Origin of the sequence: Fischerella muscicola PCC 7414 (genome assembly GCF_000317205.1) — a bacterium.
GTDB lineage: Bacteria > Cyanobacteriota > Cyanobacteriia > Cyanobacteriales > Nostocaceae > Fischerella > Fischerella muscicola.
Genome location: NZ_AJLK01000130.1, coordinates 1 through 57,671, shown reverse-complemented (window position 1 = coordinate 57,671; position 57,671 = coordinate 1). Strand labels below are relative to the sequence as shown.

The window sequence follows — 57,671 nt, the reverse complement described above, 5'->3', positions numbered from 1 at the left end:
GTTGTAACACGTGGCGTCACATGGCGTCCAAGACTGCGACCCCCTCACCGCTTCGTGTCTACGTGACGGAGACCGCCTTTTTGGGGGCTGGTCTCACCGCGCTGACTTTGCGTCCCTCTGCGTTGAAAAACGTTACGATCTTACGCTGTTACTGTGACAAATTGTGTAGAAGTCAGCCAAAGACTAGTAACAGCATACTTGACAAATACTGATTCTTGTGTGGCATTGCAAGAACTTTTCAGTTCCACTGTTTTTGTTTCGTCTTTTACCAATCTAGCCTGATAATTATATTGTGAACCATCAGGTTTTTCAAAAATTAACTCAGCCCGAATTGTCTTTTTGTCTGCACTTTGCTCAATTATTCTACCTGCTACTTTATATTTAAACCAATCCCATCCATAACGCAACATCAATTCTCTTTCCACAACTTGAATTGAACTTGGTAATATTCCCCAGCCACGATAAGCTTTTTCTAAAGATTTAATATCGCCACTACGAGTTACAATCGATTTAAATAAATCTTGATTGAGATTGCCGTAATATCTACCTTCGGGAAAGTCTATGCAAGTTGGTGCAAACCGATGTCCACCAAAATGACTAGATTTCCAAATACGCACATTATCTAAATTCAAATCAGCAACAATATTTGTAGCATGAAAATGAAAAGGATTACCGTATCGAGAGCAGCATTTATCGTGACTACCGTGGGTACATACAAGAATATCTCGTGTTGAATTTGTATCTAATTCATAACCTCCAGAGTTTCTATTCCATAAGAATTTTTTAATTACTGCTGCTGCGTGTTGGATATTTTCTAATTTGTACTCTCGCTTACAGAAACCATTAATCAACCCTTCTTGTTGTTGATAAATCAAAAGGGTTGTGCTGTCTGATTTATGCGAAAAATTATTAGCAATTAATAGAAATTTAATTGGTAGCTTTGCACGTTTCACCTCCTCTACCAAAGTCCGCAAATTTTCTGGAACCCAGCGAGAATGAAAGGCTTCTGCGGCCCAAGGAGTTGGACACTCAATTAATACATAAGTTTGGTGATTGGCAACACTACCAATAATATCTTCTCCTATGATGCGGGAATTATCGGAACAAAAGAAAGTGTTCATTGAAGCGTAATGATGGGTGTACTTAGGGAACAAATCATATGACCAAAAGAGATAGTATGTTTATTTACAATCTCTCTGTAAAAACTGTTTGCTAATTGATGAGTTAAAAAATCATGCCCTAACTAGCAAACAAGAGAAAACAGGAATAATCGCTATCTTCCAGCCCAATCCTGGTAGCCACTTTATAACATTAATTCTCGCTAAGGTTTGTGCTGTAAACATTTTTTTCAGAAAGGACATCAACATTGTTTGAAAAAATCCTCCTTTGTTGCAAACAGAAATTGTAAAATTTGTCAGTGTTCAAAAGTAGACTTTATTAACTTTGTTTTGACAGTAAAAGTAGCCAAATTTATATTTATTGGCTGTATGTAATGAATGCTGTAATCAAGGGTTTCTTGATGTTTGTACTTTTATCTCATCAATGTTCAAACAAATTATGAGTACATTGATTCACTTGTTCAGTAGATGCAATTACTGATTTCCCTGCGAAAGTATTGGTTAAGAAAATTTCCCCAATATCTGATTTAAATATATATTCAAATTGGTTCATATTGCAAATTATTCTCAACTATTTTATAAAAAAATAAAAAACACCAGGAAATAGAGCCAATGTTAATGTTTTTAACTTGAACTCAAATATTTTAAGGTTAATAAAAATATTAACAATTACTTATTGACTAAAACACAGCCATAAGAAGTATTTTTACTCAATACTCCAGTCTGATTCAATCAATATGTGATGTTTCTCCACCTCCTGTTAAAAAATAAATTTACACTTACAAACAAGCATCTGCCTCGAATTTAACTTACGTTAATCTTAGTTGCAAGTATTTTTTAATACACATGGCTTTGTCTATGCAGCGATCGCACATGCTGATTCTCAAGAGTGGTTGGGTTACAAACGGCGTTTGTCACCAGCCAATGCTGATGCTAACACTGATTTGGAGATTATGCGATCGCTCATTCATTCTCTATTGCCAGGAGAAAAACCAGCGGCTATTGGTGTTAGTTTTGGTGGGCCTGTAGATGCCAATAGCGGTACAGTCAGACTATCACATCATGTTCCTGGTTGGGAAAATATTCCTTTGCGGCAGTTGTTGGCGGAGGAATATGGTGTGAGTGTTGGTGTTGACAACGATGCTAATGTAGCGGCGTTGGGTGAATACAGGTATGGTGCAGGGGTTGGGTATGATAGTTTGTTTTACATTACCGTTAGCACTGGTGTAGGTGGTGGTTGGATACTCAACGGTAAGCCTTGGCGGGGTGCGGAAGGTATGGCTGGAGAAATTGGACACATGGTAGTAGATCCAGCTGGGCCAGTATGTTTGTGTGGCAAGCGGGGATGTGTGGAAAGGTTGGCGTCGGGACCATATATGGCGTTGGATGTGAGGGAGATTTTATTGAATGAACCGCAGAGGCGCAGAGGACGCGGAGGGGAGATATTGAGGGGTTTAGTGAATGGGAATTTGGAGTTAATTACTGGGAAGGTTGTGAGTGAGGCGGCGGCGCAGGGTGATGAGTTAGCACAAGAAATTTTACACCGTTCGGCTTGGGCGTTGGGTGTGGGTATTGGCAATGTGGCAAATTTGATTAATCCGCAGCGGTTTGTTTTGGGTGGGAGTGTGACGAAGGCGGGGGAAGGATATTGGCAGGTGATTCGGAAGGTGGCGCAACAGACGGCTTTACCAGAGATTAATTTTGAGGTTGTTCCAGCAGGGTTGGGTGATGACGCACCATTATGGGGTGCAGTGACACTTGCTCTAGAAGCGGCTTCCAGGCATTATGGCGAGAAGTAGATGAGTAGTAGGTAGTAGTGCATAGTAATAATAAAATCAGTAAGAGTCGTTCAATATAGGAGCTATGCACCAGCTAGTTCGTAAACAAATATTACCTTGGGCGAAAAAGTCTACGTTGCACCATTTGCCGAATTAGACGCTACTAATGCCCCTATTAGTATCGCGCGACGAGCGCATCGTAGGCGGCTTTTGCTGCATCAAGCTCAGACTGAGAATAAGCTCCTTGCTGTACGAGGAACCTTCTATTTACGCCACTACCCAGATTTCTTTGCAGCGCAGCCACTCTCTTAAAGCTTGGAGAACACTAATCCCTCTTTTATTACTACGGGGAGAGTATAATCAGTAAGGAAATCGGAAACAGTAATTGAAGGAGATGGTTTCGAGTAGTATTGGTAGTAAACTCAATTTTTTTCACTCAAACCATGTCTTTACCATTAACCTACCTAACTATTGATGAATACCTCCAATTAGAACAATATAGTGAGGTTCGCCATGAGTATCTTGGTGGTCAAATCTTTGCTATGTCTGGCAGTAGCAAGGAACATAATCTCATAGCTGGGAATATCTACTCACGCTTACGTTCTCATTTACGGGGTGGTTCCTGTAGTGTGTTTATGGCTGATATGAAAGTCAGGATAGAATTAGCGAATCAAAATAACAATATATTTTACTATCCTGATGTGGTTGTTACTTGCGATTCCCAAGACCAAGACCGCTATTTTTTAAATTATCCTTGCCTAATTATAGAGGTGCTATCACCAAGTACAGAAGTCACAGACAAGCGAGAAAAACTCGTTAATTATCAAGAATTAGAAAGTTTACGGGAATATGTATTAGTTTCCCAAGATGATATGAAAATAGAAGTTTATCGTAAAGATTCTCAAGGCAATTGGTTACTAGAAATGTTAGGCAAAGATAATGAATTAAGTTTAGATTCTGTTGGCTTAAGCTTGACAATGGCAGATATTTACGAAGATGTTTTAAGTGTTTAGGGCAAAAATTTATGCAATCAGCTTTACATATCACAACCAAAGTTTTACCAGGAAACAAAATAGAAATTGAAATCCCAGAAGCTCAAATTGGTGATAGTGTAGATGTCTTTGTGGTTTTGCCACAAAAAGTAGAAACCAAAAAGCGTTCAGTGATAGAAATTATAGAAGAAAGTCGCAGCAGACACCCTTCTCGAACTGCTGAGGATATAGACAGACAAATACAAGAAGAACGCTTATCATGGGAGAGCTAATACTTCCATCCTTTAGTACTATTTATATAGATACTTCGATTGTGATTTATACCATTGAAGATAATCCAGAGCATTACTCTCTGTTGCAACCACTATGGTATAAGTTCTACGCTGGAGAAATTCAAATTATCAGCAGTGAACTAATATTAATGGAGGTTTTAGTTGTTCCATTACGTAATGGCAATATTTCTTTAGTAGCAGACTATGAAGAATTGTTATTATCATCGCAAATTCAGTTGATTCCTATTAGTCAATCCATACTGTGACAAGCTGGTAAACTTCGGGCTACAACTAACCTCAAAACACCAGATGCTATTCATGCGGCGACTGCCTTATCTATGAGTTGCAATCAATTTCTCACAAATGATCAAGGCTTTCGTAATGTTCTCAGTTTACCTGTCGTTATTCTTAGTGAAAGATTAGCATCTTGAACTTTGGAGATTGGGCGTTACACAAATTTAGAGAATGTCTATATTCCAATTCAGCAACGCCCAATGATTAGTTATTTAAGTTATTTAACTTGCAGCCGCAACTGGCTTTTTACGGTTGGGACGCTTCCGATCTGATTTTTTCTTCAATCCAACGGCTTGGGCTTGATCACTGTCTGATCCATATTGTCCCCGCACGACTTCTTTCATGGCTAATACAGCATTGTGAAATTCCCATTCTGCTAATCTAGCAGCATCAGCAGCTGCACGGTATAGAGCTAGTTTCTCGGTTTCGGCTTGTTGTTGCGTCATCATTGTCTGGTAAGCTTGCTGTAAGTTATCAACAGAGGCATCAGCACGGGTTGTTTCGTAGGTTTTGATGGTTTGCAAACCGTGAAATGAGTCAATATCTTGACTAATTGTTTGAGGGGACAAACGGCGTGTTATATCTGGGCTAGCCATTGACATATACGTGGTAAACTACCTATTTAATGTGCCCATTACAACAGCAAAGCTAACAGTAGAATAAAATGTCACTGTCGCCGTTGCTCCAAATAATGCGACAGGTAAATTGCCAAGACATATGAATATGAATCTTGCGAAACTGAATTTGACGAGCGTAAGCCAAATTCACCCAGCCTCTTGTGGGTGTTTGGCAAAGAATGGGTTGTGGCATAATGGAAATCTCCATGAATACTATGGATAAGGAAAGCGCTTCAGTTTGCGAGACGGGGCGCTTTCTCTATAATTCGATTATATCACTATCGTAAGTATAGTTAATAATAACTATACTATTCGTGTGATTATATACTAAAATTTGTAGATAAACGCGAAAAAAATGGCTGTTAAAAACCGCATCAAATATTTAATAGATGCGCTTGGCGAAACTAGATATCAGTTTTGGAAAAAGACGGGATTAGCCCAAAACACGGCATATCGCCTTTATGATCACCCTGACTACATTCCTGGTCGCGATGTAATTGAGAAGCTTTGCCGTACGTATAAATGGCAACCAGGAGATTTTATTGTGTATGAAGAAATAAATATAAAGGATGTTACGGACACGATGGGTTAGTTTTTGCAGGTTGGTGCATTAACAATGTAAGCCGATGCATTCGCAATGTAAGCGGATGCATTCGTAATGTAAGCCGATGCATTCGCAATGTAAGCGGATGCATTCGTAATGTAAGCCGATGCATTAACAATGTAAGCCGATGCATTCGTAATGTAAGCCGATGCATTAACAATGTAAGCCGATGCATTAACAATGCAGGGGTTGCGTTTAGATAACATAGCGATGCAAATACTAACTTCCAAGATGTTCTGGTGTTTGAAGAAGCGCGTAAACTTGTTCTATGAGGTGACACTGATGATAAGTAGTGCGATCGCAAAACGCTTTCCGGTATCTGTGTCTGTAATTTCTATCCTAATTTTGGTTCAGTACCTGCGATGATGCGCTCAAGCAAAATTACATACAAACCAGCCGCAACGCCAAACAAGATGTAGGGTAGGGGTTGGTGCAGGAGTAGCATGAAAATGGAAACTGCGATCGCACTAGAAATTAAACTTAAAGACATAATCCTTGAGATTGCTACGACTCAATGTATCGGCATTATTTTGTAGTGCGATTGCTCTCAATTCCCAAAAGATTCCCAACTTTTTAAAAAAGTCGGGGATCTGGTTCACACAGATAACTTAACTCATAATTTATTGTGCTGCCAAATACTCATATAATTGCCAACGGGCGTCTACTTCTGCTTGCGCTTGTTGTAGTAGGCGTTGAGCAAGTTCGGGTTTACTCTTGACAAGCATTTTGAAGCGATTTTCTTGATACATTGATGCTTCTAGTGATTGTTTGGGCGATCGCATATCTAATTGCAGAGGATTTTTACCCTGTTGTCGCAACTCTGGATTATAGCGATACAACAACCAACGACCCGATTCTACCAAAGCTTTTTGGTTGTTTATGGCTGTGGTCATATTAATGCCGTGGGCTATGCAATGACTGTAAGCAATAATCAGTGATGGGCCGTTGTAAGCTTCGGCTTCTAAAAATGCTTTCAGTGTTTGATCATCTCGTGCGCCTAAAGCTACACTCGCTACGTAGACATTACCATAGCTCATAGCCATTAGTCCCAAATCTTTCTTGGCAGCAGGCTTACCACTAGAGGCAAATTTCGCGATCGCAGCTCGTGGAGTAGCTTTAGAAGATTGACCGCCTGTGTTGGAATATACTTCTGTATCCATGACTAAGATATTGACATTTCGACCACTGGCAAGCACATGATCCAATCCGCCAAAGTCAATATCATAAGCCCAACCATCACCGCCCACAATCCAGACACTCTTTTTGACAAGATAATCAGCAAGGGATTTTAGATTTTGGATTTTGGATTTTGGATTGTTTTGATCAATTAAAAGTTCATCTAATCGCTGTTTGAGCAATTCTACCCTTTGTCTTTGATCGTGAATATCTGCTTCGGTTTTTTGGGGTGCATTGAGAAGAGATTCAACTAAATCCTCAGAAATTAACCCCATCCCCAATCCCTGATCCCTGTTCCCTAACTCCCGCAATAATTCCGCAGCATATTCAGCATGTTTATCCAAAGATAAGCGAAAACCAAAACCGAATTCGGCGTTATCCTCAAATAAACTATTAGACCATGCCGGGCCTCTACCTTCAGAATTCTTAGTCCAAGGAGTTGTGGGTAGATTTCCACCGTAAATAGAAGAACAACCAGTGGCGTTGGCTATCATCGCGCGATCGCCAAATAGTTGTGATAGTAGTTTTAAATAAGGTGTCTCACCACAACCCGCACAAGCACCAGAAAATTCAAACAATGGTTCTTGCAGTTGTTGTTGGCGAATTTGGTTTAATTTTAGTTGCCGTCGGTCAGGATTTGGTAAATTCAAGAAGAAATTCCAATTTTCCCGTTCTTGCTCCCGTAAAGGTAGCTGTGGCTTCATATTAATTGCTTTAGTTTCTGGCTGCAATTTATTTTTTGCAGGGCAAATTTCAACGCAGATACCGCATCCTGTACAATCTTCCGGTGCTATTTGAATTGTAAATTTCTGTCCTGCAAAGTCTTTATCTTTGGCAGCAATTGATTTGAATGTTAGGGGAGCATTTGCCAGTTTACTCTCGGGATAAACCTTACTACGAATTGCCGCATGGGGACAAACCATCACACACTTGCTGCATTGTACGCAGATATCAGCTTCCCAAACCGGAATTTCTAAGGCGATATTGCGTTTTTCCCATTGAGAAGTACCCGTGGGGAAAGTTCCATCAGCAGGTAAAGCACTGACAGGTAAATCATCTCCTTCCCACCTGATAATTTTGCCTAAGACTTCTCGCACGAACTCTGGCGCACTCTCAAGATTTTCGATTTCTCCCCATCTCCCTATCTCCCCATTGCCCCCCAACCCCACAAAGTGGGGACCCCTAGCCCCCCATCTCCCCATCTCCCCATCACCCCATCTTGGAACATCGACTTTCTGCAAGTTTTCCAGCGTCCGATCTACCGCTTGCAGATTCTTGCGGACGACTTCTGCACCTTTTTTACCGTATGTCTTTTCAACCGCTTGCTTAATTTTGGCGATCGCTTCTGCTTGGGGTAAAACTCCTGCTAAGGCAAAGAAGCATACTTGCATTATTGTATTGATTCGTCCCCCCATGCCACTTTCACGGGCGACTTGAGTAGCATTTATAACGTAAAATTTTAGTTGTTTGCTAATAATCTGCTGCTGTACTTTCTCTGGCAGATATTTCCAGACAGTATCAGCATCATAAGGACTGTTGAGTAAGAAAGTTGCCCCAGATACAGCATCTTTCAGTACATCTACTCGATCCAAGAAAACCCACTGATGGCAACCAATGAAATTCGCTTTACCAATAAGATAAGTAGAGCGAATTGGTTTCGGGCCAAAACGCAGGTGAGAAACTGTCATCGAGCCAGATTTTTTGGAATCGTAAACAAAGTAACCTTGGGCGTAGTTATCAGTTTCTTCACCAATAATTTTGATCGAGTTTTTATTTGCACCCACCGTCCCATCAGAACCCAACCCGTAAAACATGGCTCTGACGACGTGGTCTGGTTCAGTAGAGAAGTTGGGGTCAAAAGTTAGGGAAGTATTAGTTATGTCGTCATGAATACCAACAGTAAAGTGATTTTGCGGTTGCGGTTGGGCAAGATTGTCGAAAATAGCCCGCACCATTGCCGGGGTAAATTCTTTAGAAGAAAGACCGTAGCGACCGGCGATGATTTTGGGAGTGGGGATTAGGGGCAGTGGGGAGATGTGGGAAGTGTGAGGGGTGTGAGGGGTGTGGGGAGTATAAACATTTTCGTCATCCCCTTGTCTTTCTTGTCCCCCTTGTCCCTTTATCTCGTTGTGCAATTCCCATGCTTCGTGAATAGCGGTGACGACATCGAGATACAACGGTTCGCCGGCTGAACCTGGTTCTTTGCTGCGATCCAGAACCGCGATCGCTTTTGTGGTTTTTGGTAAAGCCTGAACAAATCTTTGCACATCAAAGGGGCGGTAGAGTCTGACTTTAACAACACCGACTTTTTCACCACGGGCGTTGAGATAATCTACTGTTTCATGGACTGTTTCACAGCCAGAACCCATGAGGACAATTACGCGATCGGCGTCACTTGCCCCATAATATTCGTAAATTTGATAATGTCGTCCCGTGCGTTCCCCAAATCTATCCATGACTTGCTGGACAATTTCTGCACAAGCATTGTAGTAAGGGTTAGCACGTTCGCGGGCTTGAAAATACACATCGGGGTTTTGGGCAGTTCCCCGCAATACAGGGTGATCTGGAGTTAAAGCGCGGGTGCGATGGGCGAGGATTAATTCTTCATCAATGAGCGATCGCAAATCGTCATCTTCCAGCAACTGGACTTTCTGAATTTCATGGGAGGTGCGAAAACCATCAAAAAAGTGCATAAATGGCACTCGCGCCGCCAGCGTCGCAGCTTGGGCAATGAGAGCAAAATTATGTGCTTCTTGCACAGAGGCAGAACACAGCAATGCAAACCCAGTACCACGGGCTGCCATAACATCACTGTGATCGCCAAAAATGGATAAAGCATGGGTAGCTAAAGCACGGGCAGCCACATGAATTACTGCACTAGTTAATTCTCCAGCAATTTTGTACAGATTAGGGATCATCAACAATAATCCCTGTGACGAAGTAAATGTAGTTGTGAGAGAACCCGTTTGTAGTGCCCCATGTACAGCCGCAGCCGCTCCACCTTCACTCTGCATTTCAATTACACTGGGAACAGTACCCCACAAATTAGGGTGATTTGACGCTGACCAAGCGTCAGCCCATTCACCCATGGCCGAAGAGGGGGTGATGGGATAGATGGCTATGACTTCACTTAAACGGTAAGCAACACGGGCTACAGCCTCATTCCCATCAATGGTTGCAAAGGTTGTGTGCATTATTTCCTCCTGCAAGCTACCCCCAAAAGTTAAGGTAATTAGTAGTTAGTGGTTAGTAGGGGCGAAGCATTTGTAGCATTTGTATGGGTATGTTGAATTTAAAACGAAATATTTTCGTACAGTTTATAACCCGTTTTAACGGGTTTAAGCTTTCAGCCCAAAACTTTAGTTTTGGGATTACCTAGACATATTTATTAATTATTTAGATTATCTCATTCACAAAAAATGTATGGATTGATGTTAATTAATAACTGTACTCATGCCAAAAAACTACCCATGAGTTAGCTTTTCAGAAAATATAAAAAAATTTTGGGGTAGAGGTTCAAGAATTAATTAATCAGAATTCCAGCGACTTTGTCTTCATTAGACCTCTTGCAGAAAAGTTTTGTGATAAATTAATGGGTTGGAGAAAATTGGGAAAAATTAATTGGCAGGTTGAAGTACATAGTTATAAATCCCAGCAATTAAATGGCATTCTATGGGGCTTTCGGTGACATCCATGACCACCGTTTTTGGTTTCTGCGATGGGATCATTAATAGCTTTAATTAATTCTTCTCTTTCGCGTTCGGTTTTCATAACTTCACACGAATTGCTACACTCTTTATACAGCAAGCTCTTCATCGCGTATTGTCGTCCCGTCAGCGTCTCATCATACAACCGGCGATCGCCTGCGCCGCCTTCTTCAAAGTCCACCCACTACATACCATCCACAGCAAATGCCATCTTCTAGACTCTACAGGGTCTGATGCATGAAGGTAGGCGCCGCTTCAGTTCTTCTGCACTCAAATGGCTTTCTAAATGTGCTTTCTTTGGCATGGTTGTCAACCACTCATTTCACTCAGCTTTTCTGTTGTGATTACACAATACACTTTTTGGGGGTTTTAAAAACCGGATTTGGTATCACCCATTGTGTAATGCCCATTATTCATTTCTGAAAAAAGTAAAAAGATTTTTTGAGAGACGCACAGCGCTTGTACAAGTAAAAAGTTAAAAGAAATATTAAATTCATCTTTCTTTTTACTTGGTTCTTTTTACTTTTTCATGCGTCTCTTTCAAATCTCCTAAACTTATGGGGATTTTATTTTTACTTTTTACTTTTTCAGGATACTCTTTTACGAATTAGGTACTTCAAGTTCCCCGATTTCTGCAAGATTATTATCTGTTTCTTTGATTTCCTCAGAGACTTCTTTTTGAATCCATAAAAATACTATGGCAAACACAGGAAAAGGCAAAATATAGAAAACTAGGGGAATCATGATCCAGGGTAGCCATGAAGCAGCATAGTCACCTGTTAGTTGTGTCATATCTACCATCATACAATTCCTCTAAAACTCAAAATTTAAAACTCAAATTTATCCAATGCAAAATTTGTGTTAAGAAAGTAACATTTAGCTAGCATTAACGGCTCCTCTAAGAATGGCATCCAAAGAGTCAAAGTTTTCGAGTAGCAAGTATGCAAATATAGCACCACCCATTGCACCAAGAAAAATTCCCCCATTTAATTGGCTCCATTCTTCACGAGTTCTCAATGGTCTTAAGGAATCTTTGGAATAGGAACTGTAAGAACCTTTCGGATTTCCTTGAAATGTTGTAATCGCAAAAATGGAAATTCCTAAACAAGCGGATACAGCTATATATATAGCAGTGATTAATCCACTCAGATTTGCTCCATGTGCTGATTCCCGTAAAGGCCCAATTACAACCTCTGGTCCCACAAGAAAATAGCCATGAGCCATACCAATTTCCAGTCCCCGCATGAAAGGAGTTAACCCTTTGCGATAAGCAGGTAAATTATTGATGAAAGCTTTAGCTAAAGGAGAATCATTAATAGGAGTGGATAGATTACCAAGACAGGGATCGCCTTTGAAAGGTTTAATTATATCGTTATCTACTGTATCAACTGTATTAGACATTGTTATTACCCTTTGTACTGAATTGGTTGATGTTGTCTTAATTTTCAATATATCAATTATCGATTTCTAAAAATATATTTTTAGATGATTTTAATAATATTATTAACAATAATGCAAACATAAATAGGAAAGTCTCTTGCTCAGTCAAGCAAGAGAGGAGGTCGAAACTTAATATTTTTAATAATTGATTTCTGAAGTAAAAATAACAAAATACAAACTTGATAATTGAAGTTTATTTGTTAACTGTTGACAGTTAAAAATTAACTGTCAACAGTTGATTCATTGACCAAATTTACTTGCCGTTGAGGCAATTAAAAAGGCTCCGTAGGTAGCGATATAACCAACAGTAAAGTGAGTTAAGCCGACTAAACGAGCCTGAACAATTGACAAAGCAACGGGTTTATCTCTCCAGTAGCCAAAGGACAGGGGTGTCTGTTCGTGTGCCCAAGCCAGGGTTTCGATTAACTCTTGCCAGTAACCCCGCCATGTAATTAGGAACATGAAGCTAACAGCCCAAGCTAAGTGTCCAAACAGGAACATCCAAGCCCAAACAGCTAAGTTACTGGTTCCGTAGGGGTTATAGCCGTTAATCAACTGAGCTGAGTTTGCCCACAGGTAGTCTCGGAACCAACCCATGAGATAGGTAGAGGATTCGTTGAATTGAGCAACATTCCCTTGCCAGATAGATAGATGCTTCCAATGCCAGTAGAACGTTACCCAACCCAGAGTGTTAAGCATCCAGAAGACAGCGAGGTAAGACGCATCCCAAGCTGAGATATCACAAGTGCCACCTCGACCGGGGCCATCACAAGGAAAGGCGTAGCCAAAGTCTTTTTTATCAGGCATTAGCTTGGAACCACGAGCATCCAACGCACCTTTTACTAATATCAAGGTGGTGACGTGCAAACCGAGAGCGATCGCATGATGAACATAAAAGTCACCCGGTCCAATGGTCAAGAACAATGAGTTAGTCCCATTGTTGATTGCATCCAACCACCCTGGCAGCCAGACATTGGCATAGTTGGGCCATGCTGTGAAAGCAACACTATCTGGGTTTGATAGTAGTGTATGAAACCCATACAAAACTTTACCGTTTGCCGACTGAATAAACTGAGCAAACACTGGCTCAATCAAGATTTGCTTATCAGCCGCGCCAAAGGCTACTTCTACATCATTGTGGACATACAAACCCAAGGTATGGAAGCCTAAGAATAGCGATACCCAACTTAGATGAGCAATAATAGCTTCTTTGTGCTTCAAGACTCGCTCTAGGACATTACCCTTATTTTGTTCTGGATCGTAATCTCTAATCCAGAATATAGCAGCATGGGAAAATGCCCCTATCATTAAAAAGCCGGCAATATACTGATGGTGTGTGTATAATGCCGCCATCGTGGTAAAGTCCTTAGCGATGAAAGCGTAAGGCGGCATGGAATACATGTGCTGCGCCGTCAAAGAGCTAGCAACCCCCAGGCAAGCTAGCGCCAAAGAAAGTTGGAAATGTAGAGAATTGTTTACTGTTTCGTACAGTCCTTGGTGAGGCAGATTGAATGGCCCTTCAACTGTTCTACCAAAGAAAGTCTTTGAATCCATCATCTCTTTGAGACTGTGACCAATGCCCCAATTAGTGCGGTACATATGACCCGCAATAATCAAGAGGACTGCGATCGCTAAATGATGGTGTGCCATATCCGTCAGCCACAATGATTGTGTCTGGGGATGGAAACCACCTAAGAACGTGAGAATTGCGGTTCCTGCACCTTGAGAAGTATTAAATACATGCTGGGCGGTATCAGGATTTTGAGCGTATGTTCCCCAATTCCCCGTGAAAAACGCCGACAAACCAGCGGGATGAGGTGGGGTAGATAAGAAGTTATTCCAGCCTACATGTTGACCGCGAGATTCTGGTATGGCGACGTGTACTAAATGACCAGCCCAAGCCAGAGAACTAACACCAAACAAACCTGCTAAATGGTGATTCAAACGAGGTTCTGCATTCTTAAACCAACTCAGCGAGGGACGAAATCTAGGTTGCAAATGTAACCAACCTGCAAACAAGAAGACTGACGCTAGCAGAATTAAGAACAAAGCACCAACATACAGATCGGTATTTGTCCGCATCCCGATGGTGTACCACCAGTGGTAGACGCCGGAATAGCAAATATCTACAGGGTTTCTTGCTCCTGCTTGGGTGAAAGCTTCAATTGCTCCTGGCCCAAATTGAGCATCCCAAATCGCATGGGCGATAGGACGCACATGCACAGGGTCTTTAATCCATACCTCAAAATTACCTTGCCAAGCAACGTGGAACAAAATCCCCGATGCCCACAGAAAGATAATTGCTAGATGACCAAAGTGAGAGGCAAAAATACTTTGATAGAGATTTTCCTCCGTCATCCCATCATGACTTTCAAAATCGTGGGCAGTGGCCATCGCATACCAGATCCGACGTGTTGTCGGATCATTTGCAAGGTCTTGGCTAAATTTTGGGAATTTAGTAGCCATAAGCCAAAGAAGTAAAAAGTAAAAAGTAAAAAGGCAAAAATGAAGTAGATATAGCCAGAAAAAGCAAAAAGTACACAAGTTAAATTCTTTCTTTTACCTTTTGCCTTTTTCCTTTTGACTTCATCCAAATGCCGTCATTCGTGCCAGGAAGAAAGCCCAAGTAGTGACAATTCCTCCTAAAAGGTAATGAGCAACCCCTACAGCCCGACCGTGAATGATGCTCAAAGCACGAGGTTGAATAGCTGGGGCAACTTTCAACTTGTTGTGTGCCCAAACTATCGATTCAATCAGTTCTTGCCAGTAGCCACGACCACTGAATAAGAACATCAGACTAAAGCCAAAAATGAAGTGTCCGCCCAAGAACATTAAGCCGTAGGCTGAAAGTGATGTATTGTACGATGTAATCACTTGTGCTGATTGCGCCCAAAGAAAATCACGCAACCAACCGTTATTTGTTATTGATGAAGTCGCAAAATTTCCACCAGTGATGTGAGTAACTACCCCATCTGCTCCCACTGTCCCCCAGACATCTGACTGCATCTTCCAGAAGAAGTGGAAAATCACCATACTGAGAGAATTGTACATCCAGAACAAACCCAGGAATACATGATCCCAAGCCGATACCTGGCAAGTACCACCTCGCCCCGGCCCATCGCAGGGGAAGCGGAAGCCTAAATTAGCTTTATCTGGAATTAAACGGGAACTGCGGGCAAATAAAACCCCTTTCAGCAGTACCAGAACAGTGACGTGAATTGTGAAGGCGTGAATGTGGTGAATTAAGAAATCTGCTGTACCCAAGGTAATGGGCATCATCGCCACTTTCCCAGCCACAGCCACTACACCACCACCGAAAGCATAACTGACAGGTTCGTGCAAATTAGGAGCTGTGGTTCCCAATCCTGTTAGTTCCAAATTTCGCAAGCCACCGAAAGCATGACCCAAAGGTGCAGCAACTTGGAGTGCTGGATTTCCTATGGTCATCGTATGGATATGTTGTAACCACTGGGCAAACACTGGCTGTAGTTGAATTCCCGTATCCGAGAACATATCCTGAGGACGACCAAAAGCTCGCATGGTGTCGTTGTGACAATACATAGCAAAGCTATGGAAGCCAAGGAACTGACACACCCAAACAAGGTGAGAAATAATTGCATCCCGATGGCGTAGTACCCGATCCAGCACATTATTGAAATTTTGTTCTGGATCGTAGTCCCGCACCATGTAAATCGCTGCGTGGGCTGCCGCACCAACTATTAGGAAACCCCCAATCCACACATGGTGAGTGAACAGAGATACTACAGTTGCGTAGTCTGTTGCCAAATAGGGATAGGGCGGCATCGCATACATGTGATGGGCGATGATGATGCTCAGAGAACCCAACATTGCCAAATTAATTGACAGTTGAGCGTGCCAGGAAGTCGTAAGGACTTCAAATAGACCCTTGTGACCGACAGGCCCAATAAAGCTTAAAAATGGCAGCATGTTTGGAGTTCTGGCATCATCCAGCATTTCTTTGATGCTGTGACCAATACCCCAGTTAGTACGATACATGTGACCGGCAATGATGAACATTACCGCGATCGCTAAATGATGATGTGCAACATCCGTCAACCACAAGCCACCAGTTACAGGGTTAAGCCCACCCTTAAAGGTGAGAAAGTCAGTAAAATGTCCCCACTGCAAGGTGAACAAAGGTACTACACCTTTCACAAAGCCCCAATCTGCATGGGGATATAACTTGTTCATCAAACTGGGATTCAAGATGAACTCATGCGGTAAAGGAATATCCTTCAGAGCTACTCCAGCATCCAACAGCTTGTTAGTGGGTAGGGAAACATGGATTAGGTGTCCTGTCCAACCCAATGAGCCCAAACCCAAAAGCCCAGCCAAGTGATGATTTAACATCGACTGGGTATTCTGGAACCATTCCAGTTTGGGAGCGCGTTTGTGATAGTGGAACCAACCAGCAAACAGCATCAGCGCTGCCATTACCAAACCGCCGATCGCAGTGCAATACAGCTGGAATGTATTGGTGAAACCAGCAGCACGCCACATTTGGAAAAGCCCAGATGTAATTTGAATGCCGTGGAAACCACCGCCCATGTCTCCATTCAAAATTTCTTGGCCAAATATCGGCCAAACAACTTGGGCGCTCGGTTTAATAGCAGTTGGATTTGCCATCCAAGCTTCAAAATTGGAAAAGCGAGCACCATGAAAATACATGCCGCTTAACCAAATAAACACCACCGCTAGATGCCCAAAATGGGCAGCAAAAATCTTGCGCGATATGTCTTCTAAATCGCTAGTATTAGTGTCGAAATCGTGGGCGTTAGCATGTAAGTTCCAAATCCAGGTTGTGGTTTTGGGGCCTTTGGCAAGGGTGCGGTCAAAGTGTCCTGGTTGCGACCACTTCTGAAAAGAAGTTGCCACTGGATCGTTATCAACTACAACCCTCGCCTCTTGCTCTTGCTCTCGCTCTGGCGTAAGAGTCATTGAACTCTCCCTCTTCTATTAAAGAAATGAGAACTTTACTCTGCTCAAAGTAGCTGTATTTAAGTTTTTTGTTGGTTGTTAGTTTGGCGATTAACTATTGCCACTAACCAACAGAAAAAAGCCAGCGATTGGATTAACAGTGACGCTGGATTATCTGTAGATAAATTATTCGCTCAAGAGACATCAAGTAGCTGAATAACCCTTTCCTTAGAGAATAAGAAAAAAAAATGAAGAACTGATGAAGGAAGATAGTTATTAATAAAAAATTACAAAAACTAATTCCAATTCAGCACTTCAGCTACTTGTTTAGCTAGAGCCATGAGATCAAAAGGCTTAGTGATCGCAGCCCTCACCCCAAGTTTTACCATCTGGGATACATCCCCGGTTGTTACAGTTGTTAATAAAATTACAGGAATATGATGGGTTACAGGGTTACTTTGTAGCTGTTGCAGGGTTGTAGACAAGTCTTGCTCGCAGACAAAAGCATCCACATCCATGAGGATAGCATCGACTTGCTCGGTCTCAGTTTTAACAATCGCTTCATAACTGGATGCTGTTGTCAGCACTTCCCAGCCTGCCTCTGTTTCCAAGCAAAGCTGGGTCAATTCCCGAATAGCGTTTTCATTTTCAATCAGTAAAATGCGCCGGATTGCCACTACTAACATTTACCTTCTTGCCTCATCTTGCCTCAATTCGCTGGCAGACGTAGAATCCCAGCTTCTTGTAGAGTAGGCAATAAATGTGAATAATTAGTGAAGAAGGTTAAAAAGCTGCATCAGCAAACAGACTTAGTCCTCTATGCGATCGCAGTCATTGCTAAGAGCACAGACGGTAAAGTTGATGTACTCCAAAAACAACAACCAACAGCTATTACACGAAATATATTCACACCGACCCACTGATTAATGCCTGTAGCACTTGATCGGATAAGGTAAAAGGATCGTAGGGCTTGGTAATGACTGCCGCTATCTTGAGTTGAGTAAACTGACGTTGTTCGGCAGCCTGTGCTTTTGCTGTGAGCAAAACTACTGGAATATTCTGAGTAGTAGGATTTTTTTGGAGGTTTTGCAAGGTTGTTAACCCATCCATATCCGGCATCATCACATCCAAGAGAATAACATCAGGTTTTTCTGTTGCAGCTTTGATCAGACCTTCTCTACCAGAAACTGCTGTTAGGACTTCCCATCCGCCAGCTATCTCTAGACACATCTGGGTAGTTTCTCGGATATCCTGTTCATCATCAATAATCAAAATGCGTTTTGTCATTTGTTGGTTGTTAGTAGTTAGTGGTTAGTAGTTAGTAGTTAATGGTTAGTAGTTGGTAGTTAGTCGTTAGTAGTTAGTAGTTAGTGATTGGTATTTTTCCCATTCCCTATTCCCCATTCCCCTTTCCCCATTCCCCGATCCCCAATCACTAACCAATAGGCAACGTGAAATAGAAGGTGCTACCCTTCCCTAAAATACTCTCTGCCCAGATTTTGCCTCCATGCTGTTGTACTATACTGCGACAAATTGCTAATCCCAAGCCAGTACCCCCTTGATGACGGGAATTAGAAGCATCGACTTGCTGAAAGCAGTCAAAAATTGTCTCTAGTTTATCTTCAGGAATACCTCGCCCTTGGTCTTTGATTTGGAACAAGAGATAGGAAGTAGGGGGAGTAGTAAATTTATTTTTCTCCACACAATCGGCTTTCCTCACTTCCCCCTCTTGTTGAAGTTCAACACTTAGCCATACTGTGCTACCTGGAGGTGAGAATTTAATAGCGTTGCTGAGTAAGTTAGTAATTGTCTGGATGATGCGGTCTGGATCTGCCCATAATTGCACTGATGCTGGTGTCAGTTCTAGGTGAATTTCTGCTTTCTCAGCCATTGCTCGCATTTCATCCACAGCTTGAATCATTAAGTCTGCGGCGTTACAAGTTTGTTTGTGCATCGTCACTTTGCCTGAATTGATGCGCTCAATATCAAGGATGTCATTGATCAAACGCACTAAACGGTTGGTGTTATCAAAGGCAATTTCTAGCATCCGCTGACTTTTTTCGGGTTGATTGTTTAAGGAACCCCGTGCCAACAAGCCTAAAGCACTGCGAATTGAGGTTAAAGGTGTTCGTAACTCATGGCTGACAACAGAAACAAATTCATCCTTCATCCGTTCTATTATTTGTCGTTCGGTTATATCCTTAAAAATAACTACAGCACCAACAATTTTTTTTTGTTTCTCGAATTGGTGTAGAGACGTATTCTACTGGAAATTTTGAACCATCGCGGCGGTAGAATATGTCGTCAGTAACATGTTGTACTGTTCCATTTTGCAAGGTAGCGTAGATGGGGTTATCTTCCAAAAAATAGCGGACACCGTCGGGTCTAGAATGCTTCACGACTTCGTGCATAAACAGATTGATTAGTTCTTTCACCCCATATCCCAGCATTCTTGCTGCTGCTGGATTTACAAAAGTAATTTTGCCCTGACAATTTAAACCATAAATTCCCTCGCCGGCTGAGTTCAAAATTAACTCGCTTTGCCGACTAAGGCGTTCTAGTGAGGCTTGTGTTTGCTTGCGATCGCGAAGTGCGCGTTCTCGTTCGTTGATTTCTTCCAACAATCGTCTATTGGCTCGTCGTAACTCTGCGGTTCGCTCTTGAACTCGTTGCTCTAATTCGGCATTCAATGCACAGATTTTTTTCTCAGCTTGCTTGCGCTCTTCGATATCGCACTGCAAGTTGGCGTTGAGAGCATTGACTTGCTGATACAGTTGATACTGATGAATTGCCATTGCAAAGTGACTAGCCAAAGCTTGGGCAAGTTCAATTTCCGTAGCTTTCCATTCTTGGACTTGACCTCGCTTCAACTCTCGCCAGACCTCAAAGGATTTAATCGGGGACAAATGTCTCTCATCATCGCGGTCTGGTCGTCGTGCCCAGATGGTTTCTATGTCTATTTCGTTACGAAAAATACTTAAGTAACCCAAAATCTGCTGCCGATATTGCAAGCGCAAAATTAACAAAGTACGAATCCCAGACTTCAAAAACGCCTGTGCTAAATCTGACTGTAGTGCCGCTTGATACAAATCATTAACAACCCAAACTGGGCTTTCTTCAACAACAGTTGTTTCCATTCTTAGCCATTCTCGCCAGCTAGGATATTCTTCAAGGGGAGTGTGAGGAGTGGGGAAAGACGAAGAATTTATTACTCCTCCAAGTCGTCCCCCAAGTCGTCTCCCTTGTCCCCTTTTTCCCCTTTTTCCCCCTTGTCTCCCTTGTCTTGTGTCAGGCTGTTTGCCAGTAGTAAACAACTGCGCTTTCTCACCAGGGTTCTGGGGGATGATGCAAACTCTGCCGCCTGCGCCTTGTAGTGCTGATACAGTTAATTCTAGTGCTTGTTGCACCTGCATCTGTGTCATGGAGTGTAGCAGCTTGGCAACGCGGTTAATTGTGGCTTCTTGTTGGGCTTGGAGGCGGCTTTGTTCGAGGAGAGTAGATTGAGCGATCGCAATTGATAATTGATCTGCGACTAACTGCACCACTTGTAATTCTCGCTCTGTCACTTGGCGCGGTAAACTATGATGTGAAACTAATAAGCCCCATAATTGCTGACAATGCAAAATTGGCACTACTAAAGAAGATTGCACTCCCATTGAGGTGAGGTATTCTACATGACAAGGATCTACTGAACGAAATCGCATGTCATTTTTAAGTTCGATAAATTCGTCAGCTTCCGGCCCAGGGCTGAGTCCAATTTGTTGTGTTGCTACATCCACAATTGAACGCTGACGAGCCAACAAAAATAATTCTCTAACTTCTTGTGGAATATCCTGAGCAGGAAAGTGTTGCCCTAGCAAGGATGGTAGACGTTCTTGATCCACTGATTCTGCTACCACTTCACCACTACCATCTGTATCAAATCGATAGATTTTAACCCGGTCAGTCTCCAAGAATCCACGGATTTCGGCGACAGTTATTGAGAGTATCGCTGGTAATTCCAGAGATTGGCGAATGCGATTCATCATCCGATGTAGCAATACTTCTAAAGAAGTGATTTGCTTTTCACCAGCAGTGTTAGTCTGATTTAACGCCTTGGAATGGGGATTATTCGATGGCATCATCTAAAATATCATGGCAAAGTATTTTCTCTAGTTCTGCAAACGCAGGCTGCTGTATTTCTTGCTTTAAGGCTATAACCAAGTTGTACAAATGCAACACTTGATTGTGATTAATGTTCATATGCGATCGCAACATTTGCTCTACTTCAAAAGCCAAACGCGAACCTTTGATAAAACCAAAGATGCCCAAAGCGCCTGCTAGTTTATGTGCTGCTTGTTGTGCTTTTTGTCTTAATTCGTCTCCCAAGTTGTTCTCTAGTAATGCTGCGGTGGCTTGCTCTAAGATGCTGATGCGATCGCAACTCTTAACTTTCAACTTCTCCCATAATTTAGTTAACGCTGCTTTGGTTTGTTGTATATTATTATGTAAATCTTGAGCCTCATAAAATAAATCTCTTATCTGTTGTTTTGTACTTGGTTTTGCACCATTTAATCTGTGATTTTCTTTTGTTTTTTGTGACATTTTTTGAGAAGATGTAAATACTTTCAGACGATAACCCAGTCCATACACCGTTTCAATAAAATCATTCTCCGCTCCTGCTTGTTTAAGTTTTTGTCGCAAACCTTTGATATGAGCCGTAACTGTATCCTCTTGGGGAGCTTCTTCTGTTGCCCACAAGTGTTCTAAAATGTCGCTGCGGCTAAAAACTTGATGCCCGTTGCGAAGAAAAAGCTCTAGCAAACGATATTCTTTGGGAGTTAAATTGAGAAGGTGATTGTTATAGACAACTTCACATTTACCAGGATCAAGACGCAGGTTTTCCCATTCCAAAACCGTTTGTAGAGTTGAATTTCGCCGCCGCAATAAAACCCGAATCCGAGCTAATAATTCTGACATGTCAAAAGGTTTCACAAGATAATCATCTGCTCCAGCATCTAATCCCATTACTTTATGAGTGCTAGAATTTTGCGCTGTTAATAGTAGTACGGGAGCTTGATAATTATGAGAACGTAACCTTTGACAAAGCTGAATACCGTCCAACTTCGGTAGCATGACATCCAATAAAATTAAGTCATACTTGAAAGCCTCTACAAGCTCCCAGCCTAATTCCCCATCATTTGCAACATCGACAACATAATGTTGATTCCCAAGAATATTTTCTAGAGTATTGGCAATACACTCGTCATCTTCAACTAATAAAAGTCTCATGAAATATCACCCTGTTATGATTGGGAATATATCGAATTACACGCTTAGGTTTTGAGCTTGGACAGCTTGAAGAAATTTCCCCACTTGACCATATTGGTTAAGCAAGCGTGACATTCGCGATTAATCAGTTGACTTTTTAGATCATCTTTTGGTGATGTCTAAGGAAGAATTCAAGAGAAAGATAAACAGGGAATATTTGCCTTTTCACCTTTCAGAATTTTAACAAGCTGCGTTTTAGAATTTCCATGCGATCGCCCCGCACCCTTTAGGAAGGCTCCGCCTACAAAATGAAAGTATTTTTTAAAAATGTGTAAGTTCTGAATTAATCAGAAATAATCGCCAAAAAATCAAAATCAAGAATATCAAAAGTTTGGTTAATAAAAAATAACTGATTGTTCACAAAAATGTTACTAACATTTTCCCATTTTAGGATAGTTGGGCATACTAAATATATTATTGTGTTGACAATTACAATCATTATTAACAGATTTCTCACAAAATTAATTACTTAGCTTCAATAAAGTTTTCATTTCTTTACTTATTTTTATAAATACTAGAGTAATTTTTTACACATTCCCGAATTATCCAAAGATGCAGCTGGTCAATCAGGGATTGCACCCCCCATCAAAGATTTTCCGTCATTCCACCAGATGACCAGACGTAGCATTGCTACGTCTCTACTACGAACCATTATCTGAAAACTGCTCAAATTTACTTATCAACTATGGTTTTGTAAATTTATGTAAATAAAATTAATTCCTTCATTAGTTCTTCATGTTTTTTCACTATTCTGCTTTTCATCAATCTTGAATAATATTTTCGTCGTAGCTGATGAAGGTTTGACTGCAAATATATAGCCCTGCCATCGCCTCTGGTGTGAGAGTGTGCTGCGATGGAAACTCCTGCCCATTCAATGAGGATGTATTGAGTATGAAGCTAGAGTCAGACCATGTAATTGCAACCTCAGATAGTAGCAATTACACTTCTGAGCCAACAGCAAACAAACTCTCAGAAAGACGCAAAAAAGTTAATCATTGGGAAAAATTTTGTTCATGGGTTACCAGCACAGAAAACAGACTATATGTCGGCTGGTTTGGTGTGTTGATGATTCCTTGCATCTTAACAGCAACAACTGTTTTTATCATCGCCATCATCGCTGCCCCTCCTGTAGACATGGATGGAATAGGTGCGCCCATTTCCGGTTCAATACTTTCTGGAAATAACATTATTACTGCTGCTGTTGTGCCAACATCGGCTGCAATTGGTCTGCATTTTTATCCAATTTGGGAAGCAACTTCCATTGATGAGTGGCTTTACAATGGTGGGCCATATCAAATGATTGTGCTGCATTTTTTGATTGGCATCATTGCTTATCAAGATCGGGAATGGGAACTAAGTTACCGCTTGGGAATGCGTCCCTGGATTTCTCTAGCATTTACTGCTCCCGTCGCCGCATCAGTTTCAGTGTTGCTAATCTATCCAGTGGGACAAGGTAGCTTATCTGCGGGAATGCCTTTAGGAATATCTGGCACATTTCACTTCATGTTGCAGTTTCAAGCAGACCACAATATCTTGATGAATCCTTTGCATCAGTTAGGAGTGATTGGGGTTTTAGGTGGTGCTTTTGCGGCTGCAATGCACGGTTCCTTAGTCACGTCTACCTTAATTCGCAGTCATAATCACAGCGAGTCTGAATCAATTAACAAAGGGTACAAACTTGGTCAAAAACACCCTACCTATAATTTTAGGTTTGCCCAAATTTACCTATGGCACTTGATATGGCATCGTGTTAGTTTTCCTAACTCCCGCAAATTGCACTTCTTTTTGGCAGCTTTACCAGTAGCAGGAATTTGGTCTGCGGCTTTGGGTGTGGACATCGCTGCCTTTGACTTTGACTACTTGCAATTTCATCAGCCTGAGATCAAAAGCCAAGGGCAGATTATTCACACTTGGGCAGACACAATTGATTGGGCTTCTTTAGGAATAAAAATTTTAGATGAACGCCATATTTATGACTTCCCTGAAAACTTAACAGCAGGTGAAGTAGTGCCTTGGAAATAGGCATCTTGAATTTTCAATTTGGAATTTTTTATGACTACTATTTCCACACGACCAACGAGCCGTTTCCCAACCTGGGATAGGTTCTGTAACTGGGTCACTAGTACCGAAAATCGCCTATATATTGGCTGGTTCGGCGTCTTGATGATTCCTCTGTTAGGAGTTTCTATCTGCGTCTTTACGATCGCCTTTATTGCCGCTCCCCCAGTGGATATTGACGGCATCCGCGAACCAGTATCCGGTTCACTGCTCTACGGCAACAATATCATTACCGCCGCCGTAGTTCCCATGTCCAACGCGATTGGATTGCACTTTTACCCCATTTGGGAAGCAGCTTCTATGGAAGAATGGCTCTACAACGGCGGGCCATACCAGATGATTGGTTTCCATTACATTCCAGCCCTTGCTTGCTACATGGGGCGTGAATGGGAATTATCATACCGTCTAGGTATGCGTCCTTGGATTGCAGTTGCCTACAGCGCCCCTCTTGCTGCGACAACTTCAGTATTCTTGATTTACCCAATTGGACAAGGTAGCTTCTCTGATGGGCTGCCTATGGGTATTAGCGGCACTTTCAATTTTATGTTTGTGTTCCAAGCCGAACATAACATTCTCATGCATCCCTTACACATGATTGGAGTCGCTGGAGTCTTGGGAGGTTCGTTGTTCTGTGCAATGCACGGTTCACTGGTGACATCAAGTCTCATTCGTGAAACGACAGAATTAGAATCGCAGAACTACGGTTACAAATTTGGTCAAGAACAAGAGACCTATAACATTGTTGCAGCCCATGGTTACTTTGGTCGCCTAATTTTCCAGTACGCCAGCTTTAACAATAGCCGTTCCTTGCACTTTTTCCTTGCAGCTTGGCCGGTGATTTGTATATGGGGTACTGCTATAGGCATCAGCACAATGGCGTTTAACCTGAATGGCTTTAACTTTAATAATTCCATTCTTGATTCCCAAGGACGTGTACTCCCCAGTTGGGCTGATGTGTTGAACCGAGCAAATTTAGGCTTTGAAGTGATGCACGAACGGAATGCTCATAATTTCCCACTGGATCTTGCCTGTGGTGAAGCTGTTCCTGTAGCAATCACAGCGCCTTCCATCACTGCCTAGTTGGTTTTCAGTTGTCAGCTTGATTCCTCCCTGACAACTGAACCATTTCCTAATCGATTTGTTGGTTGTTTGTTGCTGGTTGTTGGTTGCTTGTTGTTTATAACCTACTAACTACTAACCACTGTAGACCGCGTGCATTTGTACGAAAATATTTACTTTTGAATTCAAGATACTCATACAAATGCTATCTCCCTGAAGGGAGACGCTACGCAAACGCCCCTACTAACTAAAAAATCAGGAGTAATGTAATGAGCGTCGTTACCGAATTAATTCTGAATGCTGATAGTGAATCTCGCTATCCTGCTCCTAAAGAGCTAAGGATTTTTCAAGACTTTTTGAAAACAGGAGATCAACGAATTCGGATTGCAAAAATTTTGTCAGAAAATGAACAACTAATTGTGCAACGCGGTAGCCAAAAATTCTGGGAACGCTGTCCTAACACTCCTAGTAATAGTGGCAACGAGCGAAAAACAGCTTCCTGTCAGCGCGATCAAGGTTGGTATGTTCGTTTAGTTACTTACTCAGTCTTGGCGGGCAGTGAGAAACCCTTGGAAGAAATAGGCACTGTTGGCATTAAAGAAATGTACAACAATTTAGAGATTCCACTCAGAAATATAGTGGAAGCAATGCGCTGCATTAAAGAAGAAGCTGTATCCATGATGAGTGAGGAAGATGCTGTTGAGGTAGGCCCATATTTTGACTACATCATTAGAGCGTTGTCATAGGAAGGAGTAACAGATGAATAATGAAGTATGAAAAATAAAAAATAAATTTATACTTCATTTTTCGTCTTTTCTTAAATATCTATTACTCGAATACTCAAATTAAGGATACAGAATTATGCAAGACGCAATTACTTCTTTGATTAATTCCTCGGACGTTCAAGGCAAATACCTGGATAACAATTCTTTAGAGAAGCTACAACACTACTACCATACTGGTGATATGCGAGCGCGTGCTGCTACTACGATTAGTGCTAATGCCAAAACTATCGTTACTCAAACAGTAGCAAAATCTCTGCTTTATACAGATATCACCGCTCCTGGCGGCAATATGTATACCTGTCGTCGTTATGCTGCTTGTGTTCGAGACTTAGATTACTTTTTACGCTATGCTACCTACGCCATGTTGGCTGGTGATCCCTCAATTTTAGACGAGCGCATTCTGAATGGTTTGAGGGAAACTTATAACTCTTTGGGCGTTCCTATTGGTGCAACTATACGAGCAGTGCAAGCAATGAAGGAAGTAACTAATAGCATGATAGGTACTGAAGCCGGTAAAGAAATGGGTGTCTATTTCGACTATATCGTCTCTGGTTTGAGCTGAAGACCAAACAATAGGGGACAGTCAACAGTAAACAGTTATCAGTATGTTTATCTCTTTATTAATAATTGATAACTGATAACTGGTAACTGATAACTGAAAACTGTTCCCAATCCATACTTTTCTATTACCAATTAACAATTAACAATTCCCTATTACCAATGAGCATTATTATAAAATCAATTTTGAATGCTGATCGTGAAGCTCGGTATCTCAACGCTGGTGAGTTAAGCGCAATTCAACAATTTTACGAGGGCGGAGTTTCTCGGCTGAATCTTGCTGTGACTCTGACGGAAAATGAAAAAGAAATTGTAGAAAAAGCAAGTCTCAAATTTTGGGAACGCTGTCCAAATACACCTAGTAATAGCGGTAATAGAATGTATCGAAATTCGTGCTTGCGCGATCAAAGTTGGTATATTCGTTTGATTACTTATGCTGTAGTAGTGGGAGATGTAGAGCCTTTAGCAGCAATTGGCACTATTGGAGTGAAAGAAATGTACGAATCTCTAGAAATTCCCTTACCTAATTTAGTGGAAGCAATACGTTGCCTCAAAGAAGTATCTTTAGACTTATTTACTTTAGAAGATGCCACTGAAGTAGCACCTTATTTTGATTATTTAATTCAAAGTTTGATGCCTTAATTGGTCATTAGTCATTGGTCATTGGTCTAGTTGGTAAAACTGACAACAAAAAAATAATAAAGGACGAATGACAAAGGACAAATGACAAAGGACAAATGACAAAGGACAAATGACAAAGGACAAATGACAAAGGAAAAAGTTAAATGAGTGCTAAAGCAAGTAGTAGTATTTCAGTTGCTCATCCACAACTATACCAAACTGTACCTCTTGGAGTTATTTCACAAGCAGAACAACAAGACCGCTGTTTAAAGCGTACTGAACTTCAAGAACTCAATTCATTTTTTAGTTCTGGTAATAAGCGTTTAGAAATTGTAGAAACGCTAACTAATAATGCAGACGAAATCGTATCTGTGGGGGCAAATCGGATTTTTGTTGGCGGTTTTCCCATGGATTACTTGGAAAAACCCCAAGATCCTTTAGGATTGCCAGGTTCTGGTTATTATGTAGGTGAGGATTACCTGAGTGCAGCACGAAGAAATGGTTATGTTAGGGATAAGGAACGGGTAAATTTAATACCAACACCAAGATTTTTCAATCCTTTAAGGGGTTGGTGGGAACAAGCACGTACCCTCTTTACTGACAGAGATCCACTCCCGGAGGGTTTTCGTTTTATCAATATTTCTCGCTACGGGCCAACGAGAATGAAACGGTCTATGCGAGACTTAGCGTGGTTTTTACGTTATATAACTTATGCCATTGTTGCTGGTGATACTAGTATTTTGTCAGCGAATGCCAGAGGGTTACGCGGTGTTATCCCAGAAGATGTAACAGATGCTACTGTTGTTGCTCTTAAGGAAATGCAACGTCAATCCCTGAATTACTTTGCAAATGATGCTGAGGCGCAGGAAATTATCAAACATAATTTTCAAGTATTAATATCGGAATACCTTGTGGAAAAACCTCCAGTTCAACTTAGAATTGGGGTCTCCAACGAACAGCAGGGTTTAGTATTGCCTCAAAGTTATGCGATCGCCTCCCAAGCGCGACTCAAATATGTGATGAAATCTGTCTTACCAGAGACAGAAAAGCAAGCAGTAATAAAAACTGCCTATAGGCAAGTTTTTGAGCGCGATGTGACCGCTATCTATGGTTTTGCTGTAGATGAATTGGAGTCCCAAGTTAAGGGTGGACAAATTTCCATGAAGGAATTTGTTCGTCGTTTGGGCAAATCTCGCCTCTACCGCAGACTTTTCTGGGAACCGTATACTATCAGTCGCGTGATTGAATTAGCAATGCGTCACTTTTTGGGACGGGGATTGAGTTCTCTCGAAGAATTTCAAGACTACTTTGCTGTAGTTACCAAAGGTGGTTTACCTAAACTGGTTGACACTTTAGTAGATTCCCAAGAATACGCTGACTACTTTGGCGAGGAAACAGTACCATATCTGCGTGGCTTGGGACAAGAAGCTCAGGAGTGCCGTAATTGGGGGCCACAAATAGATTTGTTTAAGTACAGTGCTGCTGTTCACAAAGTACCCCAATTTGTGACCCTGTTTGGCAAATACACCAAACCCCTACCCAATCAGCATCCTTACGGTTCTGGTAACGATCCTCTCGAAATTCAATTTGGTGCAATTTTTCCTGTAGATGCTTTACCCGCAACAACTCTCCACAGTCCTGCACCCTTTAGTAAAGATAACCGCCGCATTCTGATTAGTTCTGATGGCTTGGGACAAGTCCCAGGAACTTTGGGAAGGGTAATCAAGCTAGATCATCCAGAGAAGTTACACACAAAATCTCTAGTAAATGGAAAACAAGCACCACCCAACGTCAGCCTCGCGAATAATTCCCCATCCACAGTAATTCAGGTGGCTTATCGACAGGTATTTGGACGCGATGTTTTTGAAGGTCAGCGTATAACAGTTGCAGAATCAGCACTCCTAAGTGGTGCAATTACAATGCGGGAGTTTATTCGCCAATTAGCCAAATCTAAATTATTCCGCAGAATGTTTTGGGAACCGCTGTACGTAACTAAGGCGATTGAATACATCCATCGGCGCTTGTTAGGCCGTCCTACCTACGGGCGACAAGAAATGAATCATTACTACGACATCTCTGCAAATCAAGGCTTTTACGCACTGATTGATGAAATGATCGATAGCCCAGAATATATACAAACTTTTGGGGAAGATACGGTTCCCTATGAACGCTATGTTACACCCAGAGGTTTTGCAATGCGATCGCCAAAATCATCTTACGCTGTAAATCTGTCAGTAAAATCTTTGCTATCGTCACCATCAGAATTAGATAGATTTGTTCCCAAGCACCACAACGGACAAAGGCAAACTTTGTCAGAGTTGGTAAATGGGTGTGAGACTAATGTCCAAGAACAAAAGTTGGAACCAGAACTAACCTATGTACAAGCTTCAGTGAGTGAGTCTGAAGGTGAAGACAACTATATCAATCCTGCCTGATAAGGAGATGAGGTTTAAATCCTAATTTATAGGTTTTTCTTGGTGTCTTTGCGTCTTAGTGGTGAAAAAATCTTTTTTTGAAACACCAAGGCACAAAAACACAAAGAAGTTACTGAGATTTGGGTTAGTTTCCTACTCACCTTGACACAGAGAGCTAATCCTAATTGCCAAATCCAAAATCCAAAATTGATATGAGTCTTGTAAAGCAGGTAATTGAGAACGCTGATGAACAGATGCGCTATCCTACTCCCGGAGAAATCCGCATGATTCAAAATTTTTGCCATTCAGGGGAAAAACGGATTCGCATTGCTAAAACTTTGGCTAGTAACCAAAATCGGCTTGTAGAAACAGCTAGTCAAAAGTTCTGGAAGCGGTGTCCAGTGACACCCAGTAATAGCGGCAATATGAGGAAAACAGCTTCCTGCCAACGCGATCAAGGTTGGTATATCCGTTTGGTTGCCTATTGTGTTTTGGCAGGAAATGAGCAGCCCTTGACAGAAATTGGCACAGTTGGAATGCAACAAATGTATCAATCTTTAGGAATTCCACTTTCTAATTGGGTTGAGGCAGTGCGCTGTATTAAAGAAGAAGCTCAAGCACTGCTTGGTGATGAAGATGCTGCGGAAGTCACCCCTTATTTCGACCACATTATTCAAACCCTTTCCTTTCCGGGGGCTCCTTATTTTATGAATGATGGTCGGTTGGATTGGTGATCGGGGATTGGGGGACAAGTGGGACAAGAGAAGGGGGACAAGAAATTTTGGATTTACGATTTTGCGAAAAGTTTGTAGACACGCAGACGCGCTTTACTCGGCTTAAGGTCAGGGTAGTGACTTAAGGTAAGGGTCGGAGGTTTCCTCCATACTCTAACCTTGAAGCCGCTACCTACACCAAGCCGTTACGCGTCTACAAAGCAGCGTCTCGGAGGGAACTTCAAAGCTTTTCAAGACGGATTTCAATCTAAAATCCAAAATCTAAAATTCTTTCTGATCCCCGATCCCCGTTGCCCCTAATCCCCACTCCCTAAGGTCGTGGGGACCGGTGAGTTCCCCAATCCCCGATCCCTTGTTCAAAGTTTTTTAGCAAAAGGATAAGTTCTTATGACCATTGCAATTAGACCCTCACGGACAAGGGGGTTTGAATGGTTTTATGTCCTTGATGACTGGCTGAAACGCGATCGCTTTGTTTTTATCGGTTGGTCAGGCTTGTTACTCTTCCCCTGCGCTTACCTGGCGATTGGGGGTTGGTTTACTGGTACGACTTTCGTTACTTCTTGGTACACTCACGGTATTGTGAGTTCTTACTTGGAAGGCTGTAACTTCTTGACTGCGGCTGTTTCCACTCCTGCTGATAGCATGGGACATTCTCTGTTATTCCTGTGGGGACCTGAGGCGCAGTGGGACTTTACCCGTTGGTGTCAAATTGGCGGTTTATGGGCTTTTGTGGCCCTGCATGGTGTCTTTGGTTTAATCGGCTTCATGCTGCGCCAATTTGAGATTGCTCGTTTAGTTGGCGTTCGACCCTACAATGCGATCGCTTTTTCTGCTCCTATTTCCGTATTTGTTTCTGTCTTCCTCATTTATCCATTAGGGCAATCTTCCTGGTTTTTTGCGCCCTCGTTTGGGGTTGCTGCAATTTTCCGTTTCTTATTATTCTTCCAAGCTTTCCATAACTATACGCTGAACCCGTTTCACATGATGGGAGTCGCTGGTGTATTGGGAGGTGCGCTGTTGTGTGCTATTCACGGTGCAACAGTGGAAAATACTTTGTTTAGAGACACCAGAAGCTTTAATACTTTCGGGGGGTTTTCTCCCACTCAAGCAGAAGAAACCTATTCGTTTGTGACTGCCAACCGCTACTGGTCACAGATTTTCGGGATTGCCTTTTCTAACAAGCGATGGTTGCATTTCTTTATGTTGTTTGTGCCAGTTACGGGCTTATGGATGAGTTCTATTGGCATGGTGGGTTTAGCTTTTAACCTGCGGGCTTATGACTTTGTATCTCAGGAAATCCGCGCAGCCGAAGACCCGGAATTTGAAACTTTCTATACTAAAAATATCCTGTTGAATGAGGGAGCTAGAGCGTGGATGGCGGCTCAAGACCAGCCCCATGAAAAGTTTCAATTCCCTGAAGAGGTACTGCCCCGTGGTAATGCTGAATGAGGGGATGGGTGTAGGGGTATAGGGGTGTAGGAGAGGAAAGTTGATTTGTAAGTATGATTACTTGGTTTTTAATTCTTTCCCTTACACTCCTACCTCCTTACACCCAAAATAGCCCCATGAAAAGTTTGAATTCCCTGAAGAGGTAATGTCCCGTGGAAACGCCCTTTGATTCTAAAGTTTCAAAACCAAAAGACGAAGTTCAAAAACCTGCTTATATTATTAATTCACCAAGTGAAGGTCGTGATGAAGCCTCGACAGGATATGCATGGTGGGCTGGTAACGCTCGTTTTATGAACCAATCTGGTCGGTTTTTGGGTGCTCATGTTGCCCATGCAGGGCTGATTGCCTTTTGGGCAGGGGCGATGCTGCTGTTTGAAGTCGCTCACTATGTCCCAGAAAAACCGATGTATGACCAGGGTCTGATCTTAATGCCTCATATTGCTGCCCTTGGTTTTGGTGTGGGGCCAGGAGGTCAGGTAGTAGATATCTTTCCATTTTTTGCGATCGCTGTATTTCACCTGATCGGCTCTGCTGTTTTGGGTTTTGGTGGCATCTATCACTCCCTTAAAGGACCGCAAAAACTTCCTGGTTTTTTCAATTTCGATTGGAGCGATAAAGATAAAGTCACTAGCATTTTGGGATATCACCTGATTGCTCTGGGTATCGCCGCCTTCTTACTTGTCGGTAAGGCGATGTTATGGGGCGGATTGTATGACACCTGGGCCCCCGGTGGTGGTGGTGTACGCATTGTTACTAATCCTACTCTTGACCCCAGAGTCATCTTTGGTTATCTGTTCAAAGGTTTTACAGGCGGAGCAGGTAATATTGCTAGTGTTGACAACCTAGAGGATTTAGTCGGCGGTCATATTTGGATCGGTTCGCTGCTGATCCTTGGTGGTATTTGGCACATTGTGACTAAGCCTTTTAAGTGGACTCACAAAGCCTTCATTTGGTCGGGAGAAGCTTACCTTTCGCAAAGTTTGGGCAATGTAGCCGGACAAGCATTTATTGCCACAATGTTTATCTGGTTTAACAATACTGCCTATCCCAGCGAATTTTATGGGCCGACAGTTGCTGAATCTTCCAATGCTCAGGCGCTAGTATTTCTTGTGCGTGACCAAAATTTAGGAGCAAATGTCGCTTCCGCACAGGGACCAACAGGTCTGGGGAAATATTTGATGCGATCGCCAACCGGAGAAATTATCTTTGGTGGGGAAACCATGCGCTTTTGGGATGTCAAAGCCCCCTGGCTAGAACCCCTGCGTGGCCCCAATGGTCTAGATATAGACAAACTCCAGCATGATATACAGCCTTGGCAAATTCGCCGTGCTTCTGAATACATGACCCATGCACCCATTGGTTCTCTGAATTCTGTAGGCGGCTTGGCAACTGAACTCAACTCCTTTAACTTTGTTGGTCCCCGTGCCTGGCTAGCTTCTGCACATTTTGTCTTTGCTCTCCTTTTCTTAGTTGGTCATCTCTGGCACGCCGGTCGGGCTCGCGCAGCCGCCGCAGGCTTTGAAAGAGGTATAGACCGAGAAGATGAGCCAGTTCTATCCATGCCTCCATTAGATTAGTTAGGGATCGGGGATCGGGAATTGATTGGGAATTACTTAATCCTTAAACTCTCCCTTGTCCCCCTCGTCTTTCGACTTTCCCACTCTTCATTTGGACTATGCAGTATTTACTCAAAAACCAAATCATTGACTCCGTGGTTCACATAACTTTGTTGATGTTTTTTTGTGTGATTTTGCTTTTTTTGAAAAAATTTTTTCCTGATTCAGCATCAGGTACATATCTACGACTTTTGTTCTAAATAGATGAGTATTTCTTGCATCTATAACCAGAAATTTCATACTTTTGACTTCCCCTTATGGGATACTCCTAACAACCGAAGGAAGCATAATCAATGGGATTACCTTGGTATAGAGTTCATACAGTGGTCTTAAATGACCCAGGACGACTTATTGCCGTACACCTGATGCACAATGCCCTTTGTGCAGGCTTTGCTGGTTCGATGCTTTTGTTTGAACTAGCTTTGTACGATCCTAGCGATCCAGTACTCAATCCCATGTGGCGGCAGGGATGTTTTTTAATGCCGTTCGTGGCACGCTTGGGAGTGACGAATTCCTGGCAAGGCTGGAGCGTTACAGGTGAAACCTTCGCAGATCCTGGTTTTTGGACTTTTGAAACTGTAGCCATAGCTCACATTATCTTTTCAGGTCTTGAGTTCTTGGCTGCTTGCTGGCATTGGGTTTACTGGGATCTCGCCACATTCTTCGATTCCGAAACAGGCGAACCAACTTTAGATTTACCCAAAATTTTTGGCATTCACCTATTCTTAGCTGGTTTACTGTGCTTTGGTTTTGGTGCTTTTCATCTAACCGGTATTTTTGGCCCGGGTATGTGGGTTTCTGACCCATACGGACTAACTGGTCATGTTCAAGGAGTTGCACCAGTGTGGGGGCCAGAGGGCTTTAATCCCCAAAATCCTGGTGGGGTTGTTGCTCATCACATTGCAGCAGGCATTGTGGGAATTATTGGCGGACTTTTCCATATAGTTGTTCGACCCCCCGAAGTACTGTATAGGGGGTTAAGGATGGGAAACATTGAAACTGTCCTTGCCAGTGCCCTTGCCACTTTCTTTTTTGCAGGTTTTGTGGCTGCTGGTAGTATGTGGTATGGAACTGCCACCACACCTATAGAACTCTGGGGACCCACTCGTTATCAGTGGGATCAAAGCTACTTCAAAAAAGAGATTGATCGGCGGGTGCAAGCTGGTTTAGACGAGGGTAAAACTCTCTCACAAGCTTGGTCAGCTATCCCAGAGAAACTAGCTTTCTATGACTATATTGGCAATAATCCTGCCAAGGGTGGTTTATTCCGAGTGGGTCGAATGGTCGATGGAGATGGAGTTGCACAAAGCTGGCTTGGTCATCCAGTATTCCAAGACCGTGAAGGACGAGAATTGACAGTTCGTCGAATGCCTACTTTCTTTGAAACCTTCCCAGTTGTTCTGACTGACAAAGATGGTATAGTGCGTGCAGATATTCCCTTCCAGCGAGCAGAGGCAAAATATAGCTTTGAGCAAACTGGCGTTAATGTCAGCTTCTTTGGCGGGAAACTCGATGGTCAAACATTTACAGACCCAATGACGGTGAAGAAGTACGCACGTCTAGCCCAATTGGGTGAACCTTTTGAATTTGACCGCACAATCCACAATTCCGATGGAGTTTTCCGAACTAGTAACCGGGGCTTTTTTGCCTTTTTCCACACTTGCTTTGCTTTAGTATGGTTTTTCGGACACATCTGGCATGGTTCTCGTACCATCTACCGGGATGTATTTGCTGGCATTGACCCAGAACTTGATGAACAAGTAGAGTTTGGTGTTTTCCAGAAAGTGGGAGATACAACCACACGCAAGAAGCAAGCAGTTATCTAGCTTAATCAGGTTTGTAGTAAGCGCTTAAGCGCTTACTACCACTGAATATTTATCAAAAAAAACTATCAAAAATAGTCGGGGGAATCCATGCAAGCACAAAAGTTTCAACCCAAAAAAGTCGCACCTGTACAATATCTACTCAAAAAATTAAATACTGAGGCAGGTAAAGTTACTCCTGGTTGGGGTACTACACCACTAATGGCTATTTTGATGTTGTTGTTTTTTATTTTCTTATTAATGATTTTAGAGATTGACAATTCATCAATTTTGCTTTAAGGAATCAATATGAATTGATAAATCGAATAAATTTGGGCAAATAATCATAGTTAAGAAGCTAGGGTAATAAGGAAATAGGAATAATGCAACACATTTATTTAGCTTATGGAGAGGGGCAATTTGCCTCAACAGCAACCGGAGTTCTTTTTGGTTTGATAACAGCTGTATCGTTTTGTGTTCTTTTGATAATTTATGCAGCCAACACTTATCCGGTAAACCGTAAGTAAAGTCAAGGTTTAAGGAAACAACAACTACTAACCACTAACTAGTAACAACCAAAACTCAAAAAAGAAAAAAATCATGAAAAGAATATTTGCTCTAATTCTCGTAATTTTGATTTGGTGTAGTGCTGTTTCTACTGCATTTGCAGAAAATACTACATTGGTTCCTTGTTACAAATCAGCTGCATTTGTAGAAAGGATGAAAAATGCTCCTGACAGTTATTACACTACCAAGCCATTAAAAGCTTATTCGCAGTTGCTTTGTGGTGAGGATGGTCTACCTAGAATTGCTCTTGACCGCCTTAGTCTTGCTGTTGATGTAGCAATTCCTATCGCCATATTTCTGTATACTGCTGGTTTTATTGGCTGGAGCGGTCGGTCTTACCTACAGGCAATTAAAAAACAAGATAAAGCAGAAGAAAAAGAAGTGTTTATTGATGTACCTTTATTCATCAGTTGTATGGTGATGGCTTTATTTTGGCCTCTGGCAGCAATTAAAGAATTACTAGCTGGTGAATTAGTTGCCAAGGATGAAGAAATTCCTATTTCAAATCGCTGAAATAATATTGAGAGCATATCTGAAAAGTTTTTGCCAATATACCAAGTGATTGAGGCAAGATAATTTGTATTTGAACAGCTATCCTCTCAATAATCCAAATAAAAATACAAGTTCAACAAATTTAATTTAGGTTGGAGAAATCATCATGGAAGCACGTTATTTGCTAAGATATCTTTCCACTGCTCCTATAGTTGCTACACTAACATTGGTTACTATTTCTGTAATTCTGATTGTATTGAATTATCTGTTTCCTGGTTTGCAATACGGTACTTTTTTCCATTCTTTGCCGTAATATCAAAGAAGTTTGAATGCGATCGCCGTCAAGCGGTGACATTACCAGTAACAGCACAATCGCCAAACAAGACAAGAATTTGCGATCACTCTGTGACTATCTGAATCATTTCCAGATGCTCTTCATTTTCACAGAGAAATGGTACTAGTTATGCCTGCTTTCTAATCTGAAAAAAAGGCAGAGGGCAGAGGGCAGAAGGCTGGAAGTATTAATAGAAACTTTAGTTGTGGATATAAAGCCCACTATTATAAAAAATTTGTGTCAAGCAGAGAGTGCGACGAGACAATAAGGTATCCTTGCTTTAATCCCACTATTTGCGCGTGGCTTCCCTTCTGCCAACTAAGCCTCCTGCCTTCATGAATGTAAAATCCTTGCAATCATACTGTTTGCTTGCGACTCATATCCGCCCCCAAACAAATTAAAGTGATTGAGGATGTGATACAAGTTATACAAAGTCTTCCTGCGTTCGTATCCTGGTTCTAGGGGAAACACTTCGTCATAACCATGATAAAACGCCGCAGGAAAACCGCCAAAAAGTTCGGTCATGGCGATGTCTACTTCCCTATCCCCAAAATATGTTGCTGGATCGAAAATAACTGGTTCTCCTTTGAGAGTACATCCAGCGTTACCCCCCCACAAATCACCGTGTACTAGGGAAGGTTGGGGAGCGTGGTCTGCTAATATTTCGGGAATAGCGGCTAGTAAATCTTCAGCTTGCGGAAATCTACCACCCCGTCGCCTTACTAATTGAAACTGATAACCCAGGCGATACTTACGAAAAAATTCTGTCCAATTAGATGTCCAAGTATTAATTTGGGGTGTAGAACCAATAGTATTATTCATGTTCCAGCCAAAACCATTGACTGTAGTGGCTTTGTGCATCGCCGCTAATTTACGTCCCATCTCTTCCCAAGTTTTGGCATTACCCGAACCCATTTCTAACCATTCCAAAACTAAGTAGCAATGATTACCAGTTGTTCCACAACAGATTGGTTTAGGAACGCGGATAGTGCCTGTGTTGTACATTTGTTCTAAACCCAGCGCTTCCGCTTCAAACATGGCAACTTGGGATGCTTGATTAAGCTTAACGAAATAGGTAAGCTTGCCATCCGATATGGCATAACCTTGGTTGATGCACCCGCCACCAACTGAACGTCGTTGTGCAGAGTGGAATTTTTCACCAGTGATTTGGGTAATATGGGCGTCGATGTCAGTCCACATGATTTTAGATGGGGGGTGGGGTGGTGGGGAGATGGGGAACTCACCGGACCCCACGACCGACAGGGAGTGGGGATTAGGGGCAATGGGGCAATGGGGAGATGGGGAGATGGGGTGGTGGGGAGTGGAGAAATAACCACTAACCACTAACCAATGTACAGACGTGCCATGGCACGTCTCTACAACAACTAACCACTAACCACTAACTAATGTACAGACGTGCCATGGCACGTCTCTACAACAACCAATAACCAACAAACAACTACCAACCACTAACTAAACAGGTTTCATTACTACCACACCGTATGCATCGGGGGTAAGATACTTTTGGGCTGCTTGCATTAACTTTGTTGCATCCTGTGCTTGGATGTGGCTGGGGTAGTCAAAGGCTGGTTCTAAATCACCTATTAGTGTTTGATAATATCCATATAAACCTGCGCGATCGCTTGGTGTCTCGTTGCCAAAAATAAATCTATTCGCAACTCGTTTCTGCACACGGGCAATTTCTGATTCTTGCACGAACTCGGTTTGTAAGGTTCTAATATGTTGAGCGATCGCTTCTTCCACTAACCCCACATTTTCTACTGAACAGTGGGCGGAAATATAAAATGTTCCCTGCAACTTATGAGTCATGTTACTCACAGAAATATGGGAAGCAAGTCCACGTTCTTCGCGTAACTCTCGGACTAATCTGGATATACGTCCATGCCCAAGAATTGCCGCCAAAACATCCAAGGCGTAAGTTTCATCAAGTTTGTCTAAGCCTGGAACTCGCCAAACCATCACCAGTCGTGCTTGTTGTAAGCTTTCATCAGTAAATTCTTGTCGGACAATTTCAGTAAATGGGAGTTCACAAGCAAGTGTTGGTAGTTGTTTGTTGATTGTTGATTGTTGATTGTGAGATTTTGTAAAGCCTTCTGCTATGATTTCAATTAATTTTTCTACTGGTAAATTACCCACAGCTACAGCAGTTATTGATGGCGGTTGATACCAAGTAGCGTGAAAATCTCGCATCTGTTGGGGTTGGAGGTGAGAGATTACCTCTTGTGGCCCCAATACGGGACGTCGATAAGGCAGTTGTGCAAAAGCCATCTCCATCGCTCTTTTGTAGGTGCGGCGACGGGGATTATCTTCGGAACGTCTTATTTCTTCTAAAACTACCAACCTTTCCCGTTCAAAGGCATCATCAGGAATACTTGCATTAGCTACTACATCAATTTGCAGAGGCGCAAGATCAGCAAAATCCTTAGGAGCAGTGGTGATATAGTAATGGGTATAATCCTGGCTAGTAGCGGCATTAGTAACAGCACCCCGCTCTTCAATTCTACGTTCAAATTCACCGCTGATTAGTTGCTCAGTGCCTTTAAAAATCATATGCTCTAAAAAGTGAGCCATGCCATTAATAGCATCTGTTTCTAAAGCTGAGCCAACGTTAATCCACAAACTCAGGTTAACTGCATCTATCGGCATTTGCTCCGCTATGATTGTTAAACCATTCGGTAATCGATGAAGCTTTGGTGCATTCAGACGAGGAAATTTTACCAGGGTTGAGGTCATGGGTAGTTGTAAGTGAGCAGTTACCTCTATCTTACATAGCACTTAAATGAGAATTGCAGCGATCGCTTAACTACAAAAAATTCACTGAGTTATTGCTGTATCTGCGGCACGTTTTGGCAATTTTTTCTTGGTGTTTTTGTGGTTTATTTTTACCAACCTCACCCCGTCCGATCAGACACCCCTCTCAATCAAAGGCTGTTTTTGTGAGGTTTTATACATGATTGAGTGAAAAATCACTATACATAGCAATCCTTAATCATTCGTGAAAACTTAGATCCCCGACTTCTCGGAAGAAGTCGGGGATCTGGACACCACGAATTTTCATAACTCAAATAGGATTGCTTCTTTCTATTAAATATTTGTAAATTATAATTAGAAATATTAAGAAGTATTTGATAAATATCAATGCCAAATTATCGTGTTGGCAAAACTAAATCTCGTGTCATCATCATTGGTGCAGGAATTGGCGGACTCACTGCTGGGGCATTATTGGCCCATAGAGGTTACAATGTCCTCATTCTAGATCAAGCCCTAGTGCCTGGTGGTTGTGCTTCTACATTTAAACGCAAAGGCTTTACTTTTGATGTCGGTGCAACCCAAGTTGCAGGTTTAGAACCAGGAGGAATTCACCACCGCATTTTCTCAGAATTAGAAGTTGATCTGCCGCCTGCAACACCTTGTGATCCTGCTTGTGCGGTATATTTGCCAGGAGAAAATACACCCATCAATGTTTGGCGTGATCCTCAGAAATGGCAAGAGGAACGCCAGCGACAGTTCCCTGGTAGTGAACCATTTTGGCAATTGATTGCAGAATTGTTTAAAGCCAGTTGGGAATTTCAAGGGCGTGATCCGGTGCTACCGCCGCGTAAAATTTGGGATTTATGGCAGCTAACCAAAGCGGTGCGTCCGAGTACGTTAATTACTGTACCTTATACGTTGTTTACGGTAGGGGATGCGCTGCGTGCCTACAAGCTGGCAGATGATCAGCGTTTGCGGACATTTTTAGATTTGCAACTGAAGCTATACTCTCAGGTAGATGCAGAAGAAACAGCACTATTGTACGCAGCAACGGCGTTGAGTGTATCTCAGGCACCACAAGGATTATTTCATCTCCAAGGTAGTATGCAGGTACTGAGCGATCGCCTAGTTTCTGCCTTAGAAAGAGATGGTGGTAAATTATTAATGCGCCACACTGTTGAACAAATCAAAGTAGCCCAAGCTAAAGCTAAGGCTGTAGTTATTCGCAATCAAAAAACTGGGGAAACTTGGACAGAATCAGCCGACCAAATCATTGCTAATGTCACAGTCCAAAATTTAGTGAAATTGCTAGGTGAAAAAGCTCCCTCTGGGTATAGAAAACGTGTGGCAAAATTGCCACCTGCATCAGGTGCATTTGTAGTGTATCTAGGCGTAGATGCAAGCGCTATTCCCCTTGATTGTCCCCCCCACCTACAATTTTTGTACGATGCCAATGGTCCCATTGGCGAAAATAATTCCTTATTTGTGTCTGTAAGTCATCCTGGTGATGGTCGCGCGCCTACAGGTCAAGCTACAATTATTGCTTCTTCCTTTGTAGATCCTGAACCTTGGTGGCAGACAGAAGATTACGAGGGATTAAAGCAAAAGTATACAGAAGATGCGATCACTCGTCTGGCAAAATACTTTTACTTAAAACCAGAAACTATCATTCACATAGAAGCTGCCACTCCCCGTACCTTTGCTTATTATACAGGTCGTGATCGTGGTATTGTTGGTGGAATTTGTCAAAGGATACCCACATTTGGTCCCTTTGGATTTGCCAATCGTACACCTATAGATCATCTTTGGTTAGTTGGTGACTCCACCCATCCCGGTGAAGGTACAGCAGGTGTGAGTTATTCAGCCCTAACAGTAGTCAAACAAATAGATGGGAATCAATTGGCAAAATACTAGAAAGAGCATTGGGATTATTCTCTTTTGTTACGATTTTGGCACACGATTTACCGAAAAACATCATCCTAGGCTTTAGTGTGATACAACGCCAGGGCAAGGTACGAACTTTGTGATTGAAATTCCAATTTGGCTATTCAGCTATGATACGGCTGCTTGATGATAAAAATGCTCGATCAAAATCAAACACCTTTATTAGACACCTTAAAAGTCTGTGCTGAACGTTTCCATGCACCTTTTTACACTCCAGGACATAAACGAGGTGTGGGAATTTCCCCGAAGATAGCTGATGTTTTTGGTAAAACTGTATTTCGCAACGATTTACCAGAATTAACAGAGTTAGATAATCTATTTGCACCAGCAGGTGTGATCCAACAAGCACAAGAATTAGCAGCAGAAGTCTTTGGTGCTGCACAAACATGGTTTCTTGTCAATGGTTCTACTTGTGGAATTGAGGCAGCAATTCTTGCTACTTGCAACACTGGCGATAAAATTATTCTGCCACGCAATGTTCATTCTTCTGCGATCGCAGGATTAATTCTCTCTGGTGCTATACCAATTTTTGTCAATCCAGAATACGACCCTGTTTTAGATATTGCTCACAGTATCACTCCCAACGCAGTAGCAGCAGCACTCTTCAAGCATCCCGATGCCAAAGCCGTAATCATGGTTTACCCTACATACTACGGTGTTTGTGGAGATGTACAAGCGATCGCCCAAATTACGCACCAATACAATATCCCTTTAATAGTAGACGAAGCCCACGGCGCCCACTTTGCTTTTCATCCCCAACTACCCACCCCAGCCTTGCAAGCAGGCGCAGATTTATCTGTTCAGTCAATTCATAAAACCCTGGGTGCAATGACCCAAGCATCGATGCTGCATATCCAAGGTAAAAGAATAAATCGCGATCGCCTCAACAAAGCTTTACAGCTAGTACAATCTACTAGCCCTAGTTATTTACTTTTAGCTTCCTTGGATGCAGCCCGTCAACAAATGGCGCTGTATGGCAAACAGTTAATGTCTCGCACACTGCAACTTGCTAAGGAGGCGAGAACTAGAATTACACAAATTTCTGGATTGTCAATTTTACAAAGCCCTCTACAAGGAGAGTTGGGGGGATCTCCTGGTTTTATCAGCTTAGATCAAGCACGTTTAACTGTGACTGTTTCCGGCTTAGGCATAACAGGTTTTACTGCCGAAGAAATTCTCGATCAACAGTTCGGTGTAACTGCGGAATTTGCAACGCTACAACATCTTACGTTCATTATTAGTTTAGGAAACACCCAAGAAGATATCGAGCATTTGGTGCAAGCTTTGACTAAACTTACCGAGATGATAACCTCATCCCCTAGCCTCCTCTCCTATAAAGCAGAAGGGCAGGAAATATGGGATGATGTTTTTAATGTGGGGGCTTCTGTGCATATATCGCCTCGCGAAGCTTTTTTTGCTGCGACAGAAACTTTACCAATCTCAAAAACTATAGGACGTATTTGTGCTGAAACCGTCTGTCCTTATCCCCCTGGTATCCCTGTGTTGATGCCAGGAGAAATGATTACTAAACCCGCGTTGGAATATTTACAAAAAATCCAAGCAATGGGCGGATTTATTAGTGGTTGTGCGGATACTAGCTTAAGTACAATTACGGTTGTAAAGGCTAAACTTTGATCAACTACTTGAACCAACCTTGAGAGCAAAGAGAGCGAGTTTTAGAATAAGTTGTGAACAATTTAGGCGATCGCGAAAAATTTTCTCAGCTTTGCCAAGGTTTGGGTGTCAAATGCATACTCATTGAATTGCCGCAGGGATTAATGCGATCGCTATTGCATTTAGTAGCCGCAATACTCCTTTACAAGAGATACTGGAAATTTTAGCTGCACCACAATGGTGGAATAGCAGCAAAAACCGCAGCAAATGGAAATGGTACACCAGAAAAGTACATACGCAGATCATGCCAGAAGATTTCCTAGTCGTTGTTGATGTAGCGATTGGATGGTGGAAAAGTGTTGTTGAGACATTACTACCGTTGAGTAGAGTTAATTGAGCCTGCGGTTGCCGATTTTTAATTTAACTGCTCAATCGTTCTATCAATTAAATCTACACCCTGGTGTACCGTTTCAATCAAACTCAATTCTGCACGTAACTCTGCTGCACCCACAAAACCTTTTGCATACCAAGTCATATGTTTACGGGCTTGCAGAATTCCGCGATCGCCTTTATATTCCCAAAGCGCCTGTAAATGTTCTTTGGCACATTCCAAACGCTGTATCGGTGTTGGTGGTGGTAACTTCTCACCAGTTTTCAGAAAATAATCTATCTCTCCCACCAAAAACGGATAACCTAATGTTCCCCGCGAACACATTACCCCATCAGCACCCGTTTTTTCCAAACATTGCACCGCCGACTCTACCGAAAAAATATCACCATTGGCAATCACTGGAATCGAAAGCACTTCTTTGACACGACCAATCCATTCCCAACGGGCGTTACCATTGTAACCTTGGGTGCGAGTCCGGGCATGGACTGTAATCATTTGTGCGCCTGCATCCTGCATCCGTTTAGCAAAATCCAGGATCGTAATTTCCTCATCATTCCAGCCAATACGAGTTTTTACTGTTACAGGCACATCCACAGCGTTGACAACTTCCCGTACAATTGCCTCAGCGACTTGTGGTTGTCGCAGCAGCGAAGAACCGCCACCCTTTTTGGTAATTTTATTGACAGGGCAACCCATATTGATATCAATCGTATCTGCGCCTTCTGCCACTGCTTTCTGCGCTGCTTCTGCCAAAAAATCGGGACGACAATCAAACAACTGGATGCTAATTGGTCGTTCGTTGGCGTCTACCTCCATGATTTTTGGCAATTTTTTGACATGGTGTAACTCCGTCGCACTCACCATTTCTGTGTACATCATCGAATCTGGTGCGTAGCGACGTACTAAGCGACGAAACACCAAATCTGTCACCCCAGAAAGAGGCGACTGCAAAACCCGACTGTTCACCTCAAAATTGCCAACTTTTAAAGGTGATGAGAGTCTAGCTTTGAGGATGGGAGAAAGCATAAATAATGTTTCGGTGCAAATTTTGTTATTTTTTATTTAACTATCTTGACTTTGGGATAGTTTTTGTGATTCTAGCAGAACCTCTTCTACACTCAAATCCAACTCTTTTGCTGCTTGTTCTATACTCAATCCCAATCTCAACAACAAAGGTATCATTCTAAATTTTTCTTGACGCGCACCTTCTTGTCTACCTTCTTGCCTACCTTCTTGCTTGGCTTCTTGATAAACTCGTGTCTGTTTCAAATCGCTTAACCCAAACATAATGCATTTGCGATCGCACATTCATCAAAAGCTTTTGTATTTCCCACATCTCGATGATCATAACTTAACCAAAAGACGGCAAACACGACCATCAGATTACGGTTCACCCGAATCTCAGGAAGTATTAATTCTCATACATTAGACAAAGTGAAGGCAATAAATATATGAGCCAAGTAGAAACATGAAGCATAACCGCCCTTACTAAGGTTCGGAAAACCACCCTTCATGGACTGGCTACACAGGCTCAGTATATATATCAGCATAGACTTGGGTTTTTGCCCAAGTAAAAACCAAAGGTATTGATGCTGGACTGACTGCTTTCAAAAACCAGTTAGTTCAAAAATTAGTCCCTTATACTCCCATTCATTCATTTGTAGTTATACGGAGCCAGCACCTACAATGGCAAAAGTAGTTGGAATTGACTTAGGTACGACAAACTCCTGCGTAGCAGTAATGGAAGGTGGTAAACCCACGGTTATTGCTAATGCGGAAGGTTTTCGGACAACACCGTCAGTTGTGGCGTTTGCCAAAAATGGCGATACCTTGGTTGGGCAAATCGCCAAGCGCCAAGCGGTGATGAACCCCGAAAATACTTTTTATTCTGTAAAACGATTTATCGGTCGCCGCTACGAAGAAGTTACAAACGAAGCAACAGAAGTTTCCTATAAAGTTGTCCAAAGTGGTGGCAACGTGAAACTGGAATGTCCCCAAGCAGGAAAAGCATTTGCACCAGAAGAAATTTCTGCTAAAGTTCTGCGGAAGCTAGTAGAAGACGCCAGCAAATACATCGGCGAAACTGTAACTCAGGCTGTAATTACTGTTCCAGCTTACTTTAACGACTCTCAGCGCCAAGCCACCAAAGATGCTGGTAAGATTGCGGGTATTGAAGTATTGCGGATTATCAACGAACCTACCGCCGCTTCCCTAGCATACGGTTTTGATAAGAAGAGCAACGAAACCATCCTCGTATTTGACCTTGGTGGCGGTACGTTTGACGTATCCATCTTGGAAGTAGGCGACGGTGTGTTTGAAGTGCTAGCTACTTCTGGTGATACCCACCTTGGTGGTGACGACTTCGATAAGAAAATTGTTGATTACTTAGCAGAAGCATTTAAGAAAGACGAAGGTATTGATTTACGTAAAGACAGACAAGCTTTACAACGTCTGACAGAAGCAGCAGAAAAAGCCAAGATTGAACTTTCTAGCGTTACCCAAGCTGAAATCAACCTGCCATTTATCACTGCAACTCAAGACGGCCCCAAACACTTGGATATGACTCTAACACGGGCCAAGTTTGAAGAACTTTGTTCTGATTTAATCGACCGTTGTCGTATCCCTGTAGAAAATGCTCTGCGCGATGCTAAGTTAACCAAGAATGATATCGACGAAGTCGTGCTAGTGGGTGGTTCTACTCGTATCCCCGCCGTCCAAGACGTGGTGAAGCGGATGTTAGGTAAAGAACCAAACCAAAGTGTTAACCCTGATGAAGTGGTAGCAGTTGGTGCTGCAATTCAAGCTGGTGTACTTGCTGGTGATGTCACGGGTATCTTGTTGTTAGATGTAACACCACTATCTCTAGGTGTAGAAACCTTGGGTGGTGTTATGACCAAGATTATTCCTCGCAACACTACTATTCCTACTAAGAAGTCAGAAGTGTTCTCCACCGCCGTCGATGGTCAAACCAACGTAGAAATTCACGTCCTCCAAGGCGAACGGGAAATGGCAGGCGATAACAAGAGTCTGGGAACCTTCCGTCTTGATGGTATTCCCCCTGCACCCCGTGGTGTACCCCAAATTGAAGTGACCTTCGATATTGACGCCAACGGTATTTTAAACGTCACCGCTAAAGATAAAGGTACTGGCAAGGAACAGTCCATTAGCATTACAGGTGCTTCTACCCTTGATAAATCCGACGTTGAGCGGATGGTAAGAGAAGCTGAGCAAAATGCTGCTGCCGACAAAGAGCGTCGTGAGAAAATCGATCGCAAGAATCAAGCCGACTCCTTGGCGTACCAAGCCGAAAAACAATTGCAAGAGTTGGGCGATAAAGTCCCGGCTGCTGACAAGACCAAAGTTGAAGGTTTGGTGAAAGATTTGCGCGATGCGATTAGCAAAGATGACGACGAGCAAATCAAGAAACTAATGCCAGAACTACAACAAGCGTTGTTTGCTGTTGGTAGCAATATCTATCAGCAAGCTGGTGGTGGTGCAACTGGTGATGGTACTGGTACTACAGATGCTAGTGCTGGTGCTTCCTCCTCTACTGGTGGTGGCGGTGATGATGTGATTGACGCTGATTTCACAGAGTCTAAGTAATGTTGATTGTCGTTAGTTGTTGGTTATTGGAATCAACTATCAACAATTAACAAACAACAAATTTAACAATTACCACTCAAGGTATACCTTTGGGTGGTCATTTTTTTGTTTTCTGGAGAGTTAATAGTTAGTGGTTAGTAGTTGATTGATCAGGAGATGCAAATGTCATACCCCCCAGCACCTTGGAAACTGCAAGGCTACGCTATTGCCTCATTGCATTTGCTCAATATTGACCGCGTACGCCACCTTATACCTTCTGAGTTAGAAATTATCTCTCCCTGGCCTGGTAAAACATTTGGTGGTGTGTATTTGTCTTATTATGGTTCTGGGTCAGTGCTAGAGTACAGCGAACTAATTGTTATACCTGCTTTAGTAGCTTGTCGGGGGACGGTTGGTGGTTGGGTTTCTCATATTTATGTAGATAATCCTGATTCGGTAGCTGGTGGTCGAGAAATTTGGGGACTACCGAAGGAATTAGCTGAATTTACCTGGGAAAATGATAACCGCGTTACTGTTCGGCAAAACCACAAGTTAGTGTGTAGCTTGAGCTACAAGCAGCCTTGGTTCGCGTGGCGACAGTGGTTAGGCGGGTCTGGTTTCAGTAAAAAGAATTCTGATTTACTGAGTTATATTTTTGAAGCGGAATCAAATTTAGGGTTTGTTGGTTCCCAGTTAGAAGTCCCGCCAGAAAGTCCTTTTTCTGGTATTGGTTTGGGTCAGCCACTTTTAACGGTGCGTTGCGATCGCCTGAGTTTGAGAGTACGCGCACCGGAAGTGATGAGACAAGAAACTGTGGAAGTTGCAGTTTAGTAGGGCGATCGCATTTTATTTTGTTTGAGGATGTCTTTGTAGAGAGTGCGATCGCTCTTTATCTTCTATTTTTCAAAATTTAATAGCGTGGCGTTGCTACCTAATAGTTTTATTAATAAACCGCAGAGGACACAGAGGAAGCAGAGGTAAAGAAGAGAAAAGTAATGTATAGATTGTCTATGAATGCAAGAAAAAATTTACGGTAATGACCCTGGAGAAGAGCAACTGAGTTTTAGTTGCTGATTTTTTTTAAGAAAATCAAGATGGTGTAGATAAGGATTAAACTCAGGCTGAGTTAAGACCTAAGACTTTACGTAAAACTACTTGGTCTTCTAGTTTGACTTTGAGGCGGCCTTTTTCGATGTCGCGAATCCAACTTTGACTTTTACCTGCGAGTTTGGCTAATTCTCTTTGGGAGAGATTGAGGTTTTTGCGCGCCCGTAAAATTTGTTCGCCCAGTAAATCACCAGTGGTTTTGGTTTTTCTTTTGTTTTTTGTGGTTCGGTGCTTTTTTTCGGAGTCGCCTGTTTGCTTTTCCCAGTCTGGTGGTAGGTTGAAGGACAAAATGCGGGCATTCATTAAGAGGTTCCATTTGCCACGGGGGCTGACGTCTGTCAGACGTGATGTACCGCTACCGTCGTTAATCCAAAATTCTAAGGCTTCGTCTGGATCTTCGGGAATATCAACTAGTCTCGCCCACAAGGGTTGGATTGTGGGCGGGTAGGTGACTGGATCAAAGACAGATTTCATCCCGTAGTGATTGAGGACTTCTAAATCATGTTCAAAAGTCCGCAGGAGGCGTTTGCGTTCTTCTCTTTGTCTGCACGCTTGGGCTATTTTCTCTTCGCCGTAAGCAACGCGCATTAAGGTTGGAACGGTTATGCGTTGAGAAGCCCCCATTTTGGTTTTAAATAGTAACCACAGCATTAGTCGTGCTGCACCTTCGTGTTGCTGCCAAATGCTCATGACTGTAGTTAATAAGGATTTTGGCAGACTACCGTATTGATAAAATGCTGTTCGTTCCTTACATGCTTGTTTGTTGAGGAAATACTGCGCCCAAACTCCAGCTCGAATTTTGAAGGTTAAACCAACAAGATATTTACATCCGAGATTATCTTCTTGAAAGTGACGTTGAACTTGGACTAATTCCCACAAACGGCTTCCTTTGATGGAGAAGCCTTTAAGCATACCTTGCTGGGGCCAGTTAATGGAAACGATGAGTGAGCAAGCTTGTTGGACTAAGTTGTTCATCAAAGTCAACTTGACGTTTTTGCTTAAGTCCTTGCGCTTTTCTAAGCCCAGGTATTTCTCAAGTTGGCGTTCATCGACTGTAAATTCTTGTTCCCAGGGCTGATCTAGGGTTGTTGCATATGCTGCAAATATTAGATGTAGACAAGCAGCCCTGATATCTAGTGTCTCTATGGCTTCTAATTTGGTGACAGGTTCACTACTCTGAGGTGATTTTGTCAGATGAAATGCGATCGCTCCTTTGCCTTGATTTACTTGACGACGATAGCACAAGTTTCCTTGCTCATCTGTTTCCCAAGGTAATGATGTACGTTGGGAGAGCAAATTGCAAGCTTCCCAAATGACAATTGCTGAAGCAAAGGGGTTACTCTTGCCGTTGGAAAATAAATCTGGACTGGTTACTTCTCGCAAGTCAACTTTGCATCTCCCTCTTTTAGCCTGCCAAGGTATGGGAGAATTTGTTGGGCAAGCTATCACACATTGTGGTTCAGGATAGTAACCCTCACAGTTGTTACAAAGGCACGGATCAATCCAATATTGATCATTTTCCAGTTTGATAGCACCTGTAGGACATTGAGGACGACAGTTGTCACATCCAACGCAACTATTATTAGGTATTGTGTAAGGCATAAGGCTATTGCCAATGTACTCGTTGAGATGTCTGGCTCGGATTTCTCCTGGATGTGTCCCCTATTTTCACTACTCACAACCACATCAATTACGGCAAAACATAGATTTTTATTGCCGTCGTAACCACCCACATCCATATTTGGACTTTTCATCCAATTGGAAGTTACTCTATGCTCATAACCTAGCCGAGCCTAATTAAATTCTTAATTATCTATACATTTCACAGAAATTGTTGTAGGTTTGTTCAGCATGAGCGAAAGATAATTTTTGTTAACTTTTGCATTTTCAGTAATTTCCACATATCTTCTTTACAAAGAGAAACATCTTATTGAACTTTGTTTGTTGCTAGAGTAACAATCACAAGCTGAAAGATACTGTACAGTTGTTTGTATAGCATCTCATTCTAGGAGATAGCATGGATATGTAGTTTTTTGATTTGACAAGAAGATACGTGTTTTAATATTTTGCTCATCTGTGAGAATTGGATTATTAATAATATTAATATTTAACAAAAATTATTATTCTGTTAATCATTTTACATTTTTATTGCTTCTATGCAAAAAAAGGAACGGGGAACAGGGAATAGGGAATGCATCAAGACTGATGCAGGGAAACGGTGATGCGGTAAATTATTGGATAAGCAATTAGCGGACATGATATAGCAATCCTATGTAAGAATTGCAAAGCCCAGATCCTCGACTTCTCAACAGAAGTCGGGGATCTTGTTTTTCACGAATGAGTTAGGAATGCTATATAAGCTAAGTCTACTAAAAGTAGAGCGATTAAATAAGCATTTAAACCCACTTTGGGCAGGTTTTTGCTATTAGCCCGCACTTAAGTAGTGGACGATATTTTGGTTATACTTCTGTATCTCCTAATACTTTGATCATTTGTTTTAGCTATTATTTATAGTTACTGCAAATAAATATCATCTTTTCAATAAATATTTTTATGTTTTAAAGATAATTTTTATTAGTTATTAGTCATGATTTAGTTACTGATATGTAAATAATAAATAAACGTTATTAGTAAATAATTTCATCTAATACAAATAATATTAAAAGCAAGTTTTTTGTCAGAAAGTTATGGAATTTTAACTATGTAAATCGTTATATTTGAACATTAAAAAAAGATAATTACAGTTATGTTAGTATGAGCGTTAAGCGCCAATCAAGTTGTAGATAAATTCCGGTAGGTTAAGTTCATGGCAGTACTCACAGGATTGACATTTGGCGGTAAAACTTGGACACCCAAATTCGCCCAATCAATAGATGAACACAAATGCATTGGCTGTGGCAGATGTTTTAAAATTTGTGGACACGATGTGCTGTTGTTACGAGCAATGAATGAAGAGGGTGAATTTGTAGATGATGAAGATGATGATGAAATTGAAAAGAAAGTGATGACGGTTGCTCATCCAGAAAATTGTATTGGCTGTGGTGCTTGTTCCAGAATTTGCCCCAAAAATTGTTACACTCACGTTGAATTGAATAACTAGGTACAGCTTTGCGTAAAATTTTAGCGAGGTTAAACGCAAAGGGGCGCAGAGTATTTCTATAGATAATTCGCGCAAGTAGAGGGGAATTCTCTATATTTATTTAGAGAGAATCTAAATATAGTTCATGGTAAACAATTTTATAAATATAAAATGTTAATAATTAACTACTTTTAGTTTGTTATTAAAATAAAATAACCTGGAAATAAAAACAAATTAAAACAAGTTTAAGTTATTGCCAGTTATATAGTTAAAACATCGAAAATTAAGAAGTAACTTAACTTGGATTTCAAGGGTACGATACCATATGTCAAACCCATGTTAAAACAAGTGAAAATCAAAAGTAAAAAGACAAAACACAAACCGTATAAGTAATAAAGAGGCTGAATATTATTGAGAAGTCTCTTACTACATAAATGGGTTCACTTCATGGTGCAAAAACAATTTCTTTTTAGTTTGAACTTTTGGTTTATCACTTGCAACTTAGCGACAGTTACACCTGGAACGACGTTATTCTGAGCAGGCATGTATGCAACAAATTCCTGTTTCACTGTTAACCTTAGTTGCTGGGGTATTAATTACACTCTTCAGCCTTTGGGTTGGTCAACACCATAGTCTACTGCCAATGCAGGCATCAGAACAAGCGCCTTTGGTAGACGGTTTTTTTAATGTGATGGTGACAATTGCCACTGCTTTGTTTGTGGTGGTAGAAGGAACAATTTTGATTTTTTTGGTGATGTTTCGTCGCCGTAAAGGTGATGAAACAGATGGGCCGCCTATTGAGGGTAATTTACCGTTAGAAGTATTTTGGACGGCAATCCCAACCATAATAGTCCTTGGTTTGGGGATTTACAGTGTGGATGTTTATAGCAGAATGGGAGGGTTAGAACCGGGTGGTCACAACCACACTCCAGTTCATGTTGCCCACCAAATGCCGGGAAGTGCAATTGCTGCTACTCTTAGCGATGCTTCTGGGATAACACCAGCAAATGACCCCAATATTGGCATTGGTGCGGGTGCTAAGGAACAAGGCAAAACGGCAGACTTAGTTGTTGATGTGACGGGGATGCAGTTTGCTTGGATTTTCAACTATCCTGACAGTGGTGTCACTGCTGGTGAGTTACACGTACCTGTGGGTGCTGATGTACAACTTAACCTTGCCTCTACAGATGTGATCCACTCGTTTTGGGTGCCGCAATTCCGCCTCAAACAAGATGCAATTCCTGGTATTCCTACCAAACTCAGGTTTGTCGCTACTAAAGTTGGTACTTACCCTGTAGTTTGTACAGAACTGTGTGGTGGTTATCACGGTTCCATGAGGTCACAGGTAGTAGTTCATACTCCCGAAGAATACGAAAGCTGGTTGACAGAAAACCGGATTGCCCAACAGCAGCAAGAACTAAAACAAGCTGTGGCAGTTAATCCCGCTGATTTATCTGTATCAGAGTTTCTCGCCCCTTATGTACAGAAGATGGGGATCGGGAAATAGTCTCTAATCTCTTTCCCAGTCAATGGTCAATAGTTGTTGGTTGGTAGTTGGTGTTGATTGGAAAAACCAACAAACAACAAACAACACACAACAAACAACAAAGAAAGAAAAATTATGACTCTCGAAATACCACGGAATCAACCACCTGGCAAGGAAGCCACGATTGTGGTTGCTGGCACTACTCATCATCACCCCGAAGCGTGGAAATGGTATGACTATTTCACGTTTAATGTTGACCACAAGGTGATCGGTATTCAATATTTGGTGACGGCGTTTTTGTTTTATCTCATCGGTGGACTGATGGCTGTAGCCATGCGTGCTGAGTTGGCGACACCGGATGCAGATTTACTTGACCCAAATTTGTATAACGCTTTCATGACCAATCACGGAACGATCATGATTTTTTTGTGGATTGTTCCGAGTGCGATTGGAGGATTTGGCAACTTCCTAGTACCGCTGATGGTGGGTGCTAGGGATATGGCTTTCCCAAAACTGAATGCGATCGCTTTTTGGTTGAACCCACCCGCAGGTTTGCTGATTTTAGCTAGTTTCTTCTTTGGTGGTTCCCAATCTGGTTGGACGGCTTACCCACCATTAAGTTTGGTAACTGCACCAATTGCCCAATCACTGTGGATACTTGCCATTGTCTTGGTGGGAACTTCCTCAATTTTGGGTTCGCTAAACTTTGTCGTCACCATCCTATTTATGAAGGTTCCCAGCATGAAGTGGGATCAAGTTCCCCTATTTTGCTGGGCAATTTTGGCAACTTCTGTTTTAGCACTGTTATCTACACCAGTGTTAGCAGCAGGGTTGGTTTTACTGTTGTTTGATCTCAACTTTGGGACTTCGTTTTTTAAACCAGATGCAGGCGGTAACGTTGTTATTTATCAACACCTGTTCTGGTTCTATTCTCACCCGGCAGTTTATTTAATGATTCTGCCTATCTTCGGTATTATGTCCGAAGTGATTCCTGTCCATGCGCGCAAACCAATATTTGGATATAAAGCGATCGCTTATTCTAGTTTGGCGATTTGTGTTGTGGGTTTATTCGTCTGGGTGCATCATATGTTCACCAGTGGCACACCCGGTTGGATGCGGATGTTCTTCACTATATCTACCCTGATCGTTGCGGTTCCCACTGGCGTGAAGATTTTCGGTTGGGTGGCTACCCTCTGGGGTGGTAAAATCCGCTTTACCAGCGCCATGCTATTTGCGATCGGCTTATTGATGATGTTTGTGATGGGTGGTTTAAGTGGTGTGACGATGGGAACAGCACCCTTTGATGTCCATGTCCATGACACATATTATGTAGTCGCCCACTTCCACTATGTGTTGTTTGGTGGTTCTGTGTTTGGTATCTACGCGGGAATTTACCACTGGTTCCCCAAGATCACTGGACGGATGATGAATGAAACTTTGGGCCGAATTCATTTTATCTTGACCTTTATTGGTACGAATTTGACTTTCTTACCGATGCATGAGTTGGGATTACAAGGTATGCCGCGGCGTGTAGCGATGTACGATCCGCAATTTACCCACCTCAACGAAATTTGTACGATTGGTGCATACATCTTGGGGATATCGGTGATTCCTTTTACGATCAATGCGCTGTGGAGTTGGATCGGTGGGAAGCAAGCGGGTGATAATCCTTGGAATGCTTTGACTTTGGAATGGACAACTAGTTCACCGCCTGCAATTGAGAATTGGGAAGTGTTACCTGTGGTGAGTCATGGCCCTTATGAGTATGGCCATGATGGTGAAGTTCAGCCAGTTGCTGCTAATTCATAGTTGTTAGTTGTTAGTTGTTTGTAAGAACCAACAACTAACAACCAACCATCAACAACCAACTATCAACAAATAAAAGATATGGCGATCGCAACAACGACTAGTCCAAGTCATCATGAGGAACATAAGGATTTACGAGTTTGGGGATTGTTGACGTTCCTCATTTCGGAGTCTTTGATGTTTGGCGGGTTTTTTGCTACTTATTTGTTTTTTCGCGGAAGCACAGAAGTTTGGCCGCCGGAGGGAACGGAAGTTGAGTTATTAGTACCGACAATTAACACGATTATTCTGGTTTCTAGTAGTTTCGTCATTCACTTTGGTGATACGGCGATTAAAAAGAATAATCTCAAAGGAATGCGGTTTTGGTATATCCTGACTGCACTCATGGGTGCGATTTTCTTGGCGGGCCAGGTTTATGAATACATGACCTTGGGATATGGTTTGACGACTAATGTCTTTGCCAATTGTTTCTATATTATGACTGGGTTCCACGGTTTGCACGTGTTTGTGGGACTACTGTTAATTTTGGGTGTATTGTGGCGATCGCGTCGTCCTGGTCACTATTGTGCCAATAAACATACTGGCATTGAGATGGCAGAAATTTACTGGCATTTTGTAGACATTATTTGGATTATTCTCTTCACACTGTTGTACATTCTGACTTTGTTTTAGGGAAATAGTTGTTTGTTGGTAGTTGATTGTTACAAACAACAACCAACAAACAACAACCAACATTTCCAAAGGAAATTTTTATGCAAATCGACACAGAAAGGTTTTCTTGGTTTCAAGTACCAGAGGAGATAAAAAATTTACTAATTTTAGCGGCTGAGAATTGGGAAAATACTTCCGAATCTGAAAAGTATATGAATCAAGCTTTAGGCAAAACAGGGGATAATTTAGAAGTTTTGATAGCAGCTTATAGATATTTTTATTACAAATATAATTACCAAATGGCACTGCAAACTGCTGTTAAAGTTATAGATAAAATTAAAGTAGCTGAGAACTTACCTGATGATTGGCAACAACTCCAATCAATATTAATTAAACGCAAAGAAGACCCACAAATTCGATTGTATTTAAATGCTTATGCGGCTTCCGGATTAGTGTTAGCAAAACTCGGTGAACTAGAAAAAGCTAAAGAAATTAGCACTCAAGTTAAATCTATAGATGATAAGAACGATTTTGGCGCTGGAATTTTACTTGATATTTTGACTCGAGCCGCAGAAGAAGATGAGGATTGATGTGAACGAATACCGATGATTTATCTGTGTGCATCGGTGTTCATCTCTGTTCGATTTCTAAAACTTTATTTTAGTCATATTTATAATTTATATTCAGTGTAATCCATGAAAAATAGAGATTGGCATGTCAATGGAGATGGACAGTATCAAGCTTGTAAATCGGCTAGAGCATGGAACTTACTTAGAGATAATTATCGCCTTTATCGATTCTTGACTGAATTAGAAGATATTCTGAATGATGTTGAAGATGAAACTAGTCGCTTGCCAGAAATTCAGATATTAGTCAGGCGATTATTAGTAAATTCTTATTGGGTGCAAAGTCAATACTTAGAACCTTGTCCAAAAACAGGAACATCGGTGTTAATTCTCTACGATGAATTAGGTTTTCCTTTGACATTGCAAACAGTTACTTTTGCACCAGGTACAAAATCTAATATTCATAATCATGGCACTTGGGGTGTGGTAGCTTTATTAAAGGGGCAAGAAAAAAATACATTTTGGCGTCGCGATCCCAGCCAAGAATTTATAGATAAAATTGAACAAACAGGAGAGCTAACTTTATTACCTGGTGATATTATCAGTTTTACACCTGATACAATTCATTGTGTGGAAGCACTAGGTAATGAACCAACAGTTACTTTTAATATTTATGGCGAAACTGATCCAAAGCAGCGTTTTGAGTATAATGTAATTTCTCATACGGCAAAAAATTTTTAATTGATATAAAGCAATAATTTTTAATAGCAAATATTTTTGCTTTTTAATTAAAATTTAATTGTGATAGTGGTTTGTAGTGAGCGCTTAAGACTTACTGCGAACTTATCGTCTTTTGCAGTAGAGGGGAAAAGTTTTTGCGTATCAGACTACATGAAATCAGTGAACAGTGAATATTAAGAAACACTGATAACTGTACAGAAGCGATGTTCCTCGCGTCTCTAACTGATAACTGTTAAATATAGGAGATACTGCAATGGCAAGGGTGATTTTTTATGAAAAACCTGGCTGTAAGAACAATACAAAACAAAAAACTTTGCTGACAGCCGCAGGTCATGAAGTGGTGGCGTATAACCTCTTAACAGAACCTTGGACGGCTGAACGTCTACACTCATTTTTTGGCGATCGCCCTGTAGCCGAATGGTTTAACCGTGCTGCTCCCCGTGTACAATCGGGTGAGATCATTCCCGAAAAAGTAGATCCGCAAACAGCTTTAGTTATGATGCTTAAAGATCCACTGTTGATTCGCCGTCCGTTGATGGAAGTAGGCGATCGCCGTGAGGTGGGTTTTGATGCGGAAAAAATCGATGCTTGGATTGGCTTAAAGTCTAAGGATGAGACTCTTCAGGAAATAACCGACAAGCTGAAGAATCAGGATTTGCAAAGCTGTTCTCACAAGCATGGACAAGGACATGGACATAAACAAGGTTCCTGCCAGCATTAGACCTAGCTTGAAAATGGGTGTGTAGAGGCGTAGCGGCTTAATACCATTTCACGAAAATCCTGATACAAATAACTCCCCCACTCTCCCGCTCCCAGACGCTTCAAACAGCGCGTCTCTACATGTTCCCATAGTATCAACCTGAGGGGGTGACAACCGCAGTCAACTTGTGGCAGGGCAAGCCTTTCAGGTGACGGACGCCCTCAAAGATAAAAAGCAACAGCAAGATTTTTCTTATTCATCAGCACTCAAAACTCCTATTTTCACAAAGCGCGATCGCGCTCAATTAATTCTCATCTTTTCAGCAGTGATTAAAGTGAAAGGCAAGCCAAGCCTAAGTTACATCCCCCTTGTCACCCCCTCAGAGTATCAACCTTAAAGTGAAACGGTATTACTCCCTCCCCGTTTCGCTTAGGGTTGGGGAGGGGTTCTTGGGTACTGTCCCTTCTGCCATTGGCTTTGAGGTCAGTCTTTGAAAA

General features: G+C 41.9%; 48 protein-coding genes and 5 pseudogenes. 33 read left to right on the top strand and 20 right to left on the bottom strand.

The features are described from left to right. Positions 1-140 precede the first annotated feature (140 nt). Positions 141-1,121: a sucrase ferredoxin gene (locus UYI_RS0121420; RefSeq protein ID WP_016868725.1), complete on the bottom strand. Its 981-nt coding sequence runs from the start codon at positions 1,119-1,121 to the stop codon at positions 141-143. A gap of 821 nt (positions 1,122-1,942) precedes the next feature. Between UYI_RS0121420 and UYI_RS0121415 the strand changes: the two genes are divergently transcribed. From UYI_RS0121415 to UYI_RS33070, 5 genes and pseudogenes are all read left to right on the top strand, one after another. After that, a complete protein-coding gene (locus UYI_RS0121415; RefSeq protein WP_016868724.1) occupies positions 1,943-2,917 on the top strand; it encodes an ROK family protein in 975 nt (324 codons plus the stop codon). Between the two features lie 96 nt (positions 2,918-3,013). Continuing rightward, entirely contained in the window at positions 3,014-3,208 is a 195-nt protein-coding gene (locus UYI_RS37040) for a hypothetical protein (RefSeq protein WP_102205265.1), read from the top strand. 131 nt (positions 3,209-3,339) lie between these two features. Further along, positions 3,340-3,909 carry a Uma2 family endonuclease gene (locus tag UYI_RS0121410; protein WP_016868723.1) on the top strand — a complete coding sequence of 190 codons (570 nt, stop codon included), beginning with the start codon at positions 3,340-3,342 and terminating at the stop codon, positions 3,907-3,909. Between the two features lie 11 nt (positions 3,910-3,920). Continuing rightward, the gene (locus tag UYI_RS0121405; RefSeq protein WP_016868722.1) at positions 3,921-4,160 is read left to right on the top strand and encodes a hypothetical protein; all 240 of its coding nucleotides are present in this window, start codon (positions 3,921-3,923) and stop codon (positions 4,158-4,160) included. Next, positions 4,148-4,591, top strand: a pseudogene (locus tag UYI_RS33070) (type II toxin-antitoxin system VapC family toxin). The gene UYI_RS0121405 and the pseudogene UYI_RS33070 overlap by 13 nt, the downstream one beginning before the upstream one ends. A gap of 84 nt (positions 4,592-4,675) precedes the next feature. On the opposite strand, the gene UYI_RS0121395 reads toward UYI_RS33070, so the two are convergent. Then, the gene (locus UYI_RS0121395; RefSeq protein WP_016868720.1) at positions 4,676-5,050 is read right to left on the bottom strand and encodes a hypothetical protein; all 375 of its coding nucleotides are present in this window, start codon (positions 5,048-5,050) and stop codon (positions 4,676-4,678) included. Between the two features lie 52 nt (positions 5,051-5,102). Then, complete coding sequence (locus UYI_RS38095; RefSeq protein WP_167325075.1) at positions 5,103-5,264, bottom strand: hypothetical protein; 162 nt, start codon at positions 5,262-5,264, stop codon at positions 5,103-5,105. A 162-nt stretch (positions 5,265-5,426) separates the two neighbouring features. On the opposite strand from UYI_RS38095, the gene UYI_RS0121390 reads away from it, so the two are divergent. Then, positions 5,427-5,663: a helix-turn-helix domain-containing protein gene (locus tag UYI_RS0121390; RefSeq protein ID WP_016868719.1), complete on the top strand. Its 237-nt coding sequence runs from the start codon at positions 5,427-5,429 to the stop codon at positions 5,661-5,663. A gap of 346 nt (positions 5,664-6,009) precedes the next feature. Here UYI_RS0121390 and UYI_RS35085 read toward each other — a convergent pair. The 8 genes and pseudogenes from UYI_RS35085 to UYI_RS0121350 all read right to left on the bottom strand — a co-directional run. Beyond that, positions 6,010-6,186, bottom strand: a pseudogene (locus UYI_RS35085) (glycerol-3-phosphate 1-O-acyltransferase PlsY); the annotation flags it as partial. Positions 6,187-6,295: 109 nt separating this feature from the next. After that, positions 6,296-10,045: a pyruvate:ferredoxin (flavodoxin) oxidoreductase gene (gene nifJ, locus UYI_RS0121380; protein ID WP_016868717.1), complete on the bottom strand. Its 3,750-nt coding sequence runs from the start codon at positions 10,043-10,045 to the stop codon at positions 6,296-6,298. 448 nt (positions 10,046-10,493) lie between these two features. Then, positions 10,494-10,622 (bottom strand): hypothetical protein, encoded by a 129-nt coding sequence (locus tag UYI_RS39800; RefSeq protein ID WP_258003601.1) that lies wholly within the window; start codon positions 10,620-10,622, stop codon positions 10,494-10,496. Between the two features lie 536 nt (positions 10,623-11,158). Then, positions 11,159-11,362: a hypothetical protein gene (locus UYI_RS33065; protein ID WP_009453711.1), complete on the bottom strand. Its 204-nt coding sequence runs from the start codon at positions 11,360-11,362 to the stop codon at positions 11,159-11,161. Positions 11,363-11,434: 72 nt separating this feature from the next. Next, positions 11,435-11,959 carry a photosystem I reaction center subunit XI gene (locus UYI_RS0121365; protein ID WP_016868714.1) on the bottom strand — a complete coding sequence of 175 codons (525 nt, stop codon included), beginning with the start codon at positions 11,957-11,959 and terminating at the stop codon, positions 11,435-11,437. Positions 11,960-12,238: 279 nt separating this feature from the next. Further along, positions 12,239-14,464, bottom strand: a complete 2,226-nt coding sequence (gene psaB / locus UYI_RS0121360; protein WP_026086088.1) for a photosystem I core protein PsaB — start codon at positions 14,462-14,464, stop codon at positions 12,239-12,241. Between the two features lie 120 nt (positions 14,465-14,584). Further along, complete coding sequence (psaA, locus tag UYI_RS0121355; RefSeq protein WP_016868712.1) at positions 14,585-16,957, bottom strand: photosystem I core protein PsaA; 2,373 nt, start codon at positions 16,955-16,957, stop codon at positions 14,585-14,587. 275 nt (positions 16,958-17,232) lie between these two features. Continuing rightward, complete coding sequence (locus UYI_RS0121350; protein ID WP_016868711.1) at positions 17,233-17,622, bottom strand: response regulator; 390 nt, start codon at positions 17,620-17,622, stop codon at positions 17,233-17,235. Positions 17,623-17,709: 87 nt separating this feature from the next. Between UYI_RS0121350 and UYI_RS37035 the strand changes: the two genes are divergently transcribed. Beyond that, complete coding sequence (locus tag UYI_RS37035; protein WP_157226375.1) at positions 17,710-17,859, top strand: hypothetical protein; 150 nt, start codon at positions 17,710-17,712, stop codon at positions 17,857-17,859. Here UYI_RS37035 and UYI_RS0121345 read toward each other — a convergent pair. The 3 genes and pseudogenes from UYI_RS0121345 to UYI_RS0121335 all read right to left on the bottom strand — a co-directional run bounded on the left by UYI_RS0121345 (position 17,843) and on the right by UYI_RS0121335 (position 22,207). Then, complete coding sequence (locus UYI_RS0121345; RefSeq protein WP_016868710.1) at positions 17,843-18,223, bottom strand: response regulator; 381 nt, start codon at positions 18,221-18,223, stop codon at positions 17,843-17,845. The two genes, UYI_RS37035 and UYI_RS0121345, sit on opposite strands and share 17 nt — an antisense overlap. Positions 18,224-18,371: 148 nt before the next feature. Then, positions 18,372-21,057: pseudogene (locus UYI_RS33060) on the bottom strand (ATP-binding protein). Continuing rightward, positions 21,044-22,207, bottom strand: a complete 1,164-nt coding sequence (locus UYI_RS0121335; protein WP_016868708.1) for a response regulator — start codon at positions 22,205-22,207, stop codon at positions 21,044-21,046. Before UYI_RS0121335 ends, UYI_RS33060 begins: the two are co-directional and overlap by 14 nt. Positions 22,208-23,137: 930 nt before the next feature. Here UYI_RS0121335 and UYI_RS0121325 point away from each other — a divergent pair. From UYI_RS0121325 to UYI_RS35080, 13 genes are all read left to right on the top strand, one after another. Next, on the top strand, positions 23,138-24,268 hold the full coding sequence (locus tag UYI_RS0121325) for a photosynthetic reaction center family protein (protein WP_016868706.1): 1,131 nt from the start codon (positions 23,138-23,140) through the stop codon (positions 24,266-24,268). 30 nt (positions 24,269-24,298) lie between these two features. Further along, the gene (gene psbA, locus UYI_RS0121320; protein ID WP_016868705.1) at positions 24,299-25,384 is read left to right on the top strand and encodes a photosystem II q(b) protein; all 1,086 of its coding nucleotides are present in this window, start codon (positions 24,299-24,301) and stop codon (positions 25,382-25,384) included. Between the two features lie 248 nt (positions 25,385-25,632). Further along, positions 25,633-26,109, top strand: coding sequence for an allophycocyanin subunit alpha-B (gene apcD / locus UYI_RS0121315; protein WP_016868704.1), 477 nt, complete (start codon positions 25,633-25,635; stop codon positions 26,107-26,109). A 115-nt stretch (positions 26,110-26,224) separates the two neighbouring features. Beyond that, positions 26,225-26,710, top strand: coding sequence for an allophycocyanin subunit beta (gene apcB, locus UYI_RS0121310; protein ID WP_016868703.1), 486 nt, complete (start codon positions 26,225-26,227; stop codon positions 26,708-26,710). Between the two features lie 158 nt (positions 26,711-26,868). Further along, positions 26,869-27,348 (top strand): allophycocyanin subunit alpha-B, encoded by a 480-nt coding sequence (gene apcD, locus UYI_RS0121305; RefSeq protein ID WP_016868702.1) that lies wholly within the window; start codon positions 26,869-26,871, stop codon positions 27,346-27,348. 143 nt (positions 27,349-27,491) lie between these two features. After that, positions 27,492-29,762 (top strand): phycobilisome rod-core linker polypeptide, encoded by a 2,271-nt coding sequence (locus tag UYI_RS0121300; RefSeq protein WP_016868701.1) that lies wholly within the window; start codon positions 27,492-27,494, stop codon positions 29,760-29,762. A 191-nt stretch (positions 29,763-29,953) separates the two neighbouring features. Continuing rightward, positions 29,954-30,475 carry an allophycocyanin subunit alpha-B gene (gene apcD, locus UYI_RS0121295; protein WP_016868700.1) on the top strand — a complete coding sequence of 174 codons (522 nt, stop codon included), beginning with the start codon at positions 29,954-29,956 and terminating at the stop codon, positions 30,473-30,475. Between the two features lie 387 nt (positions 30,476-30,862). Next, positions 30,863-31,924, top strand: a complete 1,062-nt coding sequence (psbD, locus tag UYI_RS0121290) for a photosystem II D2 protein (photosystem q(a) protein) (RefSeq protein ID WP_016868699.1) — start codon at positions 30,863-30,865, stop codon at positions 31,922-31,924. Positions 31,925-32,076: 152 nt separating this feature from the next. Then, a complete protein-coding gene (gene psbC, locus UYI_RS0121285) occupies positions 32,077-33,501 on the top strand; it encodes a photosystem II reaction center protein CP43 (protein ID WP_016868698.1) in 1,425 nt (474 codons plus the stop codon). 332 nt (positions 33,502-33,833) lie between these two features. Next, positions 33,834-35,366 carry a photosystem II chlorophyll-binding protein CP47 gene (gene psbB / locus UYI_RS0121280; RefSeq protein ID WP_016868696.1) on the top strand — a complete coding sequence of 511 codons (1,533 nt, stop codon included), beginning with the start codon at positions 33,834-33,836 and terminating at the stop codon, positions 35,364-35,366. 87 nt (positions 35,367-35,453) lie between these two features. Then, the gene (gene psbH / locus UYI_RS0121275) at positions 35,454-35,642 is read left to right on the top strand and encodes a photosystem II reaction center phosphoprotein PsbH (RefSeq protein ID WP_016868695.1); all 189 of its coding nucleotides are present in this window, start codon (positions 35,454-35,456) and stop codon (positions 35,640-35,642) included. Positions 35,643-35,942: 300 nt separating this feature from the next. Then, positions 35,943-36,422, top strand: coding sequence for a hypothetical protein (locus UYI_RS0121265; protein WP_016868693.1), 480 nt, complete (start codon positions 35,943-35,945; stop codon positions 36,420-36,422). A gap of 145 nt (positions 36,423-36,567) precedes the next feature. Further along, positions 36,568-36,714, top strand: coding sequence for a hypothetical protein (locus UYI_RS35080; RefSeq protein WP_016868692.1), 147 nt, complete (start codon positions 36,568-36,570; stop codon positions 36,712-36,714). Between the two features lie 31 nt (positions 36,715-36,745). Here the strand turns inward: UYI_RS35080 and UYI_RS40025 are convergent. From UYI_RS40025 to UYI_RS0121245, 3 genes and pseudogenes are all read right to left on the bottom strand, one after another. Next, a pseudogene (locus tag UYI_RS40025) lies at positions 36,746-36,844 on the bottom strand (oxidoreductase); the annotation flags it as partial. 224 nt (positions 36,845-37,068) lie between these two features. Next, the gene (locus tag UYI_RS0121255; RefSeq protein ID WP_016868691.1) at positions 37,069-37,935 is read right to left on the bottom strand and encodes a fructosamine kinase family protein; all 867 of its coding nucleotides are present in this window, start codon (positions 37,933-37,935) and stop codon (positions 37,069-37,071) included. Positions 37,936-38,208: 273 nt separating this feature from the next. Beyond that, on the bottom strand, positions 38,209-39,489 hold the full coding sequence (locus UYI_RS0121245) for a M16 family metallopeptidase (protein WP_016868689.1): 1,281 nt from the start codon (positions 39,487-39,489) through the stop codon (positions 38,209-38,211). 405 nt (positions 39,490-39,894) lie between these two features. Here UYI_RS0121245 and crtD point away from each other — a divergent pair, with 405 nt between their 5' ends. From crtD to UYI_RS37025, 3 genes are all read left to right on the top strand, one after another. Further along, positions 39,895-41,421, top strand: a complete 1,527-nt coding sequence (crtD, locus tag UYI_RS0121240) for a C-3',4' desaturase CrtD (protein WP_016868688.1) — start codon at positions 39,895-39,897, stop codon at positions 41,419-41,421. Between the two features lie 165 nt (positions 41,422-41,586). Beyond that, a complete protein-coding gene (locus UYI_RS0121235) occupies positions 41,587-43,086 on the top strand; it encodes an aminotransferase class I/II-fold pyridoxal phosphate-dependent enzyme (RefSeq protein WP_016868686.1) in 1,500 nt (499 codons plus the stop codon). A gap of 53 nt (positions 43,087-43,139) precedes the next feature. Next, complete coding sequence (locus tag UYI_RS37025) at positions 43,140-43,292, top strand: hypothetical protein (protein WP_157226374.1); 153 nt, start codon at positions 43,140-43,142, stop codon at positions 43,290-43,292. Between the two features lie 188 nt (positions 43,293-43,480). Here the strand turns inward: UYI_RS37025 and dusB are convergent, their stop codons facing one another. Both dusB and UYI_RS0121225 read right to left on the bottom strand, forming a co-directional pair. After that, positions 43,481-44,482 (bottom strand): tRNA dihydrouridine synthase DusB, encoded by a 1,002-nt coding sequence (dusB, locus tag UYI_RS0121230; RefSeq protein ID WP_016868685.1) that lies wholly within the window; start codon positions 44,480-44,482, stop codon positions 43,481-43,483. A gap of 36 nt (positions 44,483-44,518) precedes the next feature. Next, positions 44,519-44,743, bottom strand: a complete 225-nt coding sequence (locus UYI_RS0121225) for a hypothetical protein (protein WP_016868684.1) — start codon at positions 44,741-44,743, stop codon at positions 44,519-44,521. A 399-nt stretch (positions 44,744-45,142) separates the two neighbouring features. On the opposite strand from UYI_RS0121225, the gene dnaK reads away from it, so the two are divergent. Both dnaK and UYI_RS0121215 read left to right on the top strand, forming a co-directional pair. Beyond that, positions 45,143-47,059, top strand: a complete 1,917-nt coding sequence (dnaK, locus tag UYI_RS0121220; RefSeq protein WP_016868683.1) for a molecular chaperone DnaK — start codon at positions 45,143-45,145, stop codon at positions 47,057-47,059. A 162-nt stretch (positions 47,060-47,221) separates the two neighbouring features. Further along, positions 47,222-47,869, top strand: a complete 648-nt coding sequence (locus UYI_RS0121215) for an acetoacetate decarboxylase family protein (RefSeq protein ID WP_016868682.1) — start codon at positions 47,222-47,224, stop codon at positions 47,867-47,869. A 285-nt stretch (positions 47,870-48,154) separates the two neighbouring features. Here UYI_RS0121215 and UYI_RS0121210 read toward each other — a convergent pair whose 3' ends face one another. Then, positions 48,155-49,747 (bottom strand): helix-turn-helix domain-containing protein, encoded by a 1,593-nt coding sequence (locus UYI_RS0121210; protein WP_026086087.1) that lies wholly within the window; start codon positions 49,745-49,747, stop codon positions 48,155-48,157. Positions 49,748-50,951: 1,204 nt separating this feature from the next. Between UYI_RS0121210 and fdxB the strand changes: the two genes are divergently transcribed. The 8 genes and pseudogenes from fdxB (at position 50,952) to UYI_RS0121165 (ending at position 57,571) form a co-directional block, all read left to right on the top strand. After that, positions 50,952-51,245 (top strand): ferredoxin III, nif-specific, encoded by a 294-nt coding sequence (gene fdxB / locus UYI_RS0121205; protein WP_009454789.1) that lies wholly within the window; start codon positions 50,952-50,954, stop codon positions 51,243-51,245. 526 nt (positions 51,246-51,771) lie between these two features. Then, on the top strand, positions 51,772-52,731 hold the full coding sequence (locus UYI_RS0121200) for a cytochrome c oxidase subunit II (protein WP_016868679.1): 960 nt from the start codon (positions 51,772-51,774) through the stop codon (positions 52,729-52,731). 114 nt (positions 52,732-52,845) lie between these two features. Beyond that, positions 52,846-54,519, top strand: a complete 1,674-nt coding sequence (gene ctaD, locus UYI_RS0121190; RefSeq protein ID WP_016868677.1) for a cytochrome c oxidase subunit I — start codon at positions 52,846-52,848, stop codon at positions 54,517-54,519. 66 nt (positions 54,520-54,585) lie between these two features. Next, a pseudogene (locus UYI_RS0121185) lies at positions 54,586-55,188 on the top strand (cytochrome c oxidase subunit 3); the annotation flags it as partial. Between the two features lie 80 nt (positions 55,189-55,268). Beyond that, entirely contained in the window at positions 55,269-55,757 is a 489-nt protein-coding gene (locus UYI_RS0121180) for a hypothetical protein (protein WP_026086086.1), read from the top strand. 105 nt (positions 55,758-55,862) lie between these two features. After that, a complete protein-coding gene (locus UYI_RS0121175) occupies positions 55,863-56,474 on the top strand; it encodes a cysteine dioxygenase family protein (protein ID WP_016868674.1) in 612 nt (203 codons plus the stop codon). Positions 56,475-56,727: 253 nt separating this feature from the next. After that, the gene (locus tag UYI_RS0121170) at positions 56,728-57,195 is read left to right on the top strand and encodes an ArsC/Spx/MgsR family protein (RefSeq protein ID WP_016868673.1); all 468 of its coding nucleotides are present in this window, start codon (positions 56,728-56,730) and stop codon (positions 57,193-57,195) included. 166 nt (positions 57,196-57,361) lie between these two features. Beyond that, positions 57,362-57,571, top strand: a complete 210-nt coding sequence (locus tag UYI_RS0121165; RefSeq protein WP_016868672.1) for a hypothetical protein — start codon at positions 57,362-57,364, stop codon at positions 57,569-57,571. Positions 57,572-57,671: the final 100 nt, after the last annotated feature.

Excerpts from the sequence above, each read along its gene's own strand:
- UYI_RS0121420 (WP_016868725.1), bottom strand. The coding sequence starts at position 1,121 with ATGAACACTTTCTTTTGTTCCGATAATTCCCGCATCATAGGAGAAGAT.
- UYI_RS0121410 (WP_016868723.1), top strand. The coding sequence starts at position 3,340 with ATGTCTTTACCATTAACCTACCTAACTATTGATGAATACCTCCAATTA.
- UYI_RS0121405 (WP_016868722.1), top strand. The coding sequence starts at position 3,921 with ATGCAATCAGCTTTACATATCACAACCAAAGTTTTACCAGGAAACAAA.
- UYI_RS0121395 (WP_016868720.1), bottom strand. The coding sequence starts at position 5,050 with ATGGCTAGCCCAGATATAACACGCCGTTTGTCCCCTCAAACAATTAGT.
- UYI_RS38095 (WP_167325075.1), bottom strand. The coding sequence starts at position 5,264 with ATGCCACAACCCATTCTTTGCCAAACACCCACAAGAGGCTGGGTGAAT.
- UYI_RS0121390 (WP_016868719.1), top strand. The coding sequence starts at position 5,427 with ATGGCTGTTAAAAACCGCATCAAATATTTAATAGATGCGCTTGGCGAA.
- nifJ (WP_016868717.1), bottom strand. The coding sequence starts at position 10,045 with ATGCACACAACCTTTGCAACCATTGATGGGAATGAGGCTGTAGCCCGT.
- UYI_RS39800 (WP_258003601.1), bottom strand. The coding sequence starts at position 10,622 with ATGAAAACCGAACGCGAAAGAGAAGAATTAATTAAAGCTATTAATGAT.
- UYI_RS33065 (WP_009453711.1), bottom strand. The coding sequence starts at position 11,362 with ATGATGGTAGATATGACACAACTAACAGGTGACTATGCTGCTTCATGG.
- UYI_RS0121365 (WP_016868714.1), bottom strand. The coding sequence starts at position 11,959 with ATGTCTAATACAGTTGATACAGTAGATAACGATATAATTAAACCTTTC.
- psaB (WP_026086088.1), bottom strand. The coding sequence starts at position 14,464 with ATGGCTACTAAATTCCCAAAATTTAGCCAAGACCTTGCAAATGATCCG.
- psaA (WP_016868712.1), bottom strand. The coding sequence starts at position 16,957 with ATGACTCTTACGCCAGAGCGAGAGCAAGAGCAAGAGGCGAGGGTTGTA.
- UYI_RS0121350 (WP_016868711.1), bottom strand. The coding sequence starts at position 17,622 with ATGTTAGTAGTGGCAATCCGGCGCATTTTACTGATTGAAAATGAAAAC.
- UYI_RS0121345 (WP_016868710.1), bottom strand. The coding sequence starts at position 18,223 with ATGACAAAACGCATTTTGATTATTGATGATGAACAGGATATCCGAGAA.
- UYI_RS0121335 (WP_016868708.1), bottom strand. The coding sequence starts at position 22,207 with ATGAGACTTTTATTAGTTGAAGATGACGAGTGTATTGCCAATACTCTA.
- UYI_RS0121325 (WP_016868706.1), top strand. The coding sequence starts at position 23,138 with ATGAAGCTAGAGTCAGACCATGTAATTGCAACCTCAGATAGTAGCAAT.
- psbA (WP_016868705.1), top strand. The coding sequence starts at position 24,299 with ATGACTACTATTTCCACACGACCAACGAGCCGTTTCCCAACCTGGGAT.
- apcD (WP_016868704.1), top strand. The coding sequence starts at position 25,633 with ATGAGCGTCGTTACCGAATTAATTCTGAATGCTGATAGTGAATCTCGC.
- apcB (WP_016868703.1), top strand. The coding sequence starts at position 26,225 with ATGCAAGACGCAATTACTTCTTTGATTAATTCCTCGGACGTTCAAGGC.
- apcD (WP_016868702.1), top strand. The coding sequence starts at position 26,869 with ATGAGCATTATTATAAAATCAATTTTGAATGCTGATCGTGAAGCTCGG.
- UYI_RS0121300 (WP_016868701.1), top strand. The coding sequence starts at position 27,492 with ATGAGTGCTAAAGCAAGTAGTAGTATTTCAGTTGCTCATCCACAACTA.
- apcD (WP_016868700.1), top strand. The coding sequence starts at position 29,954 with ATGAGTCTTGTAAAGCAGGTAATTGAGAACGCTGATGAACAGATGCGC.
- psbD (WP_016868699.1), top strand. The coding sequence starts at position 30,863 with ATGACCATTGCAATTAGACCCTCACGGACAAGGGGGTTTGAATGGTTT.
- psbB (WP_016868696.1), top strand. The coding sequence starts at position 33,834 with ATGGGATTACCTTGGTATAGAGTTCATACAGTGGTCTTAAATGACCCA.
- psbH (WP_016868695.1), top strand. The coding sequence starts at position 35,454 with ATGCAAGCACAAAAGTTTCAACCCAAAAAAGTCGCACCTGTACAATAT.
- UYI_RS0121265 (WP_016868693.1), top strand. The coding sequence starts at position 35,943 with ATGAAAAGAATATTTGCTCTAATTCTCGTAATTTTGATTTGGTGTAGT.
- UYI_RS35080 (WP_016868692.1), top strand. The coding sequence starts at position 36,568 with ATGGAAGCACGTTATTTGCTAAGATATCTTTCCACTGCTCCTATAGTT.
- UYI_RS0121255 (WP_016868691.1), bottom strand. The coding sequence starts at position 37,935 with ATGTGGACTGACATCGACGCCCATATTACCCAAATCACTGGTGAAAAA.
- UYI_RS0121245 (WP_016868689.1), bottom strand. The coding sequence starts at position 39,489 with ATGACCTCAACCCTGGTAAAATTTCCTCGTCTGAATGCACCAAAGCTT.
- crtD (WP_016868688.1), top strand. The coding sequence starts at position 39,895 with ATGCCAAATTATCGTGTTGGCAAAACTAAATCTCGTGTCATCATCATT.
- UYI_RS0121235 (WP_016868686.1), top strand. The coding sequence starts at position 41,587 with ATGCTCGATCAAAATCAAACACCTTTATTAGACACCTTAAAAGTCTGT.
- dusB (WP_016868685.1), bottom strand. The coding sequence starts at position 44,482 with ATGCTTTCTCCCATCCTCAAAGCTAGACTCTCATCACCTTTAAAAGTT.
- UYI_RS0121225 (WP_016868684.1), bottom strand. The coding sequence starts at position 44,743 with ATGTTTGGGTTAAGCGATTTGAAACAGACACGAGTTTATCAAGAAGCC.
- dnaK (WP_016868683.1), top strand. The coding sequence starts at position 45,143 with ATGGCAAAAGTAGTTGGAATTGACTTAGGTACGACAAACTCCTGCGTA.
- UYI_RS0121215 (WP_016868682.1), top strand. The coding sequence starts at position 47,222 with ATGTCATACCCCCCAGCACCTTGGAAACTGCAAGGCTACGCTATTGCC.
- UYI_RS0121210 (WP_026086087.1), bottom strand. The coding sequence starts at position 49,747 with ATGCCTTACACAATACCTAATAATAGTTGCGTTGGATGTGACAACTGT.
- fdxB (WP_009454789.1), top strand. The coding sequence starts at position 50,952 with ATGGCAGTACTCACAGGATTGACATTTGGCGGTAAAACTTGGACACCC.
- UYI_RS0121200 (WP_016868679.1), top strand. The coding sequence starts at position 51,772 with ATGCAACAAATTCCTGTTTCACTGTTAACCTTAGTTGCTGGGGTATTA.
- ctaD (WP_016868677.1), top strand. The coding sequence starts at position 52,846 with ATGACTCTCGAAATACCACGGAATCAACCACCTGGCAAGGAAGCCACG.
- UYI_RS0121180 (WP_026086086.1), top strand. The coding sequence starts at position 55,269 with ATGCAAATCGACACAGAAAGGTTTTCTTGGTTTCAAGTACCAGAGGAG.
- UYI_RS0121175 (WP_016868674.1), top strand. The coding sequence starts at position 55,863 with ATGAAAAATAGAGATTGGCATGTCAATGGAGATGGACAGTATCAAGCT.
- UYI_RS0121170 (WP_016868673.1), top strand. The coding sequence starts at position 56,728 with ATGGCAAGGGTGATTTTTTATGAAAAACCTGGCTGTAAGAACAATACA.